This is a genomic window from Rathayibacter tritici (assembly GCF_002932875.1).
Taxonomy (GTDB): domain Bacteria; phylum Actinomycetota; class Actinomycetes; order Actinomycetales; family Microbacteriaceae; genus Rathayibacter; species Rathayibacter tritici.
This window is the reverse complement of sequence record NZ_PSWS01000040.1, coordinates 1-56425: the sequence shown is the minus strand read 5'-3', so window position 1 is coordinate 56425 and position 56425 is coordinate 1. Positions and strand designations below refer to the sequence as shown.

Below are 56425 nucleotides of genomic sequence, written 5' to 3'. Positions count from 1 at the left end.
TGGCCCTTGACGTCGATGATGTCGACAGAGGTAGCCATGGAACTACGCTCCCTTCACGGCGTTGCGAACGAACACGAGGCGACCGCGGGCACCGGGGACGGCGCCCTTGACGAGCAGCAGACCCTTCTCGGCGTCGACGGAGTGCACCTTGAGGTTGAGCACGGTGACGCGCTCGCCACCCATGCGACCGGCCATGCGCATGCCCTTGAACACGCGGCTGGGGGTCGAGGAGGCACCGATGGAGCCGGGCTTGCGATGGTTGCGGTGCGAACCGTGCGACGCCGAGACGCCCTTGAAGTTGTGACGCTTCATCACACCGGCGAAGCCCTTGCCCTTGCTGGTGCCGACGACGTCGACCTTGGTGCCGGCCTCGAAGACGGCGTCCACGGTCAGCTCCTGGCCGGCCGAGTAAGAGCTCGCATCCGAGGTGCGAACCTCGGTGAGGTGGCGGCGGGGGGTGACGCCCGCGGCGTCGAAGTGACCGGCGGCGGGCTTGTTCACCTTGCGCGGGTCGATCGCACCGGCGGCGAGCTGGACGGCGGTGTAGCCGTCCTTCTCCTCCGTGCGGACCTGGGTCACGACGTTGGGGCTGATCTCGATGACGGTGACCGGCACGAGCTTGTTGTTCTCGTCCCAGACCTGGGTCATTCCGAGCTTGGTGCCGAGGAGGCCCTTGCTGGTCTTCAGCGTGGGGGAAACAGTGACAGACATGGTGGCACTCCTCCTTAGAGCTTGATCTCGATGTTGACGTCGGCCGGCAGGTCGAGGCGCATGAGCGAGTCGACGGCCTTGGGCGTCGGGTCGATGATGTCGATGAGGCGCTTGTGGGTGCGCATCTCGAAGTGCTCGCGGCTGTCCTTGTACTTGTGGGGCGAACGGATCACGCAGACCACGTTCTTCTCGGTCGGCAGCGGCACGGGGCCGACGACCGTTGCACCGGCACGGGTGACCGTGTCGACGATCTTGCGCGCCGACGTGTCGATGACCTCGTGGTCGTACGACTTCAGTCGGATGCGGATCTTCTGTCCCGCCATGTGTGATCTCTCACTCTCTTGTTATTGCGTCGTACGCGACTCCCCCGGCCGAAACCGGACTCGTCTCGCATTGGACGCGCTCGCGAAGGAACTCCGGTGACCCGGAAACGTGCAACCAGTGTTCTTCTGTCAAAAGCACCGCATCCGGGGCGCTCCGATCGACGTGCAGAACGCACGACGCACGGAGAACCCGCTGAGATGTCGGTTGTTGTCGTTCTGCTACCCGCCGCCTCGACGTCGCACCCGCGAGGCCGCCCTCTCGGGTCGAGCCTCCGCGATGCGGTCTCGGCACTGCCTGGCAGTGTCCCCCTCTCAGCGACAAGCCGCAGGAGAAGGAATTGTGAACTAGAAGAGTCTCCCACACATCATCAGACCCTGCAACCCGGGCGTGTCGCACCGGAGGCCTCCGCCGCGGCTACTCGAAGAGGAGCGCTCTGACTGCGGTCTCGGCGGAGGCGAGACGCGACGGATCGATGGTCTCGCCGGCCCGGAAGTGGTCCAGCAGACGCGGATCGACATAGCTCGCGCGGGCCACGGTGGGCGTGTTCCCGAGCACCTCGGACGCGTCGCGCATCGCCTGGGCGATCGCGGAGGTGCGGGCGCGCTGGGTCGCCTGCGGGCCGGACTTCGCCAGACTGATCGCGGCCGCCACGGTGCCGTGGAGTGTGCGGAAGTCCTTCGCCGTGAAGTCGTCGCCCGCTCGCTCCCGCACGTAGTCGTTGATCTCGGGCGCCGAGAGCGGCCGCCACTCCCGGCCGTCCTTCCAGGCCAGCAGCCGAGCGTTGGGCCCCCTGCGTTTGAGAGCCCGGACAACGCGCGAAAGGTCGTGGTCGAGGATCTCGCTCGTCCAGGCCTGGTGGCTCTTGCCGGGGAAGGCGAGCGCTACCCGGTCGCCGTGGGTGCTCGCGTGCGAGCAGAGCAGAGTCGAGAGGCCGATGCTGCCGTGCTCCTTCGCGTACCGCTCACTGCCGACGCGGAGGGAGCCGGTGTCCAGCATCCTGAAGGCCGTCGCGAGCGCACGGTCACGGCTCGGCCCGTCCGAGCGCAGGGCGACGGTCACCGCTCGTCGCGCGCCCGGAAGCGCCTCAGCGAGCCGGAGCGCCCGGTCGAACTTGATCCGATCCTTCTGCTCGCGCCAGGTCGGGTGGTAGATGTACTGCCGCCGGCCGGCGGAGTCGACGCCCGTGGCCTGGATGTGGCCGTTCGGGTACGGCGCGATCCAGACGTCCTTCCAGGCCGGCGGAATGCCGAGGGCGTCGAAGCGGGCTCGAAGCTCCTGGTCGGCGACCGTCGCGCCCTTCGGCTCGCGGTAGCTGAAGCCGGAGCCCGCGCGCACCCGGGTGTAGCCGCGTCCGCTCGAGTCGGTCCTGCGGAGTCGTTGCGCGCGAGTGTCAGCCATCGACTCGACGATAGGACGGCGGATCGGGTGCCCGCACCCGCTTGACGCTGGGCGGGAGCACTCGCCTCGCGCCGCTACTCGTCGCCGACCCGTTTGTCGGCCTCGCGCTTGAGATCCTCAATGCGGTCGTCGTAGGTGCCCTTGGTGAGGCGGCTCGCGATCTCGCTGGTCTTCTCGAGCACCTGATCCGAGACCTGCTCCGCCTTCTCGCTGTGCAGGGCGTCCTGCGTCTTCTGACTGTTCAGCAGTTCGCCGGCCTGACGTCCGAGCTTCCCGAGATCCACGATGATGCCTCCTTGTCGACGCGCACAGGGCGGCGCGCGCCTCAGTGTGGCGGCCACTCCTGGGGGAACGGTGCGGGCGCGCCGGTCAGCGGGCCAGCGCGATCACCCGTGCTGCGGCGTCCGCCAGCGCCCGCCCGTAGGAGGGACCGTGGCCCGCAGTGTGGACGGCGAGCGGGTGCAGCTGGTGGAGGGGGATCCGCTCCTCGACTCCGGCGGCGAGCGGATGCTGCTCGTGGTAGCCCTCGAGGACGGCGTCGAGGTGCGCGGTACCGAACAGGGCCAGCATCGCCAGGTCGGTCTCGCGATGGCCGCCGTGGGCAGCGGGGTCGATCAGCACTGCGCCGATCACAGCACCCTCACCCGACCACAGCACATTGCCGGTCCAGAGGTCGCCGTGGATCCGGGCGGGTGCGGATCCGTCGTCGAAAACCCCGCTCGTCACGAACTCCAGTGCGCGCTCGACGGTCGACGCGTCCGTGGCGGAGAGATTCCCGGCGTCCACCGCCGGGCCGAGGAACGGCCGCACGCGTTGCTCCGCCCAGAAGCGCCCCCAGGAGGAATCGGGCCGACACGTCATGGCGCGCCGCCCGATGTAGGCGGGCCCGCTCCAGCCGGTGGGCGGGGCTCCGAATGCCGGCGCTCCCGCCTCGTGCGTGCGCGCCAGCGCCGCCCCGAACTCCCGGGCTGCCGACCGTGTGGACCGGACGGAGCGGATCTGCTCCAGTTCGATCCGCCCGGGCGACACCGTGAGCACCGGGACGCAGGCCACTCCCCCGGCCGCCGCGCGCAGCCAGTCGAGGCCGGCCGCCTCCCACTCGAAGAACTGCGGGCGGGCACGCGGGTCGCTCTTCACGAAGGGCATGCACCCACGCTAGCCGCGCCTCACCCCGGAAACGAAGAGAGGGGCCGCCCGCACGAAGCGGACGACCCCTCTCGCGAGATCGGTAGGACGGACCTACTTGACGATCTTGGTGACCGTACCGGCACCCACGGTGCGTCCACCCTCACGGATGGCGAAGCCGAGGCCCTCCTCCATGGCGATCGGCTGGATCAGCGCGACCGTCATGTCGGTGGTGTCGCCGGGCATGACCATCTCGGTGCCCTCGGGCAGCGTGATGACGCCGGTGACGTCGGTGGTGCGGAAGTAGAACTGCGGGCGGTAGTTCGCGTAGAACGGGTTGTGACGCCCACCCTCATCCTTGGACAGGATGTACGCGGTGCCCTCGAAGTCCGTGTGCGGCGTGACCGAACCCGGCTTGACGACGACCTGGCCGCGCTCGACATCCTCGCGCTTGGTGCCGCGCAGGAGCAGACCGCAGTTCTCGCCGGCCCAGGCCTCGTCGAGCTGCTTGTGGAACATCTCGATTCCGGTGACCGTGGTCTTCTGCGTCGGACGGATGCCGACGATCTCGACCTCGGAGTTCAGAGCGAGGGTGCCGCGCTCCGCACGGCCGGTGACGACGGTTCCACGACCGGTGATCGTGAAGACGTCCTCGATCGGCATGAGGAACGGCTTGTCTTTATCGCGCACCGGGTCCGGAATGGACTCGTCAACCGCGTCCATCAGGTCGAGGATCGACTGGGTCCAGGTGTCGTCGCCCTCGAGAGCCTTGAGGCCGGAGACGCGGACGACGGGAGCGTCGTCGCCGGGGAAGCCCTGCGACGAGAGGAGCTCGCGGACCTCGAGCTCGACGAGCTCCAGGATCTCCTCGTCGTCCACCATGTCGGCCTTGTTCAGCGCGACGAGGAGGTAGGGGACGCCGACCTGCTTGGCGAGGAGGACGTGCTCACGGGTCTGAGCCATCGGGCCATCGGTGGCGGCGACCACGAGGATCGCGCCGTCCATCTGAGCCGCGCCGGTGATCATGTTCTTGATGTAGTCGGCGTGACCGGGGGCGTCGACGTGCGCGTAGTGGCGCTTCGGCGTCTCGTACTCGACGTGAGAGATGTTGATCGTGATGCCGCGCTGGCGCTCCTCGGGAGCGGAGTCGATCGATGCGAAGTCACGCTGGACGTTGGTCGCGGACGGGAACTTGTCCGCCAGAACCTTCGAGATCGCCGCGGTGAGAGTGGTCTTTCCGTGGTCGACGTGACCGATGGTTCCGATGTTGACGTGCGGCTTGGTCCGCTCGAACTTGGCCTTAGCCACTGTGGGTCCTCCTCAGGACTTAGGTGCAAGCATCCGCATCCGGAAGCCGCACGGGGGCGGCACGAGGACAGGAGGACTTGCGGGGGTTTCGTGTACGTATGTTACCGGCAGTGGTCGTGCGACCGTCCCGCTGCGACAGGGGGCGCGCTGCGCTCGGCAGCAAACCCGCACGACACTACCAGGCCGCCGCCGTTCGAGGGAACGGCGGCGACCCAGGGGCGGCGCTACTCGCCCTTGTTCTTCTGGACGATCTCCTCAGCCACGGCCTTGGGGACCTCGGCGTAGGTCTCGAAGGTCATCGAGTAGACGGCGCGGCCCGAGGTCTTCGAGCGCAGGTCGCCGATGTAGCCGAACATCTCGGACAGCGGGACATTGGCCCGGATGACCTTGATGCCGGTGGCGTCCTCCATCGACTGGATCATTCCGCGACGCGAGTTGATGTCGCCAATGACGTCGCCCATGTACTCCTCGGGAGTACGGACTTCGACGGCCATAAGCGGCTCGAGGAGGACCGGCTGCGCCTTGCGTGAAGCCTCCTTGAACGCGATCGAGCCGGCGATCTTGAACGCCATTTCGGAGGAATCGACGTCGTGCGCCGCTCCATCGACCAGGGTCGCCTTCACGCCGACCATCGGATAGCCGGCGAGCACGCCGACCTGCATGGCGTCGCGGATGCCCGCGTCGACCGAGGGAATGTACTCGCGCGGAACGCGGCCACCCGTGACGCCGTTGACGAACTCGTAGGTCTTATCGGCATCGACTGCCATCGGCTCGATGGTGATCTGCACCTTCGCGAACTGGCCGGAGCCACCCGTCTGCTTCTTGTGGGTGTAGTCGTACTTCTCGACGGTGCGGCGAATCGTCTCGCGGTACGCCACCTGGGGCTTTCCGACGTTCGCCTCGACGTTGAACTCGCGCTTCATACGGTCGACCAGGATGTCGAGGTGCAGCTCGCCCATTCCCTTGATGACCGTCTGACCGGTCTCCTGGTTCTGCTCGGTGCGGAAGGTGGGGTCCTCCTCCGCGAGCTTCTGGATCGCGGTTCCGAGCTTCTCCTGGTCGGCCTTCGTCTTGGGCTCGATGGCGACCTCGATGACGGGCTCCGGGAAGGTCATCGACTCGAGCACGACCTGCGCCTGCGGGTCGCTCAGGGTGTCACCGGTGGTGGTGTCCTTCAAACCGATGACGGCGTAGATGTGGCCGGCGGTGACCGAGTCGACCGGGTTCTCCTTGTTGGAGTGCATCTGGAAGATCTTGCCGATGCGCTCCTTCTTGCCCTTGGTCGAGTTGATGACCTGGGCGCCGGAGTCGAGCTTGCCCGAGTAGACACGGACGTAGGTGAGGCGGCCGAAGAACGGGTGCACGGCGACCTTGAACGCGAGCGCGGAGAAGGGCTCGGTCGAGTCGGCGTGGCGCATGATGACCTTCTCCTCGTCGCGGACGTCGTGCGCCTCGATGGCGGGGACGTCGAGCGGGGAGGGGAGGTAGTCCACGACCGCGTCGAGCATCGGCTGGACGCCGCGGTTCTTGAACGCGGAGCCGCAGAGCACCGGGTAGATCTCGGAGTTGACGGTCATCTTGCGGATGGCGCCCTTGATCTCCGCAACGGTGAGTTCCTCGCCGCCGAAATACTTCTCGAGCAGCTCGTCGGAGGTCTCCGCGACGGTTTCGAGGAGCTTCTCGCGGTACTCCGCCGCCTTATCGGCGAGGTCGGCCGGGATCTCCTCGATCTCGTACTTGGCGCCCAACGCGACGTCTCCCTTGGAGTCGCCGCGCCAGGTGAGCGCGCGCATCTCGACCAGGTCGACGACGCCCTCGAAGGTGCTCTCGGCGCCGATGGGCAGCTGGATGACCAGCGGCTTCGCACCGAGGCGGTTCACGATGGTGTCGACGGTGTAGTAGAAGTCGGCGCCGAGCTTGTCCATCTTGTTGACGAAGCAGATGCGGGGGACGTCGTACTTGTCGGCCTGACGCCACACGGTCTCGGATTGGGGCTCGACGCCCTCCTTACCGTCGAAGACGGCGACAGCGCCGTCGAGGACGCGGAGCGAGCGCTCGACCTCGACCGTGAAGTCGACGTGACCGGGGGTGTCGATGATGTTGATCTGGTTCTTGTTCCAGAAGCAGGTGGTTGCGGCAGAGGTGATCGTGATGCCGCGCTCCTGCTCCTGCGCCATCCAGTCCATCGTCGCGGCGCCGTCGTGGACCTCGCCGATCTTGTGCGTGATACCCGTGTAGAACAGGATGCGCTCGGTGGTGGTGGTCTTGCCGGCATCGATGTGGGCCATGATGCCGATGTTGCGGACCTTGTTCAGGTCGGTGAGCACATCTTGTGCCACGGAGTTCCTCCGATAGGTGATGGAGCCAGCGCACCGGGTTCATGGCCGAATGGCTGGGATTCTGGTGGTGGCGGATCGCCCGGTCGCGGGGATCGGGCGATCCACCGCCGGGACCGGGCCCGCAGCGCTGACGCTGTGGGCCCGGCGGTAACGGTCGCCCGAGGGCGACCGCGGGTGCGCTACCAGCGGTAGTGCGCGAAGGCCTTGTTCGACTCGGCCATCTTGTGGGTGTCCTCGCGACGCTTCACAGCGGCGCCCAGACCGTTCGACGCGTCGAGGATCTCGTTCATCAGACGCTCGGTCATCGTCTTCTCGCGACGGGCCTTCGCGTAGCTGGTGAGCCAGCGCAGCGCGAGGGTGTTCGCGCGATGCGGCTTGACCTCGACCGGGACCTGGTAGGTCGAGCCGCCAACGCGGCGGCTACGGACCTCGAGGGTCGGACGGACGTTGTCGAGAGCCTTCTTGAGGGTGACGACGGCGTCCTGGCCGTTCTTGCCGGCGACGCCCTCGAGGGCACCGTAGACGATGCGCTCGGCGAGACCCTTCTTGCCGTCCAGGAGGATCTTGTTGACGAGCTGGCTGACGATGGGAGCGCCGTAGACGGGGTCTGCGACGACGGGGCGCTTGGGAGCTGGGCCCTTACGAGGCATTACTTCTTCTCCATCTTCGCGCCGTACCGGCTGCGAGCCTGCTTGCGGTTCTTGACGGCCTGGGTGTCCAGGGCGCCGCGAACGATCTTGTAGCGGACACCGGGGAGGTCCTTGACGCGACCGCCGCGCACGAGCACCATCGAGTGCTCCTGCAGGTTGTGGCCCTCGCCGGGGATGTAGGCGGTGACCTCGGTGCCGTTGGAGAGCTTCACGCGGGCCACCTTGCGGAGGGCCGAGTTCGGCTTCTTGGGCGTGGTCGTGTAGACGCGCGTGCAGACGCCGCGCTGCTGGGGGTTGGCCTTCAGGGCGGGCGCCTTGGTCTTGGTGACCTTCGGCGTGCGTCCCTTACGGACCAACTGCTGAATCGTTGGCACTGGTTCTGCTCCTTGGATGCTGCACGGTGACAGCGGATCGATGGTCGACATTCGGCCCTCCCGTCTCCGGGAACGGCCGAGTTCATCTGGACCCGACGCACCCCGCGGCCCCGCGAGCGGGACCGGGGAGGGTGAGGGGTATGCCGTGGGGGCCGCCCGATCGGACGAACCCGCGGATCCTTGCGGACCCGGTAGAGCGAGGTGCGGCGACCGCGTCGACCCGGAGGCATGACACAAGCGCACGGCACAGCGCACACCCGGAGAATATTACGGGGAGTGACGGGGCCGGTCAACCGAGCGGCGTTCGCCCTGGGAGAGCGCGCGACGCCGCTCCGCCCGGCCGACACGATCACTCCCGCTCGTCGCCCTCCCAGCCCCAGTGCGGGCTGTGGCCGCCCGCGTCGCGGCGAGCCAGGAGCAGGAGGAACACGAGCTGCACCGCCGCCGCGAGCACGCCAGTCGCGAGCGCGAAAGGGGTGGGCGCGTGATCCAGCACCCAGCCGAGGATGTCGCCCGGCTCCTGCCGGCCGAGGCCGTAGAGCGCGCCGCCGGTGAGCAGGAAGAGCAGGGAGACGACGACCCCGGTCAGCAGCGATGGGCCGAGCACTCGGTGAACGGCGGGGCGCGCGGCGAGGGTCATCATCGCGACCAGCACGGCGAGGACGCAGACCGCCACCGACACCGGCCCCAGCAGCGGGCCAGCATCGCGCTCGGGCACGACGTCCTGATCGAGCAGGAGGCTGAGCACCCCGAACGCGCAGACGACCAGGGCGAGGTAGAGGAACGCGGCGAAGGCGGCCAGCGCGAGGCCGTAGCCCAGCCCGGCGCTGCGGCCCTGTTCCTGGCCCGTCACGACGGATCGGCCGCTTCCCGCTCGGCGTTGCGGCGCTTGACGCCCCTGGCCCGCCCGGAGATGGCGGCGCCTCCCCAGACGCTCGCTTCCCGGCCGAGCACCGCCGCGGCGAGCACGGCGGCCAGGACAGCGGGGTCGCGGACGTACTCGAGCGCGAGGGTACGGTCGACCGGCAGCGAGAGCGGCCCGACGGCGCTCCAGCCGCCGGCGAGCGCGGCCGCCGCCGTGAGGAGGGCGACCAGGAACCCGCCGAGGACGTAAGCCCACCAGCCCGCGCGGTTCACGACCAGCACGATCAGGGCGAGTCCGACGAAGAACGCCGCGACCGGCGCGAGAAAAAGCGCGGTCGGCGCCGTCTCGAGCGCGAGCGCCACCGGATCCCCAGCTGCGCGGCCGACGAGGAGGCGGATCGCGGTGAGCGCCACCAGGTAGAGGGCGGCGAAGACCGCCGTGGTCAGCAGCGCGAGGGCGAGACCGGCCAGGCGGTTGCCCGAGCGGCGGACAGGTTCGGGCTCGGCCTCGACCGGGCCGAGGGCACTCGGCGCCTCGGCAGTAGCGGCCGGTGGGGACGGTTCGAGCGTCGGCTGACGCTCGGTCTCGGGTTCGGGCCAGACGTACTCGCGGGTCGGCTGGGGTCCGGTTCCGCCGGACGTCTCGGTCGCGGAGGGGATCCGCGTGGTCTCGGCGTCGCTGCTCCAGTTCACCCGGACAGCATAGGCACGGGTCGCGCCACTTCCGGTGCGCCGCGCGGCTCCCGTCGATGGAGGGCGGACCTAGTCGAGCGGATGGAGGAGACGGTGCAGGAACTGCCGGGTCCGCGGCTCGCGCGGCTCCCGCAGAATCTGCGCGGGAGCGCCGCGTTCGACGACGACGCCGTCGGCCATGAAGACGACCTCCGAGGCCACCTGCCGGGCGAATTCGAGTTCGTGCGTGACCACGAGCATCGTCCAGCCCTCTCCCGCCAGCTCTCGCATCAGCGAGAGCACGTCGCCGACCAGCTCCGGGTCCAGCGCCGAGGTCGGCTCATCGAAGAGGAGGAGCTCGGGCCGCAGCGCGAGCGCCCGCACGATGCCGACGCGCTGCTGCTGCCCGCCGGAGAGCTCGAACGGGTAGGCGCTCCCCCGGCCGCCGAGGCCGACGCGCTCGAGCAGCAGCTCCGCCTCCGGGACCACCTCGGATGCGGAGCGGCGCTGCACTCGCAGCGGCCCCTCCGTGACGTTCTGCAGGACGGTCAGATGAGGGAAAAGGTTGAAATGTTGAAAGACCATCGCGGAGTGATTGCGCAGACCGGTGAGCGCCTTGCGTCCGACACCGCGATCGAAGGTGAGCACGCTGCCGTCCGCGAGTTCGACGACTCCGCCGTCCGGCACCTCGAGGCTGTTCAGCGAGCGCAGGACGGTGGTCTTACCCGAGCCGGACGGACCGATGAGAGCGACGACCTCGCCTCGGCGGACCTCTAGGTCGATCCCACGGAGCACCTCCACGCCGCCGAAGGACTTGCGCAGGCCCCGGGCCGTGACCACGGGCCGAGCGTCGGTCGGGGAGTCAACGGGCGACATAGCGGTCCAATCGCTTTTCGAGCAGACCCTGGCCGCTGGAGAGCACCAGGCAGATGAGCCAGTAGATCAGGGCGGCCTCGACGTAGAGCAGCATGAACTCGCTGGACGCAGTCGCGATCTTCTGCGCCTGCCGGAAGAGCTCGGTCACCAGGATCAGCGAGGCCAGCGAGGTGTCCTTCACCAGGGAGATGAAGGTGTTCGACAGCGGCGGCACCGAGACCCGCGCGGCCTGCGGCAGGATGATCCGCCGCAGGGAGAGCGCGCGGCTCATGCCGATGGTGTGCGCCGCCTCCCACTGCCCCTTCGGGACGCTCAGGATCGCCGCTCGAATCACCTCGGCCGCGTAGCCTCCCACGTTCAGGGCGAAGGCGATCGTGGCGCTGGGCCACGGGTCGATCTTGAGGCCGAGGCTCGGCAGGCCGTAAAAGATCACGAACAGCTGCACCAGGAGGGGTGTGCCACGGATGACCGAGATGTAGGCGCGGGCGGTCCAGGAGAGGATCCGCACCCGCGAGAGCCGCATCAGGGCGACCGCCAGCGCGAGCACGAGCCCGATCGCGAAGCTCACCACCGCGAGCGGGATCGTCCCGACGATGCCCCCGGAGAGGATCGGCCAGAACGACCGGAGGACAAGATCCATAGATTCTCTCCTTCGCGGAGCAGCCCCGCGGTCGGCTCGGTCGGGTGGTGGCATCGGAGGCGGACCGAGTCCGCCTCCTTCGGAATGCTGGCATGCCCGGGCACGATTGCGCCCGGCGCGTCGGCCTCCGGCGCAGTGCATTCCCTCACCGCGAGGCCGAACCCGCGCGAGGCGGCTCCTCCCGGTGCAGAAGGAGCCGCCGCGGCGGACTACTGGGAGACGTCGGCTCCGAAGTAGCGCTCGGAGAGGGAGACGAGGGTGCCGTCCGCGCGCAGTTCGTCGAGGGCGGAGTCGACGGCGGCGACGAGGTCATCGGATCCCCGAGGGAAGGCGAAACCGCTCGCGGAGGTGTCGGCGGTCGTGACGGCGACCTTGAGTCCGGCGGCCTGGTCGGGGTAGGTCGTGGACCAGTCGAGCCAGGTGAGGCGGTCGTTCACCGTCGCGTCGACGCGTCCCTGCTCGACGAGGGCGATGGCCTGGGCCCAGCCCTCGACGCCCTCGACCTGCGCGCCGTTCTGCTGCGCGACGGTGTACCAGTTGCTCGAGAGCGATTGGGCGGTGGTCTTGCCGGAGAGGCCGGCGAGATCGGTGATGGACGTGTCGCTCGCAGGCACGATCACGACGCCGGGGCTGACGGAGTACGGCTCGGAGAAGTCGTACTTCGCCTTGCGGTCATCGTTGATCGCGACCTGGTTGGCGATCACGTCGAAGCGCCCACCCTCCAGGCCCGCGAAAATCGCGTCCCACTGCGTCTCCTGGAACTCGGGCTCCACGCCCAGCTTCTCGGCGACCGCGGTGACCACGTCGATGTCGTAACCGGTCAGCGCACCGGTGCCGCCATCGGCGTGGAAGGAGAAGGGCGGGTAGGTGCCCTCGGTGCCGATGGTGAGCTTTCCGGAGTCTTTGACCTCGGCGAGGGTCAGGCCGTCGCTCGCGGAGGTCGTGCCCGCGCCGCTCGAGCCCGAGACCACGTCGTCGGTCGAGGCGGGCGCGCAGCCGGCGAGGACCAGGGCGGCGGCGGCAGCAGCAGTGCCGAACAGGACGCGCAGAGAGGTACGGGCGGAAAGGGTCACGGTGTTGTCCTTCGGTGAATCACGGAGTCGTGGCGGTCGCGGTGCGCGGGGTGCGGCGCGGGGATCGACGACGGGACGGGACGTCCAGGAGGGGACCGCGGCGAAGCGGACCCACTCGCACAGACGATAACCGGGGAAGGGGTCGGCTATTCCCGGATGTCGCCCCGTGACGCCGAGTGCGCGGCGAGGAACCGCTCCGTCCCCGCGACCTCGTCGTCGGTGAGGCCCGCCGCCGAGTCCGGTCGGATCAGATGGAAGGGGGTGCTCTGCTCGCGCGCCCAGAGGTAGGCGTCCTCGCGGAGGTTGTCGTCGATCCAGACCACCGCGTCGATCGGGCCGCGGTCGGCGGCCGACTCGAGCCAGGCCGCGACCGGCTGAAGCTTGCCGGTCTGCCCGGGGAATCGCGGATCGCGAGGGAGCCCGCCGTCGAAGACGATCGCCTCCGTGCCGCCCGGCAACCCGAGATCCTCAGCGAGGACCGAGGTCAGGCGGGGCGGCCACGTCGTGGCCCAGACGATCGTGCCGACCGCGGCGAGCCGGGCGACGAGCGCCTCCCGCTCCGGCTCGAGTTCGAGCCGGTGCGAGCCCGCCGCGCGATCGCTGCGGACGGAGGGATTCAGGACGCCATCGACGTCGAGCAGGATCAAGGCGACCATGCCTGTCACCGTACCGGCGCCAGGGCGGATCGCGCGAGGAGCGCTAGCGTGACGGCATGCCGCCGAGCCTCGTACTGCCGGATGGCCGCGTCGCCGAGCTGAGGCCCGACCCGGTGCGGCCGGAGGCACTGCTGCTCACGGTCGACGGCATCGAGCAGTCGCTGATCGACCCAGGGGATCCTCGATCACTGCACCTCGAGTACCTCGCCCGCCTCGGCGCGGTCGTGGACGCGGCTGCGGCTGCGGGTGAGCCGCTGCGCGTGCTGCACCTCGGTGCCGGCGCGCTGGCACTGGCGCGCTACGTCGCGGTGACACGGCCCGGCTCCGAGCAGCTCGCGGTCGAGAGCGCGGAGGGACTGGTCGAGTTCGTGCTCGCCCACGCCCCGCTCCCCCGCGACGCCCGCGTGCGGGTCGTGACAGCGGACGCCTCCGGAGCACTGCCCACCTGGAAGGCCGACCTCGTCGTGCTCGACGTCTACGACGGCGACGAGATCCCGGAGGCCTTCTACTCGCCGGCCGTGCTCGCTCCGCTCACCGCGCGAGTAGGATCCGCGGGACTGCTCGCGGTCAACGTCGCCGACGACGCCGACCACCGCAGGCTCACGCGCCTGCGCCGGGTCGTACGGGAGCTGCTCCCCGTCACCACCGCGGTCGGCGCCACCGCGTTCATCGAGGGGCGCAGCGACGGGAACGCGATTCTCCTGGCCTCACGCTCGGCGCTCGCTCGCGGCGTCGCTGCCCGCCTGCTGCTCGACGGCCCGCACCCGGTCTCCGCCGCGACGGATGGCGACGTCGTGGTCGCCGATGTGACGGTAGAAGTCGACCCGTGAGTCGAGTGTGACCCCGGTCTCGAGGTACTTGGCGCGGATCCGCTTGATGTAGGTGCGGACGGTGTGCTCGGCGACGTTGAGATCGACGGCGACGGTCCTGACCGCGGCTCCGGCCCCGTAGGCGCGCATCACCCGGCTCTCCTGCGGGCTCAGCACCGGGCGGCGCACCTCCCGGCCGTGCACGAGCCGGTGCCGGGCCGTGTCCGAGATCCAGGTGCGGCCGGAAGCGACCGAGACGACAGCGGCGGCGAGCTCGCTCGGGTCGTCTCCCTTCCAGACGTAGGCGGCTCTCTCGCGCCGCAGCACAGCCCGCACCGGCTCGAGCGAGTCGGAGGAGGAGAGGACGACGAGGCCGACCGTGCGCTCCGCGGCGCGCTCCATCGCGGCGGCCACCTCCTCGCCGGGCACGCCGTCGAGGTCGAGGACCGCGATCCGGTCCACGCCCTCTTCGTCGTGCGAGAACTGCGGCAGCAGCTGCGCGAGCAGCGCCTGGAGCGCGGCGCGCTCGATCGCTGGTCCGTCTGCGACGTCCAGCGTGAACCGATCGAATCCGGTCACGGAGGTCCCCTTGCAGGGGCAGGTTCGGGTCCGCCCCGGCTGCACCGTAGCGGGCATGGCACTCAGCGCGCAGCTGATGAGACATTTCGTTTCAGTGGGAGGAGACCCCCAGACCGTTCCGAATCGGCTCATGGACCGCCTGAAGGGCGCCTCGGGGCCCCCGGCACCGGATAGTGTCCCTCAGCATGGACGACAGCTCAGGAGGCGCCGCACGGGCCCGGAGGATACCCGCGGAGCAGGTCCGCAACCGCATGATCACCACGGCCCGCGAGGTCGTCTCGACCCACGGCCTCACCGTGAGCTTCGCGCACCTGCCGATGGAGGAGTACATCCGCCTCGCGGAGGTGCCGCGCAGCTCCGTCTACCGCATCTGGAGCACCCGCGAGGAGTTCGTCGCGGACCTCATCGGCGAAATCTTCGTGCGCGACCGCTACGCCGAGGGCGCCGAACTCGAGACCCGACAGGAGACGCGCGAGGTCCGCAAACGCTTCTCCCACCTGCTCGTGACCGCCGCCGGACGCCGACAGGTCGGCTGGGAGATGATCCGGATCGGCGCTCGCGCGAACGCGGAGTCACTCCGCCGATCCGCTGACTGGTCCTCCTACAACGCCCTCCTCGCCTGCACCTTCTCGATGGAGGCCGGGCCCGCGCGCGATGCCGTCCAGGCGACGGCGAAGCGGATCGAGGGCATGCTGACCCGCCGGATGCGGGACTTCTACGAGGAGTTCCTCGAGTTGATCGGCGCCTCACTGCGCCCCGGATTCACCACGCTCCAGCTCGCTCACCTCACGGCGACCGTGATCGACGGACTCGCGCACCGCGGCCGCCTCCTGGACGATGACCTCGACGCCGCCGTGACGGCCCCCGGCCTCGACGGAGAGCCGGTCGAGTGGATGCTCGCGGCGTGGACGATCCGCTCGATCGTCGACGGGATGCTGGAGCCGGTCGCGGAGGACTGAGCGCACGCGGATCCCCGGATCAGTCGTCCGTTTCGGTGAACCCGTCGATCAGCATCAACACCGAGACGACGGCGAGCGAGGGGCCGTCGGGGTCGGCGGGGTCGAGGGGGCCGGTCACCAGCTCCGGCGCGGCGATGCGGGCAATGCAGAGACCCTCCACGAGGGCAGAGACGGCGGAGGCGAGTGCCGCGTGGCTGCGGCCCGGGCGCAGCCGCAGCCCTGCCTCGTCGAGGGTGTGCTGGTAGTACTTCGCCATGTTGTCGATGAAGTGGAGCTGACGGACGCGCAGCGCCGAGCGGATGGCGGTCCTCGCCGGCTCCTCGTGCGAGTCGGCCGCGCCGGCGAGGGCGATGAAGTTGCGCCAGTGCTGTGCTGAGAAAACGTTGTCGACGTTCGCATCGACGGCCACCCGCACCGAGGCGACCAGGGCCTCGCGACGCTGCTCCGGCGTGAGCTCCGCGACGAGGTGGCGATGCAGGTAGGAGTCCCCGGCGGCCAGCGACGGCTGGTCGAGCCGAGTCGCGAGTACCCGCTCGGGAATGGCACCGATCAGCTCGTCGTAGAACGACTTCCGGGTCGGCCAGATCCGATACACCGTGCTGCGCGGCACCCCGGCCGAGCGGATGACGTCTTCGAGCGACAGGTGGCCGACTCCGACGCGCAGACCCTCGGTCCGCACGACTGCGAGGGCCGCGTCGAGCAGGCGGATGCGGACCTGCTCGCGGGAGAGACGCGGCGTACGCGTCGTCTCCGGCGTCGCCGGGGGCTCGTCACTCATGGGGCCTCCGCTGGGATGTGCGGAGACCTCTCCGACATCTGGTGTCCAGCAGAGCGTACCCGTTCCGCGGGCAGCGGGTGAGAGCGGGGCGGGGACGGGCGCGGGCCGCGCATGCGGCTCGGGTACCGCGCGGACCGCGCTGCCTGTCCCCCCAGGCGGCCGCCCCCAGCGACCGGTCCGACCGTATGATGCGCGACATTCGTCCGTCAAACGTCGCGACACCATGTTTCCTCGCTGTCCGCGACCCGCCTCAGGACGCTCACAAGGAGCGCCGCCGCGACTCCTCCGCCGCCGGGAACAGGTGCGCGGTCGCCCGCGCCTTTGTCGCGCGCGGGACGGCCAGCTCCCGGGCGATGACATCGGAGACGACGCCCGTGGCGTGCTCGACGAGGTCGACGTTGCGGGTCAGACGCGCGTGATGGCACGGGCTCGCGTCCACATCGACCACGAGCTTGGCGAAGCGCAGGGCGTTGCCCAGGCGTGCGAAGGGCGTGAGCTCGGCGACCACCGACGGAGCATCCGCCGCAGCCAGATAGGTGTAGCGGCAGGTCGAGACCACGGAGTCGTCGACCCCGGCTGTCGCCGATCCGGTCGCGACCATGATGTCGCCGAGGCCGACCGGCGCGCTGGCCCGGCCGAGCGCTACAGCCGCGGTGACCTGGATGTCGCCGACCAGCGCCGTCACGTGCACGCCGGCCGGCCAGGGCGGCAGGGAGCTGAGCTCGGACGATCCGGTGCGCAGGCCCTTGCCCGCGGCGGAGGCGAGAGCGTCGATCAAGGGCACTCCCGTGCACTCCCCCGCGTACTCGGCGTTCTCTGAAACGGCGTCACCGCAGGAGGCGAGCATCGCCGAGAGGCTCAGCCGGCTCGGCGGGTCGAGCCCGGCGATCACGGCGGGACTCACCCGACCGGACTCATCGACCATCCGGCCCAGACGCTCGGCGACATCGGAACCGGTATTGGGTGTCCCGAAGGTGAGCACCGACGAGACCATCGATGACACGGCCGTGCCGTCGACCGTGCTGCTCAGCGCCTGACGTGCGGCGAGACCGCCCATCGAATGCGCAACCACAATGGCACGCTGGCCGGTCGCCGACACCAGACAGGCGATCGAGGAGGAAAGAGCATCGCTGATCCCGGGGTCGGTGACCCAACGGGCGGCAAGGCGACGATAGTCGAAGGTGTAAACGGCGGCGCCCTCGATCTGTTGGAACCGGCCGAGGAGCGAAGGCCTGGGAGCGTCGAGAGCGGTCGCTGAGCCCGACGAGACCATGTCGACCAGGTGCGAGAAGACGCCAGTGCGGCTCGCGTCGTGGGTCGCTGTGCCGAGCCAGCCGTGCAGCAGCACGATCGGCACGACAGCCCTGACGGAGCGCGGCTCGACGTCGTCACCCGCGAGCACCGGCGCGAGCTGCGCCGCTCCGCAGGACGTCGGGACGACGGCCTCCGCCGCCTCGGCGCGCCCACTGGGCACGATGAGCGCGCCGACCACCGCAACCAGGGCGGCCAGCACGACGATCACGACTCTCATCCGCGCAGTCCTTCGAGTGCCGCGGCCAGGACGGGGATCGGGACGAACGCGACCCGGCGAGCACCCCTCGAGTCAATCATTCCCACCGCGGGCAGAACGTCCGCAGGCGCGAACCGCCGGCACCCCCCGTGCGGGTGTGGCCGGCCCGGGAACGACGAAGGCCCCGCCGGTGTCCCGACGGGGCCTTCGATCGTTCAGCTCACGTGAGTCAGCTGTAGTTGCCCGGCTCGTAGCCGTCGCTCGAGAACGAGTCGAAGTCGACGAACGAGAGGTCGGCGTCGCTGAAGGCGGCGTCGTCGGCGAAGATGCGGTTGGGGTACCGCTCCGCCTTCGCCTCCTCGGTCGCTTCGACCGACACGTTCCGGTACTTGGGCAGACCGGTTCCCGCCGGGATCAGCTTTCCGATGATCACGTTCTCCTTCAGGCCCAGCAGCGGGTCGCGCTTGCCCTCCATCGCCGCCTGCGTCAGAACACGGGTGGTCTCCTGGAAGGACGCGGCCGACAACCAGGACTCGGTCGCGAGCGAGGCCTTGGTGATACCCATAACCTCCTGGCGTGCGGACGCGGTCCGCTTGCCCTCGGTCAGAGCCGCACGGTTGACCTCGCTGTACCGCGAGCGGTCGACGAGCTCGCCCGGCAGCAGCTCCGTGTCGCCGTGATCGACCACGGTGACCTTCCGGAGCATCTGGCGCACGATGACCTCGATGTGCTTGTCGTGGATCGGCACACCCTGCGAACGGTAGACGCCCTGAACGCCGCCCACCAGGTGCTTCTGGACCTCGCGGACGCCCAGCACGCGCAGGACCTCCTTGGGGTCGACCGTTCCGACGTGCAACTGCTGCCCGAGGGTGACCGACTGGCCGTCCTCGACGAGCAGCTGCGAGCGCTTGAGCACCGGATAGATGACCGCCTCGTCGCCGTTGTCCGGCTGGAGGATGACGCGGCGGGCCCGGTCGGTGTCCTCGATCGTGATGCGACCGGCGGCCTCCGCGATGGGTGACGCACCCTTGGGGGTACGGGCCTCGAAGAGTTCCTGCACGCGGGGAAGACCCTGCGTGATGTCGTCGGCCGAGGCCGAGCCACCGGTGTGGAAGGTGCGCATGGTGAGCTGGGTGCCGGGCTCGCCGATCGACTGGGCCGCGATGATACCGACGGCCTCGCCGATGTCGACGAGCTTGCCGGTGGCGAGCGAACGGCCGTAGCAGGCCGCGCAGACGCCGACGGCGGACTCACAGGTCAGGACGGAGCGCACCTTGATGTGGCGGACACCTGCTCCGACCAGCTTCTCGATCAGAACATCGCCCACGTCCTCGCCGGCCTCGGCGACGCGCTCGCCCGCCTCGTTCGACGCCGGGGTGGCGAGCGAACGGGCGTAGACCGAGTTCTCGACGTTCGAGTCCTTGATCCAGGCGCCGGTGGCGTCCTGGAGCATGATCGGCAGCTCGAGACCCTTCGTGGTGCCGCAGTCGTCCTCACGGATGATGACGTCCTGCGAGACGTCGACGAGTCGACGCGTCAGGTACCCCGAGTCCGCGGTGCGCAGCGCGGTGTCGGCCAGACCCTTGCGGGCACCGTGCGTGGCGATGAAGTACTCGGCGACCGACAGGCCCTCGCGGTAGGAGGAGATGATCGGACGGGCGATGATCTCGCCCTTCGGGTTGTTCACCAGGCCTCGCATGCCGGCGATGTTGCGCACCTGCAGCCAGTTTCCACGGGCACCGGAGGTGACCATGCGGTTGATGGTGTTGTCCGTCGGGAAGTTCGCGCGCATGGCCGTGGCGACCTCGTCGGTCGCCTCGGTCCAGATCTTCACGAGCTCCTGGCGGCGCTCGGCCTGGGTGGTCAGACCCTTGTCGTACTCGGACTCGACCTTCGCGGCCTTCTTCTCGTAGCCCGCGATGATCTCGGGCTTCGACGGAGGCGTGAGGATGTCCGACAGTGCGACGGTCACGCCGGACCGAGTGGCCCAGTAGAAGCCGGCGTCCTTGATCCGGTCGAGGGAGGCGGCGACCTCCACCTTCGGGTAGCGCTCCGCGAGGTCGTTCACGATCCCGGAGATGGTCGTCTTGTCGGCGACCTGCTCGAAGTAGGGGTAGTCGACCGGCAGCGCCTCGTTGAAGAGGGCGCGACCGAGTGTGGTCTCGAGCAGCACCGGCGCAGTGACCTTGCCCTTGTCGTCGAGCTCCACGCCCTCGGGTGCCTGACCCTGCCCGAAGAAGACGTCCGACATGCGGATCTTCACCTTCGAGTTCAGGTGCAGCGAGCCCTGGTCCTTCGCGAGGATCGCCTCGGACACGGAGGAGAATGCACGTCCCTCACCGGCGGCACCCTCGCGGATGGTCGTCAGGTGGTGGAGGCCGATGATCATGTCCTGCGTGGGCAGGGTGACCGGACGGCCGTCCGAGGGCTTGAGGATGTTGTTCGACGCCAGCATCAGGATGCGGGCCTCGGCCTGGGCCTCGACGGACAGCGGCAGGTGGACGGCCATCTGGTCGCCGTCGAAGTCCGCGTTGAACGCGGCGCACACGAGCGGGTGCAGCTGAATCGCCTTGCCCTCGACCAGCTGGGGCTCGAAGGCCTGGATGCCGAGTCGGTGCAGCGTGGGCGCACGGTTCAGCAGGACGGGGCGCTCGCGGATGATCTCCTCGAGCACGTCCCACACCTGCGGGCGCGATCGCTCCACCATGCGCTTGGCGGCCTTGATGTTCTGAGCGTGCGAGAGGTCGATCAGGCGCTTGATCACGAACGGCTTGAACAGCTCCAGCGCCATCTGCTTGGGCAGACCGCACTGGTGCAGCTTGAGCTGCGGGCCGACGATGATGACCGAGCGGCCCGAGTAGTCGACGCGCTTGCCCAGCAGGTTCTGGCGGAATCGACCCTGCTTTCCCTTGAGCATGTCGCTCAGGGACTTGAGGGCGCGGTTACCGGTACCGGTGACGGGGCGGCCGCGACGACCGTTGTCGAAGAGAGCGTCGACCGCCTCCTGCAGCATGCGCTTTTCGTTGTTCACGATGATCTCGGGGGCACCGAGGTCGAGCAGGCGGCGGAGACGGTTGTTGCGGTTGATCACACGACGGTAGAGGTCGTTCAGGTCGCTGGTCGCGAACCGGCCTCCGTCGAGCTGCACCATCGGGCGCAGCTCCGGCGGGATGACCGGGACGACGTCGAGGACCATCGCAGCCGGCGAGTTGCCGGTGGCGAGGAACGAGTTGACGACGCGCAGGCGCTTGATGGCGCGGATCTTCTTCTGACCCTTGCCCTCGGCGATCTGCAGGTGCAGCGTCTCGGCCTCGGCCTGGAGGTCGAACTGCTCGAGGCGCTTCTTGATCGCCTCGGCGCCCATGTAGGCCTCGAAGTAGACGCCGTAGCGGTCGACGAGCTCGTTGAAGACGGCGTCCTCGGGCTTGAGGTCGCCGACCTTGAGGGTGCGGAACTGCTCCCACACGCTCTCGAGCCGCGCAATGTCCTCGTCGAAGGACTTGCGGATCTGGCCCATCTCTTTCTCGGCGCCGTCCTTGGTGCGGCGCTTCTGGTCGCTCTTCGCGCCCTCCGCCTCCAGGGCGGCGAGATCGGTCTCCAGGCGCGCCAGGCGGTCCGCGATGCGGGAGTCGCGCTGGTCCGAGAGGGTCTTGATCTCGAGCCGGAGCTCGTTCTCGAGGCCGGGCATGTCGGCGTGACGGCCGTCGTCGTCCACGTCGATGATCATGTACGCCGCGAAGTAGATGACCTTCTCGAGGTCCTTCGGCGCCATGTCCAGCAGGTATCCCAGGCGCGAGGGGACGCCCTTGAAGTACCAGATGTGAGTGACGGGAGCGGCGAGCTCGATGTGGCCCATCCGCTCGCGACGAACCGAGGACTTGGTGACCTCGACGCCGCAGCGCTCGCAGACGATGCCTTTGAAGCGGACTCGCTTGTACTTGCCGCAGGAGCACTCCCAGTCGCGGGAAGGTCCGAAGATCTGCTCGCCGAACAGACCGTCCTTCTCGGGCTTGAGGGTGCGGTAGTTGATGGTCTCGGGCTTCTTCACTTCACCGTGCGACCAGCGACGGATGTCATCGGCCGTCGCGAGGCCGATGCGCAGCTCATCGAAAGTGGTTACGTCGAGCAATGTTTTCTCCTTGTCGGAAAACAGGGTGTCTCGTCAGAGACGGGAGTCGTCGGAGGCTGGCGCGGATCAGATGTCGTCGACCGAGGACGACTCGAACCGGGAGGAGATGTTGATCCCGAGCTCTTCCGCGGCGCGGTAGACCTCGTCATCGGTGTCGCGCAGGCTGACCGCGGTGCCGTCGGCCGAGAGGACCTCGACGTTCAGGCACAGCGACTGCATCTCCTTGATGAGGACCTTGAAGGACTCCGGGATGCCCGGCTCCTGGATGTTCTCACCCTTGACGATGGCCTCGTACACCTTCACGCGGCCGAGGATGTCGTCCGACTTGATGGTGAGGAGTTCCTGGAGGGCGTAAGCCGCTCCGTAGGCCTCGAGGGCCCACACCTCCATCTCGCCGAATCGCTGTCCACCGAACTGCGCCTTACCACCGAGCGGCTGCTGGGTGATCATCGAGTACGGGCCCGTCGAGCGCGCGTGGATCTTGTCGTCGACGAGGTGGTGCAGCTTCAGGATGTACATGTAGCCGACCGAGACCGGGTCCGGGAAAGGCTCCCCGGAGCGGCCATCGAACAGCTGCGTCTTGCCGGACGAGCCGATCAGGCGCTCGCCGTCGCGGGTCGGAGTGGTGGAGTCGAGGAGCCCGGCGAGCTCCTCCTCCGCCGCACCGTCGAAGACCGGGGTCGCGACCTTGGTGCCGGGCGCCGCCTCGCGAGCGTGCTCGGGCAGGCGCGCGGCCCACTCGGGCTGGCCGTCGACCTTCCAGCCCTGCTTCGCAATCCACCCCAGGTGGATCTCGAGAACCTGGCCGAAGTTCATCCGGCCGGGGACGCCGAGCGGGTTGAGGACGATGTCGACCGGAGTGCCGTCGGCGAGGAAGGGCATGTCCTCGACCGGCAGGATCTTCGAGATGACGCCCTTGTTGCCGTGGCGACCGGCGAGCTTGTCACCCTCGGTGATCTTGCGCTTCTGGGCGATGTAGACGACCACGCGCTGGTTGACGCCCGAGCCGAGCTCGTCGTCGCCGTCCTGCGCGTCGAACACCTTGACGCCGATGATCGTTCCCTGCTCGCCGTGGGGCACCTTCAGCGATGTGTCGCGGACCTCGCGGCTCTTCTCGTTGAAGATCGCGCGGAGCAGGCGCTCCTCGGCCGAGAGCTCGGTCTCGCCCTTGGGCGTGACCTTGCCGACGAGGATGTCGCCGGGGCGGACCTCGGCGCCGATGCGGATGATGCCGCGCTCGTCCAGGTCGGCCAGGAGCTCCGGGCTGACGTTGGGGAGGTCGCGGGTGATCTCCTCCTTGCCGAGCTTGGTGTCGCGGGCGTCGACCTCGTACTCCTCGATGTGGATCGAGGAGAGGACGTCGTCCTTGACCAGGTTCTGGCTGAGGATGATCGCGTCCTCGAAGTTGTGACCCTCCCACGGCATGAACGCGACGAGCAGGTTCTTGCCGAGCGCGAGTTCACCGTTCTCGGTCGCGGGACCGTCGGCGACGACCTCGCCGACCTCGAGGCGCTCGCCGGCCGAGACGACCACGCGGTTGTTGTACGAGGTGCCCTGGTTGGAGCGGTCGAACTTGCGGAGGAAGTAGGTCTGCGTTCCGCCCTCGTCCAGCTGGACGGTGACGGAGTCGGCGGAGACCTCCTGGACGACACCGGCCTTGTCGGCGGTGATGACGTCTCCGGCGTCGATGGCCGCGAAGCCCTCCATGCCGGTTCCGACGACGGGCGACTCGCTGCGCAGCAGCGGGACGGCCTGACGCTGCATGTTCGCGCCCATGAGCGCACGGTTCGCGTCGTCGTGCTCGAGGAACGGGATCAGCGAGGTCGCGACCGACACCATCTGACGCGGCGAGACATCCATGTAGTGGACGCGCTCGGCATCGACGAGTTCGACCTCTCCGCCCTTGGGGCGGACCAGGACCTTGCCCTCCGCGAAGCGGAAGTCGGGCGTGAGGGGGGCGTTCGCCTGGGCGACCAGGTACTCGTCCTCCTCGGACGCGGTGAGGTAGTCGATCTGCGACGTGACCGTGCCGTCGACGACCTTGCGGTACGGGGTCTCGATGAAGCCGAACGAGTTGATGCGCGCGAAGGACGCGAGCGATCCGATCAGGCCGATGTTCGGGCCTTCCGGGGTCTCGATCGGGCACATGCGGCCGTAGTGCGAGGGGTGGACGTCACGGACCTCGACGCCGGCGCGCTCACGAGAGAGACCGCCGGGGCCCAGCGCCGACAGGCGGCGCTTGTGGGTCAGACCCGCGAGCGGGTTGTTCTGGTCCATGAACTGCGAGAGCTGGCTCGTTCCGAAGAACTCCTTGATCGCCGCGACGACCGGGCGCACGTTGATCAGGGTCTGCGGAGTGATCGCCTCGATGTCCTGCGTGGTCATGCGCTCGCGGACGACGCGCTCCATGCGGGACAGTCCCGTGCGGACCTGGTTCTGGATCAGCTCGCCGACCGCGCGAATGCGGCGGTTGCCGAAGTGATCGATGTCGTCGACGTCCAGACGCAGCTCGACCGACTCGCCGTCGCGCACGCCGGGGAGGGCGGTGCGGCCGTCGTGCAGGGCGACCAGGTACTTGATGGTCGCGATGATGTCCTCGACCGTGAGCACCGAGTCGGACAGCGCCTTGTCGATACCGAGCTTGCGGTTGATCTTGTAGCGGCCGACCTTCGCGAGGTCGTAGCGCTTGGAGTTGAAGTAGAAGTTGTCCAGCAGCGCACGGGCGGCCTCGGCCGCGACCTGCTCGCCCGGACGGAGCTTGCGGTAGATGTCGCGGAGCGCGTCCTCCTTGGTGAGGATGTTGTCCTTCTCGAGGGTCAGCTCGATCGACTCGTAGCCGGCGAACTGCTCGAGGATCTCCTCGCTCGTCAGGCCCAGAGCCTTGAGGAACACGGTGACCGACTGCTTGCGCTTGCGGTCGATGCGCACGCCCACCTGGTCGCGCTTGTCGATCTCGAACTCGAGCCAGGCCCCGCGGCTCGGGATGACACGTGCCGAGTAGATATCCTTGTCGGACGTCTTCTCCTGCTGGCGCTCGAAGTAGACGCCGGGGCTGCGCACGAGCTGCGACACGACGACACGCTCGGTGCCGTTGATGATGAACGTGCCCTTCTCGGTCATCAGGGGGAAGTCGCCCATGAAGACCGTCTGAGTCTTGATCTCACCGGTGAGGTGATTCATGAACTCGGCCTCGACGTACAGCGGAGCAGCGTAGGTCTTGCCGCGCTCCTTGCACTCCTCGATCGTGTACTTCTCGGGCTCGAGGTACGGGTTCGCGAAGCTCAGCTGCATCGTCTCGCTGAGGTCCTCGATCGGGGAGATCTCCTCGAAGATCTCGTCGAGGCCGGAGTTGGCAGGGAGATCCTCCCGGCCGGCGGCCTTCGCCTCGGCGACGCGCGTCTTCCACGCCTCCGAGCCGACGAGCCAGTCGAAGCTCTCGGTCTGCAGCGCGAGCAGATCCGGAACGGTCAGGGTGTCGCTGATCTTGGCGAACGAGAGACGCGAAGCTCCGCGTCCGTTCTTGGGTGAGGTGGTGGTCGCGGTGGACGCAGCAGCCAAGGAAGGAACCTCCGTAGACCCTCGCGGGTCTCAATCTGTGGGATGTGTGGAGTGGGCTCCCGCCGGAGCGGGCCGACACCCTTCCCGCACGCCGTGCGGACCGAGGCGACTCGGTCTTCGGGGCGGGTGAGAGTATGGCAACGGCAACCACCATCTGATGCCGGATTCCGGTGACCTGCCGACCGCGATATGAGGGCATGGGTACTCGGGAGCGCAAAGTACGACTATAGCCGCACCACGCCACGCCGCGCAAGGACGAATGCTTGCGCCGCCTCCCAGGGTCCGGTATAGGAGCAGAGGGCAGGGTCCGGTATAGGAGCAGAGGGAACCCGGCATCCACGGCCGATCGGGCAGCCCCAGCGCCGTGCTCCCGCCCGCTCCCGCGGCAGACTGGTCGGATGCAGGAACGCACCGGCCGCCGACGTGGAGACGACTCCGAACACCCCCGCGCGGTGCTCGACAGCGGCTTCGTCGCGCAGATCGAGCCCGACCGCCACTCGCTCGAGGCCGCGACGCTGGTGGTCGACGGCACTCCGCAGTCGCACGTCGACCTCGCCGACCCGGCGCACCTCTCCTTCGAGTATGTCCGCCGGATCGGGCACGCGATCGACCTGGCCGCTCCCGAGGGCGACAGCATCACCGCCCTGCACCTCGGCGCCGGCGCGCTGACCCTCCCGCGCTACGTCGCCGCCACACGCCCGGGATCCAGGCAGCAGGTGATCGAGATCGAGGGCGCCCTGGTCGAGCTGGTGCGCGAGGCGCTGCCACTCCCCCGCGCGGCGCAGATCCGCATTCGGCAGGGCGACGCCCGCGCGGTGCTCGGGAAGCTGCCGCCCGGGCTGCGCGGGACGGTCGACGTGGTCGTGGTCGACATCTTCTCGGGGGCGCGCACCCCGGCGCACGTGACGAGCGCGGAGTTCTACGCCGCGATCGCGCCGCTGCTCGCACCCGGCGGGCTGATCGCAGTGAACGTCGCCGACGGCGGAGCCCTCGCCTTCGCCCGCGCGCAGGCGGCGACGCTCGCCTCCGTCTTCGCGTACACGGCGATCATGACGGACACGCAGATGCTCAAGGCCAAGCGCTTCGGGAATGTGGTGATGCTCGCCTCGGCCGACCCGCTGCCGGTCGACACCCTGCCGCGGCGACTCGCCGCCGACCCCGCCCCCGCCAAGCTCGTGCAGGGGCGCGAGCTCGAGAACTTCGTCGCCGGAGCGCTCGTCGTCACGGACGAGACGGCCACGCCGTCGCCGCTACCGGCGCGGAGCATCTTCCAGGTGCGCAGGGGCTGAGCCCGGTCGCGCGTCGGGGCGGCGCTCACGGACCCGCCGGTACACTCGACGCCGGGGTCAGCGACCCCGACCATCCTCCCGTTCCGCCGCGCGCGCCGATCCGGACCCGCACTCCACGAGGAAGCATCGCCCTGAGCATCATCATCCGCCACGACCCCGCGACCCTCCGCGAGGAGATCGACGTTGACGCCGCCCAGGAGCGCCTGGAGGAGGTCGGCGCGCTGCGCAGCCTCGCCGCGCTCACCGAGAAGGCGGAGCTTCTGCGCCTGCTCGGGCGCGTCGACGAGGCGTGGGACCTCGCGAACGAGGCCGTTCGCCGCACCCGCTTCTCCGGCGACCGCGCCGAGCTACTCACGGCCCGCGTGCGCCGCGCGCGCCTGATGCAGCTGCGCGGCCGCACCGACGAAGCGCTCTCGGAGCTCGCGCTCTGCGTGGAAGAGGCGCGCACGCACGAGTGGCACCTCGAGCACTCCTTCGCGCTCAAGCACCGCGGCCTCACCTTCTTCGAGCTCGGCGAGTACGGCCGAGCGATGCGCGACTTCGACGCCGCGACCGCCCTCGGCGAGCGCGTGGGTGTCCCCGAGGAGGAACTCGAAGTCGCGCGCCTCGGGTTCGCCGCCGCCTCCGAATTCCAGGACGAGTCCGACCGCGGCCCCCGCACCGACGGCGCCGTCCGCGGCCGCCGCCGCGCCGACGGCGACGAGTCCTAGGCAGCGCCACCGGTGGCCGACCTCGAGGACGTGGCCCGCTGGGCCTACGCGCTGATCGAGAAGCACCTCGATCCCTCCTGGGGCTTCGCGTTCGACCATGCGCGAACGCGCGCCGGAGCGTGCCACTGGACGCGTCGCCGGATCACCGTTTCGCGTCATCTCGCCGCGCGATGCAGCGATGACGAGGTGCAGCAGACTCTCCTGCACGAGGTCGCGCACGCACTCGCCGGGCCCGACGCCGGGCACGGGCCCGCGTGGCGGTCGATCGCGGCGCGGCTGGGCTACACGGGCTCGCGCACCCACAGCAACCCGACCGCGGACGAGCTCGCCCCGTGGGTCGGCAGCTGCCCGGGCGGCCACCTGTTCTACCGTCACCGCCGCCCGACCCGGGCCCTGGCCTGCGGGCGTTGCGCGCGCAGGTTCGAGCCGGCGAACGCGATCCAGTGGCGCCGCCGTCCGGTCCCCGCGTCGTGAGCGCAGCGCAGGCCTCCGGCGGAGGGCGGACGCCGGTGACCGGTCAGTGGCTCCTCGAGGACGACGGTCGGCGCTGGTGGTTCGACTCCGGGAGCCTCGCCCTCGACTTCGCCACGACCGGAGCGCGGGAAGCGGCCGGGCACCTCGACTCCGACTCGGCCCTGGCCGCCTGGCTCGCCGAGCGGTTCGAGGCGGTCGGACCCGAGAGCGCAGACGCGCGTCTGGACGACGCTCTCATGCTGCGGGACGCGATAGCGCGGCTCGCCGTCGCGGCGGAAGCGGGACGTCGACTCGATCCGCGCGACGTCGACGTGGTCAATCTCTTCGCGGCGACGCCCGACATCCCACCGGTGCTCAGCGGAGGATCGCGGCAGGCGGGGCGGCTGCGCGCGGCCGGACGGCAGGCGCTCGCGTCGATCGCCCGCGGGGCCGTGGTGCTGCTGGGACCGGCCGAGACCACACGGCTCCGGCGCTGTGCGGCTCCGGAGTGTCGGATGCTCTACCTCGACACGTCCCGAGCGGGTTCGCGCCGCTGGTGCTCGATGCAGCGCTGCGGGAACCGGGCGAAGGTCCGGGCCTACCGGGCGCGCGCGGCGTCCTCCTCGTGAGGGGGCTCGGTGGCGGGCGAGCGATGGACGGGGTACGGCTGACGGGGGCGGCGACGGACGGGCCGCCGCGGCACCGGTGCAGGCGCCGCGGCGAGACGAGTCAGTCGGAGACGCGGACCGATCGGTCGAAGGCGACGTAGCGCGAGAAGTCCTTCCCGACGCGGTCGAACGCGGTCGGGTACGGGTGGGGGTACGACCAGGCCTTGTCCTTCTCAAGGCCGTCGCCGGTCTGCACCGAGAAGTACTGGCACTCTCCCTTCCACGGGCAGGTATAGGGAGTGGGGCTCTCGACGAGCACACCCTCGGCGATGCTCGACGGCGGGAAGTACCAGTTGCCCTCGATCGAGATCAGGTCGGAGTCGGGGGCGTCGGCGAGGACGACGTCGTTGAGGACGGCTTTCATGCGGGCCAGCTTTCGGTCGGGTGCCAGGGGCGGAGGGACCGCCTCCGCGGAACGCTACGCCGGGGGCGGCGCGGTGGTCGAGGCGGAGGAACGGATCCGCGGGGGCTTGCGCGGCGGGCGAAAGCGCGTGCGATGTGCAGGAGGCCGTGCCTTTCGCAGGACTCCGTTCGGTCCGCAGGACTCCGTGCCATCCGCAGGACTCCGTGCCATCCACAGGACTCCGTGCCATCCGCAGGAGTTCGATATGCAGGAAGGCGTGCCATCCGCAGGAGTTCGATATGCAGGAAGGCGTGCCATCCGCAGGAGTTCGGTGCGCGGAAGTGGTGCGATGTGCAGGGGATCTGAGCCCGGAGGCCGGTCCAGCCGCGCAAAACCGACGGCGAGGGGTGGATCCCCTGCAGATCGGACGCAGTCCTGCAGATCGGACGCAGTCCTGCACATCGGAGGCAGTCCTGCATATCGGATGGGGTCCTGCAGATCGGACGGGGCGCAGGCAGGGCGCCGCACCGCCCGGGTCGGTGGTGCGTCAGTGCACGATCGACACCTCGTCGACGGTATCGACGCGCGCCGCCGCGCGGACCTCCTCCGCCCGCCCCCCGGCGACGAGCTGCCGGCCGGACTCGGACGCTGTGAGCAGGTGTGCGCAGGCCCGCCGTAGCCCCTCGTACGAGGCGCAGACCACGGCAGCCTCCGGTGAGACGTGGTCGATGCCGAGGCCGATCAGCGCATCGACGACGGCGCCGGCTGCGAGCTGGTCCTCCATCGCGAACCGTGTCGCTCCGCTCGCGTCGACGTCACCGACGGCGATCACGTTCACGCTGGTGCGGCCGCCGTTCTCGTGCTGGCGCTCCAGAATCCACCGAGCGACGGCGGAGCGATCGACCAGACCCGCACGGACGATCCGGCCCTCGACTCCGCCGAGATCGGGCCCGTCCCCTCCGGGCAGGACCCCGTCCCCTCCGGGCAGAGCATCGACGAGGACCGTGACGTGGGCGGGGGCGAGCACGCGGAGGGCCCGCGCGCCCCATTCGAAGCGGATCTGATAGCTCGACTGGTCGATGGCGGAGGGAGCGGGAGCGATCACCCTGCCACGCTAGCGAGCGGCGGACACGCATACACGCCTCAGGCTTCGTGCGCACCCGGTTCCCGCGCAGCGGCGGGCGGAGGAGGATGGCACATGTGAAGGTGATGCTCAAGCACGTGCTCGACACCGACGCCGACTCCGCCTGGCGCGCCCTGCAGAGTCCGGCCGTGTTCCGGGAGGTGATGTCCCCGCTCCTGACCGCCGCGTCGCTGGACGAGGGCGGCTTCCGGCCGACCTGGGGTCTGGGCTCGCACGAGGTCGCGATGGACGCCCTCGGCATCGTGCCGATGGGAGCACAGGCGATCGACCTCTCCTACCGTCGCGTGCCCGCGATGCCCGACGTCCGAATCCTGCGCGACAGCGGTGGGCCGCTGTCCGGCTCGCTCCGCCTGATCACCGCGTGGGACCACCGGATGGCCGTGGCCCCGCTCCCCGATGGGCGCACGCTGTTCCGCGACCGCCTGGAATTCTCGGCCGGTCTCGCCTCGGCCGCGCTCTGGCCGTCGATGTGGGCGTTCTGGCAGTGGCGCGGCATCCGCATCCGCTCCCTCGCCCCGTCCTGGCGCCACGATCTCGGCGCCGACACCCGCCCGCGCGGGGAGTCCGCAGCATGAGCCCCGACGGTGTCGCCGAGGAGGCGACGGAGCTCTCCCGCTCCGAGCTCCTGCGCCTCCAGTGGCCCTCCACGGAGGAGGACGACCAGGGCGACGACGGCGTGTCGCCGCGCCGCCGCCTTACTACCGCTGTGGAGGTGTCGGACTGGCGGCGCCACGTTCAGGCCCTCTACGCGGAGGTGCGCCGGCTCTCGAACGTCGACCTGCTTGCAGCGCACGCGTCGTGGATCCGCGGGCGCAACGCGCTCTTCGCGCAGCACCCCTCCACTCCGCTCCTGCCGGCCGACCGGGCGCACTTCCGCTCGCTGCCGATCGCACCCTACGACGCGGCGTGGCGATTCGAACTCGAGGTCACCCCCGCCGAGGAGTCTCGGCGAATGGACGTGGAGACCGGCACCGACGGCACTGTGCCCTTCGAGCTGGTCGGCACCGTCGACGTCCCCGCCGTGGGCAGCCTCGACGTCTGGCGGCTCGCGTCCTACGGCGGAGGGCTGTTCCTGCCGGTCAAGGACGCGCTGGCGGGGACTCCGGGCGGCACGTACGGCGGCGGCCGCTACCTCCTGGACACGGTGAAGGGCGCCGACCTCGGGCCCGGTGCCGCCCCCGGAACGCTCGTGATCGACTTCAACTTCGCCTACAACCCCTCCTGCGCCTACGACCCGGCCTGGGCCTGCCCGCTCGCACAGGCGGGGAACACGCTCTCCGTCGAGGTGCCGGTCGGCGAGCGCTACCGGGGCTGACGCCGAGCCTGGACGTGCTCGGAGGGACGGCCGATAGCCTCCCGGCGGCGCCACCGCGCCGGAAAGCAGGAAATCCGCATGCCCCGTCCCGTCCTCCTCGTCACCGGAACCTCCACCGGCATCGGCCGCGCCACCGCGATCGAAGCCGCACGCGCGGGCTGGCGGGTGGTCGCGACGGTGCGCGATGTGGAGCGGGCCGAGGGGCTACTGGCTGCCGCCGACGCCGCGCGGGTCGAGTTCGACCTGCGGGAGCTCGACGTGACCGACGCCGACTCCGTCGCCGCCTGCCTCCGCGGCGTCGAAAAGGAGCTCGGCGGCCTCGACGCCCTCGTGAACAACGCCGGCGCCGGGCACCTCGGCACCCTCGAGCTGGAGGACCCGGAGGAGCTGCGCCGCGTGATGGAGGTCACCTTCTTCGGCACCGTCGCGGTGACCCGCGCCGCGCTACCGATGCTGCGCTCGTCCCGCGGCCGGATTGTGACCGTCTCGAGCGTCGGAGGCGCGATCGGCCAGCCGTTCAACGAGGACTACTGTGCGGCGAAGTTCGCGGTCGAAGGCTTCTTCGAGGCGCTCGCTCCCGTCGCCGCGTCCGTCGGCGTCCACGTCTCGCTGATCGAGCCAGGAGCCGTCCGCAGCAGCTTCGTCGAGAACCTCGGTCTCGACGCAGGCGCGATGCTCGCCCAGGCCGGCCCCTACGCCCCGGCCTTCAGCGCCTACCTCGACCGCGTCGCGTCCTCCTTCTCCTCGACCCACGCGCAGGACCCCTCCGATGTCGCCGCCGTCATTGTGAAGACCCTGCGCGACCCGGAGCCGCCGTTCCGCGTGCAGACGTCGGACTGGGCGGAGGCCTTCGTCGGTACGAAGCTGAGCGACCGGGACGGCTCCCGGGTGCAGAGCGCGATGCGCGGGTGGATCGGCATCCACTAGGGTAGGAGGGTGCGAGCGCAGCGACTGCGCTCCCCCGCGTCGTAGAACGCCCCTTGTCCCCTAGGACTCTGACCGTCGAGGATCCGTCCCGACCATCTGGCGCACGTGCATGAGGCCCCGGCCGCGCGCACCGAAACGTACGGCGAACGGATGTGACCACCGTCACCTTCGCCCGAACGCCGATCCTCGCGCCCCGGCCACCGCCTGCGCGACTACCGATCGGCATGATGCCCCCGAAAGGCACCACTCCATGTCGAACACCCCCTCCTCCTTCAGCGCCCTCGGCGTGCCGGCCCCCCTCGTGGCCGCGCTCACCGCGAGCGGCATCACCGAGCCCTTCCCCATTCAGGTCGACACGCTGCCCGATACCCTTGGCGGACGCGACGTCCTCGGCCGCGGCAAGACCGGCTCGGGCAAGACTCTCGCCTTCTCCATCCCGATGATCGCCCGCCTCGGTGGCTCTCTCGCCGGCGGACGCCGCCGCCCCGGCCGCCCGCTCGGGCTGATCCTCGCGCCGACCCGCGAGCTGGCCACCCAGATCACGGCCGCCATGCAGCCCCTCGCCGAGGCCTACGGCATCGTCACCACCACGATCTTCGGAGGCGTGTCGCAGCAGCGCCAGGTCGCCGCGCTGAAGCAGGGCGTCGACATCGTCGTGGCCTGCCCCGGCCGCCTCGAGGACCTGATGAAGCAGGGCTTCGTCACCCTCGACGCCGTGGAGATCACCGTCCTCGACGAGGCCGACCACATGGCCGACCTGGGCTTCCTGCCCGTCGTCACCCGGATCCTCGACAAGACCCCCCGCGGCGGACAGCGCCTGCTGTTCTCGGCGACGCTCGACAACGGCGTGGACAAGCTGGTGAAGAAGTACCTGCAGAACGAGGTGCTGCACTCGGTCGACGAGGCCAACTCGCCCGTCGCGCTGATGACCCACCACGTCTTCGAGGTCGACGGTCTCGACGCCAAGAACGCGCTCGTGAAGACTCTCGCCTCCGGCACCGGCCGCCGCATTCTGTTCATGCGCACCAAGCACCACGCGAAGAAGCTCGCGAAGCAGCTCACCGGTCAGGGCATCCCCGCTGTCGACCTGCACGGCAACCTCTCGCAGGTCGCCCGCGACCGCAACCTCGCCGCATTCGGCGCAGGGACCGTCAAGGTGCTCGTGGCCACCGACGTCGCCGCCCGTGGCGTGCACGTCGACGACGTCGAGCTCGTGATCCACGTCGACCCGCCGATGGAGCACAAGGCGTACCTGCACCGCTCCGGCCGCACCGCGCGCGCCGGTAGCGAGGGCGACGTCGTCACCGTCGTGCTGCCTACGCAGCGCAGCGATGTGAAGACTCTCCTGCGCAAGGCCGCGATCCAGGTCGCACCTCAGCAGGTGACCGCGGACTCCGCCGCCGTCGCGAAGCTCGTCGGCGACATCGCGCCGTACGTCACTCCCTCCGCCGTCGTCGAGCCCGCTCGCGGCCAGTCGCAGGGCGGACGCTCGCAGGGCGCCAACGCGCAGCGCAAGCGCGCGGCACGCACGGAGGGCACTGCCGCATCCCGCGGCGGACGCTCGACGGGTGGAGCGACCGGCGGAGGCGACCGCCCCCGCCGCGACCGCACCGCCGCAGAGGGACCCGCCCGTGGCGGCGCCCGCGGGGGACGCAGCCGTTCGGCCGCCGGCGCCCCCTCGACCTCGGGCGGCTCGCGCTCGTTCTACAGCACCGCGACCGGTGGAGCATCCTCGGCCGCGCCCGCTCGCGAGTCCGCGGGCGGCGCGCGCCGCGGTGGGCGTCGCGCGCAGGGCTGAACCATTGTGCGCCCCGCGCAGCGGTGCACCGCGGTCGGGTTCCCGACGGGGTGCGTTCCGCAGGGCGGGGCGCGGACGGCTACGCCGACCCGCTGGCACGCGGATCAGCGGTTCGCCTCGCGGTGAGTGGCTGGTCCGTGGGCCGGGCGATCGGTGATCGCGCTCCAGAGTTCGTGCTCCTCTGGGCGAGAGCCCTCACGAAGGGTCTCCGTCACAACGAAGGCTGCAAACACCTAGAGCCCTGTGAACGAGCGATTACCCCACTCTGAGCCTTCATTGTGCAGGGCCGCGCGCGACGGCGAGTCCGTCCAGGCGGTCGCGGGACGCTCCATTCGGCCCACCGTCTCAGGACGCCGACCGCGGCGCGCAAGAAGGCCGCTCGGCGCCGCTAAGAGAGACGACCGACCGAGGCCAACGCGGCGCGGAGCAGCGCGCCGCGCCCGCCCTCCATCTCGGCGGAGATCGCGTCCGAGCACGCCTCGTCGGGGGTCATCCAGGTGAGTTCGAGGGCGTCCTGGCGGGGGTCGCAGGTGCCGGTGACCGGGACGACGTAGGCGAGCGAGACCGCGTGCTGGCGGTCGTCGGTGAACGGGCCCATGCCGGGCATGGGGAAGTACTCGGCGACGTGGAAGGGCAGCGGGCTCGCGGGGAGGAGGGGGAAGGCCATCGGGCCGAGGTCCTTCTCGAGGTGGCGGAACAGCGCGTCGCGCAGCGTCTCTCCGTACATCACGCGGCCCGAGACGATCGTGCGGGTGATCTGGCCGGAGGGGGTCGCGCGCAGCAGCACGCCGACCTCGGTGACCTGCCCGAGTCCGTCGACGCGGACCGGCACCGCCTCCACGTACAGCAGCGGCAGCCTCCGGCGGATGTCGGCGAGTTCATCGTCGGACAGCCACCCGGAGTTCGGGTCAGGGGTGCGCACGCTCATGGTGCCATTCTTACCCGTCGCGGCTGGTCGCCCGACCGGCGCGGGCGGATCCTGCGCTCGGAGGGATGATGGTGCGATGGGAATCGACGCGAACGCGGTGCTGTGGTCCTCCTCCGAGCGCGACCGCGGAGGGCGGCCCCTCCTGGTGCTGCTGCACGGCTACGGCTCGCACGAGGGCGATCTGTTCTCGCTCGGCGCCTACCTGCCGCTGGAGCCGGTGCTCGCCTCCCTCCGGGCGCCCCTGGTGGTGGGGGGCGGGGCGAACGCGTGGTGGCCACTCCGCCTGCCGCTCCTGCCGGATGCGCCGCACGCCGATCCGGAGGCGGTCGACGCTGCGGCCGGCGGTGTGATCGAGTGGCTGGACGCGCTGGAACACACGGGGCCGGTCGGACTGCTGGGCTTCTCGCAGGGCGCGGCGCTCGCGGTGCAGCTGTTGCGGCGCGCGCCGGGGCGCTTCGCCTTCGCGGTGGCCCTGTCCGGATTCGTCGCGCCGCTGCCGGAGGGCGACGACGCGGACGAGCGGCTCGCGCGCGAGCGTCCACCGGTGTTCTGGGGCCGCGGCACCCTCGACACCGTCATCCCGGAGGAACTCGTGCGGGACGCCGCCGCGTGGTTCCCGACGCACACGGCGCTCGACGCCCGCGTGTACGAGGGGGTGGCGCACGGCGTGGGCCAGGCAGAACTCGCCGATATCAGCACCTTCGTGCGGCTCGGCTTCGCCTGAGCGAGGGGCTCGCGCGCGTCAAGGGCTCGCCCTCGGACGGCTGCCCCGGCAATGTCGGTGGTGGCAGGGAGGATGGGACCATGCCGGATGTCCTCGAGCGCTTCTCCCCCGCCACGCGGGCGTGGTTCCAGGGCGCGTTCCCGGCACCGACCTCGGCGCAGGAGGGCGCCTGGTCGGCCATCTCGAGCGGTGCGCACGCTCTCGTGGTCGCGCCGACCGGCTCCGGCAAGACCCTCTCGGCCTTCCTCTGGGCGATCGATCGGCTCGTGCAGAGCCCGCCGCCGGAGGATGCGCAGCACCGCACGCGCGTGCTCTATGTGTCGCCGCTGAAGGCGCTCGGAGTCGATGTCGAACGCAACCTCCGGTCTCCGCTGGTCGGGGTCACGCAGACGGCGCTGCGGCTGAGCGCCGAGGGGATCGGCAGTGCGCCCACAGCGGTCACGGTCGGCGTCCGCTCCGGGGACACGCCGGCCGCCGAGCGGCGCGTGCTGCAGAAGACCCCGCCGGACATCCTGATCACCACGCCCGAGTCGCTCTACCTCATGCTCACCTCGGCGGCCCGTGAGTCGCTGCGCGGGGTCGAGACCGTGATCGTCGATGAGGTGCACGCGGTCGCCTCGACCAAGCGCGGGGCGCACCTCGCCGTCTCACTCGAGCGCCTCGATGCCCTACTGCCGCAGCCCGTGCAACGGATCGGCCTCTCCGCGACGGTGCGCCCGCGCGAGGAGGTGGCCCGGTTCCTCGCCGGTCGCTCGCCCGTCGCGATCGTGGCTCCCGCCTCCGAGAAGCAGTGGGACCTCAGCGTCATCGTCCCGGTCGAGGACATGTCCGAGCTGGGAACGGCGGCTCCGCAGGACGGCTCGACGATGGGGGCCACCGGCCCGCAGAGCGGATCGATCTGGCCGCACGTCGAGGAGTCGATCGTCGATCGGGTGCTCGCGCACACCTCTTCCATCGTCTTCGCGAACTCCCGCCGTCTCGCCGAGCGGCTGACCGCCCGGCTCAACGAGATCCACGCGGAGCGACGCGAACTCGCGGCGGAGCGGGCGCGCGAGGCGGGTGGGCCCGTCGCGGTGGGGGCGCTGCAGGCCGAGGTCTCCTCCTCCGCTCGACGCGCCCCCGCCCAGGCGATGGGCGCGGCCGGAGGCACGAGCGGGACCGGGCAGTCCGCTCTCGACGAGGAACCGCTGCTGGCCCGTGCGCACCATGGTTCGGTGAGCAAGGAGCAGCGGGCGATCATCGAGGACGACCTCAAGTCGGGCCGGCTGCGCTGCGTGGTCGCGACGTCGAGCCTCGAGCTCGGGATCGACATGGGCGCGGTCGACCTCGTCGTGCAGGTCGAGACGCCGCCCTCGGTCGCGAGCGCCCTGCAGCGCGTGGGCCGGGCCGGCCACCAGGTCGGCGAGGTCTCGCGGGGATCGTTCTACCCCAAGCACCGCGCCGATCTCCTGCACTCGGCCGTCACGACCGAGCGGATGCGTTCCGGGCTGATCGAGGCCATCGCCGTGCCGGCGAACCCGCTCGACATCCTCGCGCAGCAGACCGTCGCCGCCACCGCCCTCGAGAGCCTCGATGTGGACGAGTGGTTCGACACGGTCCGCCGCAGCGCGCCCTTCGTCTCGTTGCCCCGCTCCGCGTACGAGGCGACCCTCGACCTGCTCTCCGGCCGCTACCCCTCCGACCAGTTCGCGGAGCTGCGTCCCCGCCTGGTCTGGGACCGCGATGCGAACACGCTCACAGGCCGCCCCGGCGCCCAGCGCCTCGCCGTCACCAGCGGCGGCACGATCCCCGACCGCGGCCTTTTCGGCGTCTTCATGGTCGGCGAGCCCGGCTCCACCGGCAATCGCGTCGGCGAGCTCGACGAGGAGATGGTGTACGAGTCCCGAGTGGGCGACGTCTTCGCCCTCGGAGCGACGAGCTGGCGCATTCAAGAGATCACCTACGACCGGGTGATCGTGACGCCCGCGTTCGGCGAGCCGGGGCGCCTCCCGTTCTGGAAGGGCGACTCGCAGGGGCGCCCCGCCGAGTTGGGTGAGGCGATTGGCGCCTTCACCCGCGAGGTGGGCGCCGCCGCGCCCGAGACGGCCCGTGAGCGCTGCACGGCCGCGGGGCTCGACGAGTACGCGACGAACAACCTCCTGTCCTTCCTCGACGAGCAGCGCCTGGCCACCGGGCAGATCCCGGATGACCGCACGCTGGTGCTCGAGCGCTTCCGCGATGAACTGGGCGATTGGAGGCTGGTGCTGCACTCCCCGTACGGCATGCAGGTCCACTCCCCCTGGGCCCTCGCCATCGGCGCCCGTGTGCGCGAGCGGCACGGCGTCGACGGGGCGGCGATGGCCGGCGACGACGGCATCGTGGTGCGAATCCCCGACACCGAGTCGGAGCCGCCCGGCGCCGAGCTGTTCCTGTTCGAGCGCGAGGAGCTGGAGCAGCTCGTCACCAGCGAAGTCGGCGGATCCGCCCTCTTCGCCGCCCGGTTCCGCGAGTGCGCGGCGCGGGCGCTCCTGCTCCCGCGGTACAACCCCGGCAAGCGCTCCCCGCTGTGGCAGCAGCGGCAGCGGGCGGCCCAGCTGCTTGACGTGGCGCGCACCTACCCGACGTTCCCGATCATCCTCGAGACCGTCCGCGAGTGTCTCCAGGACGTCTATGACCTGCCCGCCCTGCTGCGCCTCGCCGCGCGCCTGGACGGGCGCGAGCTGCGGATCCTCGAGGTCGAAACGCCCACGGCCAGCCCGTTCGCGCGATCGATGCTCTTCGGCTACGTCGCGGCGTTCATGTACGAGGGCGACAGTCCGCTGGCCGAGCGCCGGGCCGCTGCGCTGTCCGTCGACGCGACGCTCCTGGGCGAGCTGCTCGGTCGCGCCGAGCTGCGCGAACTGCTCGACCCGGCCGTCCTGTCGCAGATCGAGCGCGAGTTGCAGCGAATCGAGCCGGAGCGGCGGCTGCGCGGGCTTGAGGGAGCGGCCGACCTGCTGCGGCTCCTCGGCCCGCTGACGCTCGATGAGCTCGGCGAGCGGCTGGTCGACGAGGCGGTCGCCTCAGCCGACGTCGCGAAGGCGTCGCCGATCGAGCGCGACGTGCTCGACGCTCACGTCGCTGCACTCGTGAAGGCAAAGCGCGTCCTGCCTGTCGGCCTCGCTGGCGAACAGCGCTACGCGGCAATGGAAGACGCCTCCCGGCTCCGCGACGCGCTCGGCGTGCCGCTGCCGATCGGCGTTCCCGTCGCCTTCATCGACCCGGTCCGCGATCCGCTCGGCGATCTGGTCGCCCGGTACGCCCGCACCCACGGCCCGTTCACCGCCGCTGCGGTCGCCACCCGGCTCGGCCTGGGCGTCGCGGTCGTCACCGACACCCTGCGCCGCCTCTCCGGTGAGCGCCGTGTCTCCGAGGGCGAGTTCCGGCCGACCGGCACCGGCACCGAGTGGTGCGACGCCGAGGTACTGCGGCGCCTGCGCAGCCGCTCGCTCGCCGCGCTGCGCAAGGAGGTCGAGCCGGTCAATGCCGCGGCCTACGCCCGCTTCCTCCCCGCCTGGCAGCACGTCGGCGGCTCCCTCCGCGGGATCGACGGCGTCGCCTCCGTAATCGACCAGCTCGCGGGAGCACCCATCCCCGCCTCGGCCTGGGAGTCGCTGATCCTGCCGGCGCGCGTCCGCGACTACTCCCCCGCGATGCTCGATGAGCTCACCGCCACAGGTGAGGTCCTCTGGGCCGGCGCCGGCACCCTCCCCGGCAATGACGGCTGGGTGAGCCTGCACCTCGCCGACACGGCTGGGCTGACCCTGCCCGTCCCGGCCGTCGAGGCCGTGACGCTGACCGAGCTGCAGCAGGAGATCGTCGGCGTGCTCGGCTCGGGCGGCGGCTACTTCTTCCGCCAGCTCTCCGACGCGGTCGGTTCGACCGACGACTCCGGCCTGGTCGATGCCCTGTGGGAGCTGGTCTGGGCGGGGCTGGTGACCAACGACACCCTCGCCCCGCTCCGCACGCTCGTCGGCTCGACCGGAGGCGCCCACCGCCAGCCACGCGCTCCCGCCCGCGCCCGCGCCCCCCGGGGCCGGATGACCGCGCGGCCCACGATGGCGACCCGGGTCGGACCGCCGACCGCTGGGGGTCGCTGGTCGATCGTCCCGCTCGCGGAGTCGGACGCGACGATCCGCGGACACGCGCTCGGTGAGATCCTGCTCGAGCGCTACGGGATCGTCACCCGCGGCTCCGTGCAGGCCGAGGGCGTCCTCGGCGGGTTCGCCCTCGCCTACAAGGTGCTCAGCGGATTCGAACAGCAGGGTCGTGCCCGGCGCGGCTACTTCATCGAGAAGCTGGGCGCCGCACAGTTCGGCACCGCCGGGAGCGTCGACCGGCTTCGCACGTTCGCACCGCAGGACGAGGCCCAGGAGCGCTCACGACCGGTCCTCGCCCTCGCCGCGACCGACCCCGCCAATCCGTTCGGCGCGGCGCTGCCGTGGCCCCAGGGAGAGGGCCACCGCCCCGGGCGCAAGGCCGGCGCGCTCGTCGCCGTGGTCGATGGAGCGCTCGCGGTCTACCTCGAGCGCGGCGGCAAGACCGCCCTCACCTTCACCCGTGACGAGTCGGCCCTCGCCGACGCGGCCGGCGCGCTCTCGCAGCTGGTCCGCTCCCGCGGCGTCGAGAAGCTGACCGTCGAGAAGATCGACGGCGTCTTCGCGCTCGGCACACCCTTCGGCGACGCCCTCGTCGCCGCGGGCTTCGTCGCGAATCCGCGCGGCCTGAGGATGCGCTCGTGAGCGCCGAGAGGAGCCGCCGTGCCCGAGGGTGACACCGTCTACCGGTCCGCGCACAACCTTGCCGAGGCGCTCGACGGCGAGGTCCTGACCCGATGCGACGTCCGCGTGCCGACGTACGCGACGGTCGACCTCACGGGCGAGACGATCGACGCGGTCGTCTCCCGTGGCAAGCACCTGCTGATGCGGGTCGGGGACGCACTGATCCACTCCCACCTCAAGATGGAGGGCAGCTGGCATCTCTACGCCCGCGGCGGAGGCGAGCGACCGACGTGGCACCGGCCCGCGTTCCAGGCCCGGATCGTCCTCGAAACCGAGGACTGGCAGGCGGTCGGCTTCGACCTCGGGCTCCTCGAGATCGTGCCGCGCGCGGCCGAGGAGGACGTGGTCGGCTACCTCGGCCCCGACCTGCTCGGCGCCGACTGGAACCCGGACGAGGCCCTGCGCCGCCTCTCCGCCGACCCGGCGCGCCCGATCGGCCTCGCCCTGCTCGACCAGCGGATCATGGCCGGTCTCGGCAACGTCTACCGGGCGGAGCTGTGCTTCTTGCGCGGCGTGCTGCCCACGCGCCCCGTCGCCGAGAGCGGGGACCTCGTGCGCACCATCGCCCTCGCGAAGCGGCTGATCACCGTCAATCGGGAGCGGATCGAGCGCACCACGACCGGCAACCTGCGCCCCGGCCAGCAGCTGTGGGTCTACGGACGCGACCGCCGCCCCTGCCGCCGGTGCGGCACTCCGATCGCGCGCGGCGAACTCGGCGATGACGAGCTCCAGCTGCGGGTCACCTACTGGTGCCCGCACTGCCAGAGTTGATCCGCTACTCCTCGACTGCCGAGCGGCGCCCGGGGACGTGCTTCTCGTGGATTCCGACGTCCGTCAGGCGCTCGATGCGGTCGACGTGGCGGCCCGGCTCACCGGCATCGGCCACGATCCAACTGCCGACCAGCAGGAACGCGTCCCGACCACCGGCCGTCAGCGGGCCCGTGATGGTGAACGATCCGAGCGCCGGAGTCGAGAAGGCCACGCGCACCGGGTCCCCGTGTTCGAGGCCCGCTGCCGAGCGCTCGCCGCCGACCTCGTCGGCGTCCGGTGCCAACGCAATGCTCTGGATCTCGGTGCCGGTCCCGAGGAAGACGTCGGCGACGACGAGTTCGCCGCCGACCGCCTGACGGACGACCCCCTCGATCCCGTAGAGGCCGTAGCGCGGCGAGCGGACAAGGACCCGGACCGAGTCGCCGATCGCGATCTCGGCGAGCGCGCCGCGGATCGAGGCGACATCCCTCCGCGCAGGAGGGGCGGACAGAGCGTCGAGGATCGGGCTGGACATCCGATCAGGGTAGCCGCTCCGGGAGCGGGCCCGCCCGAGAGCGTGGCCGCTCCGGCACGCCCCCGGAAACACCGAAAGCCCCGCGTGAGCAGGGCCTTCGGACGGAGCGGAGTCGGTGGGATTTGAACCCACGGAACCCAATAAAGGGTTCTCCACCTTAGCAGGGTGGTGCACTCGACCGGACTATGCGACGACTCCTGAGCGCCCGCTGGCGGACGCACGACGACCATCATAACCGCACCCGCGAGGGCCCCGCGACACGGGCGCACGCCTCCGCGCCGGACTGGGGCGACGGCCCCGGAAGCCGTGCTGCTACTGGTCCGAGAGCGTGCGGCCGATCGTGCAAGTCTCCTGCTGCGCGGTCTGGCCGGAGACATCGCTCGGGAGGGTGACCGGCCCGTCGGGCGCGGTCGTCGCGGGAGCCTGGGGCGTCGCGGCGGGCACCTGGGTCGCGGTGGGCGCCGGATCGGTCGACTGCGAGCCGCCGCCGGTCGTACCGCTCAGGGCGATCGGCTGGTCCGCGAGGAGCGCGGCGTTCAGCGCCGCCGCCGCATCCCCACTCGGATACACGCCGTTGCCGTCGACGTACGTTGGGTACTGCACGAAGACCACCTTCGCGAGATCGACGTCCTTCACGGCCAGGCCGATCGACACCAGGGTGTTCACGTTCTCGAGCGAGGTCGAGAGCTGCATATTCGAGACGGCCGCCTTCGCGAGGCCGTAGAGATTGACCGGATTCGACAGGGTCGACGCGCTCTTCACCTTGCGCACGAGGGACGAGAGGTAGACCTGCTGGCTCGAGATGCGGGTGAGGTCGCTGCCATCGCCGACTCCGTGGCGAGTACGCAGGAACGCCAGCGCCTCGGCACCGACGAGGGTGTGGGTGCCCGCGTCGAGGTTCAGGCCCGTGTACTCGTCCTGGATCGGCGTCGCCACGCAGACGTCGACTCCGCCCACGGCGTTGGACATTTCGATGACACCCTCGAACTGGATCAGGGCCGCGTAGGGGATCTGCAGCCCGGTCAGCTGCTCCACCGTCTTCACGGTGCAGGCCAGCCCGCCCGCTTCGAGCGAGGTGTTGATCTTCGCCGAGTCCACGGCGCCCGAGACGGCTCCGGTCTTCGGGTCGGTGCAGGAGGGGATCGGGACGTACAGGTCCCGAGGGAAACTGACTACCTCGACGGTGGAGTGGTCGGCCGAGATGTGCATGAGCATAGTGACGTCGTTGAGGTTCTCGGCCCGGTCGCCGAAAGCGCCCGCCGCCGACCCGTCCGCACTGTCGCTGCCGGCGAGCAGGATGTTGACGCCGCCCTGGATCGCCCCGATCTCGGGGACCGTGCCGCCGCCCGCGCCGAGGTCGACGGAGGGACGCGCGCTGCCGGCGATCAGCGAGGCGGCGATGGCCACGATGCAGACGGCGCTGAGCAGGCCCACACCCGCGCAGGCCGCGAGGACCCGTACGGCGAAACGCACTCCGCTCTGCCGTCGCAGGCGGCCGTGCCGTGCTGCGGTGGTCCGGGTGGACGCGCGTTCGCTCATCGGGTCGTACTCTCTCTCGGCTGCAGGACGCGGGTCGTCCCGGAGTCAGCGCACGAGGTGGAGCGCAGCTGTGCCGCCGCCCGCCCTCGCCTCAGCCGAAGAATCCGACCGAGCAGGTCTGCTGGTCGGCACTTTGGCCGGTCACCGAGTCTGGCAGGGCAACCTTGGATCCGCCCTCGGGAGTCACTGCAGGAGCGCCCGGTGTCGCCTCCGCTGTCGCGAGCGGGTCGGCGGTCGCCGGTCCGGACGGAGCAGCGGTGCCGTCGGGAGCGGCTGCCTCGCCCTCCACGGTCGCGCCGGCGCCCGTCCCGCCGGTGATCGCGATCGGCTGATCGGTCTGCAGCGCGTTCGCCAGGACGTCGCCCGCGGCGCGGTCCGGCTCCACTCCGCTCGGGGTCGCCCCGGTCGGATACTGCGCGAAGACCACGTCCGCGAGGTCGACGTCCTTCAGTGCCAGCCCCATCTGGACCATCGTGTTCACGTTGTCGAGCCCGGTCGAGAGCGTCATGTTGCCCAGCGCCGCCTTCGCGAGCCCATAGAGCGCGACCGGGTTGAGGAGGGTGTCCGCGCTCTTGATCTGGCGCACCAGCGCCGAGAGGAACACCTGCTGGTTGCTGATACGGGTGAGGTCGCTGCCGTTGCCGATGCCGTGGCGGCTGCGGAGGAACTGCAGTGCGGCCATCCCCTTGAGCGAGTGCACGCCCGGCTCAAGGTAGGTGTTGGTGTAGGGGTCGGCGATCTCGGTCGCGACGCAGACATCGACTCCGCCGACTGCGTTCGACATTTCGATCACGCCGTTGAACTGGACGACCGCTCCGTAGTCAACCCGAACGCCCATCAGATCCTCGACGACACCCGCCACGCAGCCGAGGCTGACGTCCTTGCCCATCGCCTCATTGATCTTGGTGTCGTATCGAGCAGGGATTGTCTCGCCCGTCACCGCGTTCGCACACTCGGGGATGTCGACGTACATGTCGCGGGGGAAGCTCACCACGGTGGCGTTGCTGTGGTCGGCCGAGACGTGCATCAGCATGTTGACGTCGTTGAGGACACTCGTCTCCTCAGCGGGGTCTCCGTAAGCCTCGCCCTGGCCCTTGCGCGAGTCGCTGCCGACGACGAGGACGTTCAAACCGCCCTCCAGCGCGCCGATCTCCGGAGCACCTTCGGCCTGAATGCTGGACCCGCCGGCGCCCGGGTGCAGGTCGACCGAGGGCTGCACGGACCCCACGAGCAGGCTCGCCGCGAGCGCGATCACCGACACCGAGGCGACCAGGCCGACGCCGCCGACCAGAGCGGCTCCCTTCACCAGGGTCCGCCCGAGAGTGTGCCGTTTCTGGCGGCCGTGGCGGACGAAGGGCCGAGGCGCACGCGGAGTGTCGCGAGTCTGTGTCGTAGGGCCCGTGCGGCGCATCCGTCTCCCGGTGTCGAGGCGTCAGTGGTGCGAAGGTGAGGCCCTGGTATCGAGCGCGGGCATCCCGCAATCCTATACAGAGGGGTGGCGCGATCCGAAGGGAAGGCGGCGGGCCTCCGTCCCCGCGCGCCAGGCGGGGCTCCTCGGCTCGCTCGTGCCGGTCGCCGATTCGCCTGCGCCGAGCGCTAAAGTTCGACTGCCGGATCCGGGAGGGGTGAGCGGATCGGCTCGAGTCGACGTCGGCGGATCAGCACCACCCCGCAAAGGACGCGAGATGAACGACCAGCCCGCTCCGGAGAACGCTCACGAGGGCATGCGAGAAGACGGACCCCGCCGCGGACGATGGGTCGGCCTCGTGGTCGGCGCGGTCGCGGCCGCGGTTGTCCTCGTCGGCGCCGGGGTGCTGATCGGCTCGACCCTCGACCCTGGTGCCGGCGCCGCAGGGGCGGGAGTGACCGCCTCTCCGGCTCCGACTGGCCGCGCATCTACGGGCCCGACGACCGCCGCACCGCAGGAGGCTGCTCCGGAATCGATCCCGGCCTCAACGCCGACACCTCCGGACGTGCCCGGGCCGACGCCGAGCACGGCCGACGGCGGCGTGGCCTCGTGGATCATCGGCTTCGACGGAGTGGGGCCCCTCACCCTCGGCGCCGCGCTCCCGGAGGCTACCGCCGCCCTGGACGCGACGGGCCTCGCTCCCATCGAAGACGGGGAGTGCCCCTCCGACCACCGCAACCTGCCCGGCGACGGGAACGCCTGGATCCAGGTCGACGCGGACCCGTCCGGCTCGACGGTGGCCCTCGTCAGCGTGTGGGACCCGGCGGCCGACGGCGGCGTGCAAGCACCGGGCACCCTCCCCGCGACGGCGGAGGGGATCACCATCGGCTCCTCGGCGGCCGAGCTCCGTACTGCCTACCCCGAGCTCACGACCTGGCAGACCCTGTCCGACGAGCCCGGCTACGCGATCGACGACGACCGGGGACGGCGGATCTGGTTCCGGGTCGACGGCGCCTCCGACGTCGTGCAGGCGGTCTCCGTGTCGCAGAGCGACCGGTTCCCGGTCGGAGGCTGCGGCGTCTAGACGGGCGTGCCGGCCGGCACGCGGCCGGCCGGGCGGCGACACGGCTGTAAAGCGGAGGGCGTGGGATTCGAACCCACGAGACATCTCTGCCCACCAGTTATCGAGTCAGGTCAGCGGGCCGAAGTTCGCCCCGAGATGACAGTGCGATCCGCAGAACGGCGCGGATGTCGTCCCTTCCCGTCTCGGCCAATCTCGGGCCATACCCGCTCGTAATGGCACGCGCATGGCACGATCGGCGCCAGCAACTCGGGCCCCACCCTCGTGGAACACAAAAACGCCCCCTCGCCGTTCCCGAAGGAGTGGCGAGAGGGCGCCTTGAAGTTCTGTCCAGCGATTCAGGGATTTCGGTACAGCATGTCGTGGTTGCAGTTGTTCCGAAGAACGATCCGCCCCTCGTCCCAGTGGAAGGTGACGCGGTTACCGTTGTCGACGTATGCCTCGAAGACCGCTTCCTTCAAGCCCTTCATCTTGTGGGTGTGAAGGCCAGGGTGACGAGGGTTCTCCGCGAGCTGCCGGATGCACTCCTCGACCGCCTCACGCATGTGCTTCGGCTTCTTGCCAAGGACCTTCTTGAAGTTCGGCGTAACGCGGAAAGCGTGGCTCACTCGTCGGGCTCGTTCAGCCAGGCGATCAGGTCCTCCGCGGACTCGAAGTCCTGGTACTCACCGCTACGCAGTTCACGGAGTGCGATGCCTTCCTCGCGCTGCCACGCAGCAGTCCAGTAGTAGCCCTGGCTTCCGTGGGTGTCGACGGCCTTGTTCGTGGCAGCTCGCACACTCATCCCGAGCTTGGAGCCAGAAGACATCGCTCCTGACGCGAACGGACCGCGCGCGGCGTCCTGCGTGGGGTAGAGGTCCGAGAACTTTGCGCTCGCGGGCGAGTAGGTGATAGCGGACGCCGAGATCGCGACGGCGGTCGCTGCCTTCAAAGCGAAGGTGTTCATGGTTCTTCTTCAGTCTCCGGCTCGCTGGGCGGCTCGGTCAGGTTCAGGTAGTTGCTGATGACGTAATACAGCTCGATCATCCGCTCCCGCGAGCACACAAGCGACACGATCGGCTCCACCTTCAGCACTCGTTCGGCGTCAGACATTCCCGCTGCGGCGCTCTCGTCGGGAACGTACGGCGGTGCAACGTGCCCGAACGTCAGGTAGGCGCCATCGTTCTGGCGGTCAAGCACGGGCACACCCGGCTGGATGAGGATCTGGTTCCAGTACGTCGGCGCCATACCCTGCCGCGCCGACCAGTCGATGGAGAACGGGACGACGGCCTCGTCTTCAATGTCGGACATGACCGCCACCATACGCGACCTCTCCGTCGAGCAGCGGTCGGGTGTCGCGGGCCGACCATGCCCGTTAGAGTGCCGCGGCGAACGAGGTCGGCGTCCCTTCGTCGCCGACGAAGACCGGAGCTTCACGGACGGTCACGACCAATCTCCCGCGGTCAGATCCAGTGGCAGTGGCGGAAGGCGACGACAGCGCTCGGCCTGACACAGTTCCACCCGCACGACATCCGGCACGCCGGGCTCACCGCGGCAGCCCAGGCGGGGGCGACCCTGCGCGAGCTGATGGACCGCGCGGGGCACCGGACGGCGAAGGCGGCGATTCTCCACCAGCACGTCGGCGCCGAGCGCGGACAGGTCATCGCGGCGGGCATTGACGCGGTCCTCGCGGGTGGTTCTGACACCCGCTATGGCACGCAGATGGCACGATCCGACGAGGACGAGCTTCCGCTCCTGCCACTGCTCGCCGAGTGATCGATCCTCCGACCAGGGCTTTTTACCGGCGGAGGGCGTGGGATTCGAACCCACGAGACATCTCTGCCCACCAGTTTTCAAGACTGGCTCCATCGGCCGCTCGGACAGCCCTCCTCGCCGCTCCCGCAGGAGCGACACCCGATAGTAACCGCCTGGCGGGGGCCACCGGGCGAGTCGGAGGTGGACGGCGCGCGCCGGGCTCCGTCGCAACGAAGGCCGTGAGCCCCGATCGGCGGCGGTAACGGCTTCTGCCGCCCCACAGCCTTCGTTGCGCAGCGCCCCGCCTCAGCGCAGCGCCGAGAGCGCCACCGCCACGCCGTCCTGGTGCACAGACGGGATCACGGCGGACGCCACGGCGCGCACCTCGTCGGGCGCCTGGCCCATCGCGAGGCCCGAACCCTCGGCGCCGGCCCAGGTGAGCATCTCGATGTCGTTGCGGCCGTCGCCCAGCGCGACCACGTCGCTCCGCTCGATGCCCAGCTGTTCGCGAACGACCTCGAGCGCGGTGGACTTGTTGACGCCGTGCGGGGCGAGGTCGAGCCAGGCGGTCCAGCCGATCGCGTAGCTGACCTGGTGCAGACCCATCTCCTCGATCAGGGCCGCGAAGGCGTCGATGCCGGTCTCGGGCGAGATGACGACCACGCGGGTGCACAGCCGGCCGAGCAGATCCTCGAAGGGGACGCGGGCCGTCTCGGCGCCCATCACGGCGCCGCCGGGGAACGCTTCGGTGGAGAAGAAGGCGCCGTCCGCGTCCTCGATGGCGTAGTGCGCGGCGGGAAGGGAGCGGCGGATCGTCTCGAGGACATCCGACGGGTCGAAGGTCTCCACGGCCTCGGGGACGTACGTGCCGGAGGCGTCACGGCGGAGAGTCACGGCTCCGTTGCAGCAGATCACGAACTCGGGTGAGATGCCCAGCCGCTCGACGACGGGCAGGGTCGCAACGGGAGAGCGCCCAGTGGCGAGCATGACCTCGTCGCCCTGCGCGGCCACGCGGGTGATCGCGTCCGTCACCGCGCGGGTGATGGTGCCGTCCTCGTGCATGACGGTGCCGTCGATGTCGAGGGCGACGAGGCGGCGGCCGGAGGAGCGCGTGCTCACGAGACGGGCTCGAGCACCTCGAGGCCACCGAGGTGGGGCCGCAGCGACTCGGGGACGAACACCGAGCCGTCGGCCCGCTGGTGGGTTTCGAGGAGCGCGACGATCCAGCGGGTGGTCGCCAGGGTGCCGTTGAGCGTCGCGACCGGAGCTGTCTTGCCCGATTCGGTGCGGTAGCGGGTGTCGAGGCGGCGGGCCTGGAAGGTGGTGCAGTTGGAGGTGGAGGTCAGCTCGCGGTAGGTCTCCTGCGTGGGCACCCAGGCCTCGACGTCGAATTTGCGCGCGGCGCTCTGACCGAGATCGCCGGCCGCCGTGTCGATGACGCGGTAGTGCAGCCCGAGGCTCTGCAGGATGTCCTCCTGGTACGAGAGCAGGCGAGCGTGCTCCGCCTCCGCCTCCTCGGGGAGGGTGTAGACGAACATCTCGAGCTTGCTGAACTGGTGCACGCGGATGATGCCGCGAGTGTCGCGTCCGCCCGAGCCGGCCTCGCGGCGGTAGCAGGTGCTCCAACCCGCGTAGCGCTTCGCGCCACGGGAGAGGTCGAGGATCTCGTCCGCGTGGTATCCGGCGAGGGCGACCTCGCTGGTGCCGGTGAGGTACAGGTCATCGTCGCGGAGGCGGTACACCTCGTCGTCGTGCTCGCCGAGGAAGCCGGTGCCGTCCATGATCTCCGGGCGCACCAGCGTGGGCGTGATCAGCGGCGTGAAGCCTGCGGCGAGCGCCTTCTCGAGCCCGAGGTTCATCAGGGCGATCTCGAGGCGGGCGACGAGGCCCTTGAGGAAGTAGAAGCGCGCGCCGCTGACCTTGGCTCCGCGCTGCATGTCGATGCCGTCCAACAGCTCGCCCAGCTCGAGGTGATCGCGCGGGATGAAGTCGAAAATCGGGCGCTCGCCGACGGTCTTCACGAGCTCGAACGAGTCCTCGCCGCCCGCGGGGACGCCGTCGATGATCGGGTTGGCGATTCGCTTCACCAGCACGGTGAAGGCGTCGTCGGCATCCGAGGCCTCCTGCTGCGCCTGCTTGGCGGCGGCGGCGAGGCGCTGCGCTTGGGCGACCAGGGCCGCCTTCTCGTCCTTCGGCGCCTGGGCGACGGTCTTGCCGAAGGCGTTCTGCTCGGCACGCAGCCGCTCCGCCTCGGTGATCGCCGCACGGCGCGCCCGGTCGGCCTCGAGCGCGTCGTCGACCAGGTCGACGGAGTCGCCGCGCGCCTGCTGCGAGCGCTTGAGGATATCCGGGTTCTCGCGCAGAAGTACGGGATCAATCACCCCAGCAGTGTAGAGGAGGGCCGTGACGGGCCGCCTCCCGAGTGAACACCCCGGCTCGGCTGAGCATCGACCGCGAGGAGACATCCGATCGCATCGACGGCTGCGAATGTGTGACGTCCCCCCGAGAACGCCCCCCCCGTTCGACATCCCGCTCCCCCGAAGGCTCTCCCATGCACGCCACCCCCCTGCTCGACGCGACCCCCGGCATCGTCCTGGAGCGCGACGGTTCCGTCGCCCGGATCACCCTCAACCGCCCCGACGCCCTGAATGCGATCGACCTCGGCACCGCGCGCCTGCTGCTGCGCACCGTGGCCGACCTCGACGCGGAGTGCTCCGTCATCGTGATCGCGGCGGCCGGCCGCGCCTTCTGCACGGGCGGCGACATCTCGGCGATCATGGGCTCCGAGCACCCCGATCACTACCTGCGCGACGTCGCGACCACCACCGCCCAGGTGATCCGCCTGCTCGAGGACAGCCGCGCCGTCGTCGTCTGCGCGATCGACGGCATGGTCGCGGGCGCCGGTATCGCCTTCGCCCTCGCGGCGGACATCGTGATCGCGACACCCGCGGCCCTCTTCCTCAGCGCGTACGGAGACGTCGGGTTCGTTCCCGACGTCGGAGTCACCGCGGCGCTCCCCCGCGTCGTGGGTCGCCGCCGCGCCCTCGACTTCGTGCTCTCGGGCCGCCCGGTCCGCGCCGTCGAGGCGCTGGAGTGGCAGCTGGTCACCGAGGTCGTGCCGCGCGCCGACCTCGCCGGCCGCGTCGACGAGCGGGTGCGCGCGCTGGCCGCGAAGCCGGCGCACGTCGCGGCCGCCGCCCGCCGCCTCCTGCGCACGGACCCACTCGACCGCGCCGAGCGGGTCGTCGAGGAGACGGACATCCTGGTGGAGTTCCTGGCCGTGCCGGCGACGCGCACGCTTTTGGACGCCGAGCACGAGCGCCAGACGCGCCGGGCCGCCCGCGCGACCGCGTCGGTCTGACCCGGCGAGCGCCGGCCCCAGGCTCCGGGGCACAGCCGGACCCCGGCAGCGGCGTGCGCCTCACCGGGCGGCCGCCCGCGATCTCGGCTACGGTGGTCTGCGCGAAGGGGAGTAGTTCCCACCGTCCGCCTGCGCGGACGACGAGGCGCGTCGACATGCTGGTCCGGGACGATCCGGGCCCGGCGCGCCACCCCGGTTCCGGCCGGGGCGAACGAGACCTTCGGTCAGTCGACACACGTCCTGACCGCCCCTCTCGTGCGGGTCGGCGGGCCTACCCCGGGAGACCGCATGGCGAGCACCACCCCCAGCCCGACGCAGGTGCGCCGTTGGCGCCGCTACCTCGCCGACGAGCTCGCGGAGGCGTCCGTCTACCGCGACCTGGCCGGCCGCCGCACCGGCGAGGAGCGCGAGATCCTGCTCGCGCTGGCCGAGGCCGAGGGCCGGCACGAGGACCACTGGCGCGAGTTGCTCGGCCCCGCCGCGGAGCCCGCGCCCCGCGCCGACCTGCGCACCCGCTTCCTCGGCCTTCTGACCCGGCGCTTCGGCTCCGTCTTCGTGCTCGCGCTGATCCAGCGCGCCGAGGCCCGCTCGCCCTACGCCGACGACGACGACGCGACGGAGGCGATGGCCGCCGACGAGCGGATCCACGGCGAGGTCGTCCGCGGTCTCGCCGAGCGCGGCCGCAACCGCCTCTCCGGCACCTTCCGCGCGGCCGTCTTCGGCGCGAACGACGGCCTGGTCTCCAACCTCGCGCTCGTGCTGGGAGTCGGGGCGAGCGGAGTCGCGACGAGCGTCGTCCTGCTGACCGGCATCGCGGGCCTGCTGGCCGGCGCGCTCTCGATGGGCGCGGGCGAGTTCGTCTCGGTGCGCTCGCAGCGCGAGCTGCTCTCGGCCTCGAGCCCCGACCTCGATGCGAACCGCGTCGTCCCCGACCTGGACGTGGACGCGAACGAACTCGCCCTGGTCTACCGCGCGCGGGGGATGACGCAGGAGCAGGCGGACGCGCGCGCCGCCTCCGTCTTCACCGGCCTGCGCGGCGGCGCAGTCACCTCACCGATCACGCTCGGCGGCCCGGCGGGCGACCCGGACGTGGATGAGCACGAGTCGGTCGGTACGGGCATGGGCGCGGGGCTCTCGAGCTTCTGCTTCTTCGCCTCGGGGGCGATCATCCCGGTGCTGCCCTACCTGCTCGGCTTGACCGGGTTCGGCGCCGTCCTCGTCGCGTGCCTCCTGGTCGGGATCGCCCTGCTCGCCACCGGTGCCGTTGTCGGGCTGCTCTCGGGTGCTCCGCCCCTGGCCCGCGCGCTGCGCCAGCTCGGCATCGGCTACGGCGCCGCGCTGGTCACCTACCTGCTGGGCCTGCTCTTCGGCGCGACCGGAGTGTGAGTGCCGGCCTCGAGTAGCTGCGCGGCCTCGCCCGACACCTCCGCCCGGGGGCGCACGACGACGCCGCGCCAGCGCAGCGCGGCCACTCCGACCGCGAGGAGCAGCGACGCCGGCAGGCAGCCCAGCAGCGGGATGCAGGAGTAGTAGAGGAGCTGCCGCTGGATCCACGCCGGCGAGGGCACGTCGGAGTCGCCGTAGTACGGCGGGGGCGGTGAGGAGTAGCCCGTGTAGAGCAGCGCGAGGCCGATCGCGGATCCTGCGAGACCGGCGAGCAGGAGCACGAGCAGCCACGGGTTGCGCAGGAGCGGAGCCTCGCGGGCGGGCTCCGCTGGCGCCTGCTGGCCGGGGTCTTCCGGTTCCGGCAGGGGTACGGAGGCGGTTTCTGCGCCGATGCGGTGGGAGCGGCGGCCGGCGGCGGCTCCCGCGATGTCGGGCAGGGGCAGGATGCGCCGCGGGACCGCCGACGAGTCGGGGCGGACCAGATGCGGGGGCGCAGAGGCCGAATCGGGAGCGACGGCCGCACCGGGAGGAGACCCGGCGGTGGCCGCACCCGTGCCGGGCCTCGCGAAGGCGCGCTCGTCACCGCGCAGCCGATCCACTCCGCCGGAGAATCCGCGCTGGAAGGCCGGGTCGTACCGCGGATCGACCTGCTCGCCGTCGTCAGTCATCGTCGCGATCCGTCATCGTCGTCTCCGGTCATCGTCGACCTCCAGCCTGTGGGAGAGGATCCCGTGCAGCCACTCGCGGGCCTCGAGGAACACGTCGTCGTCGTAGCGTCGCACGGAGGTGACGGGGCGGCGGTCAGCGCGCGGGTACGAACCGAGGAAGATCACCTTCGGGCTGAAGCGCCGCAGACCCATCAGCGCGTCGGCGACCCGCTCGTCCTGCACATGGCCGTCGAGGTCGATCACGAACCGGTACCGGCCCAGCGCATCGCCGATCGGCCGCGACTGGATCATGCTCAGGTTCACCCCGCGGGTCGCGAACTGCTCCAGCATGTCCAGCAGCGCACCCGGTTGGTCGGCCGGGAGCTCGGCGATCACGCTCGTCTTATCGGCACCCGTGGGCTCGGGCAGCGCGTGAGAGCGCGAGACGTGCACGAAGCGGGTCACGGCGTTCAGGTTGTCGCCGATCCGCTCGGCGAGCACCGCCACGTCGTGGTGCGTGAGGATGCCGGGCGGAGCGATCGCCGCCTGCGCGGGCGACCCGCTCAGCAGGTCGACGGTGGCCTGGACGTTGCTCGACGCGGGCAGGTGCTCGTGGCTGGGGATCTCCCGGTCCAGCCACACCCGGCACTGCCCGTAGGCGACCGGATGCGCGGCGACCGTGCGCACGTCCTCGAGCCGCGTTTCCGGGCGACCGACCAGGATGAATGACACCGGCACCAGGTATTCGCCGACGATGCGCAGCCCCGGGATCCGCGCCAGCGCGTCCTGCGCGGCCGTCACTCCGCCCTCCACCGAATTCTCGATCGCGATGACCGCGCCGTCGCTGCGACCGGTGACCAGATCGCTCAGCGCCTCGCCCACGTTCGCGACGCTGCGCCACAGCTGCCCGCGCGCCTCCGGAACCTGCGCGAGGGCCGCCTCCGTGAACGTGCCGCTGGGTCCGAGATAGCTGTACGTACGGGACTCGGGGACACTGTCGGGCATGGCGCAAGCCTAGCCAGCCGCGGTACCCCTGGAAGCGGCCGTACTGCCACTATGGACGGCATGACCGCTCAAGCAGGGAAGCCGGCGCAGGCCTCCGATCTCATCGACGTCGAGGCCCTCGTCAGGGCGTACCACGAGAAGAAACCGGATGTCGCCGACCCGGCGCAGAAGGTGGTCTTCGGCACCTCCGGCCACCGCGGCTCCGCGTTCGACACGGCCTTCAACGAGGACCACATCGCCGCCGTCACGCAGGCGATCGTCGAGTACCGGACCGAGCAGGGCATCACCGGTCCGCTCTTCATCGGCGCCGACACCCATGCGCTCTCGCGTCCGGCGCTGACCACCGCGCTCGAGGTGCTGGTGGGCAATCAGGTGCGCGTGCTGGTCGATGAGTTCGACGACTTCGTGCCGACCCCCGCGCTCAGCCACGCGATTCTCCGCTACAACAACGACCCGGCCCACACCGACCGCGCGGACGGCATCGTGGTCACCCCCTCGCACAATCCGCCCCGCGACGGCGGCTTCAAGTACAACCCGCCGCACGGCGGACCGGCCGACTCCGACGCGACGACGTGGATCGCGAACCGCGCGAACGAACTCATCGCCGACGGCAACCGCGGCGTGACCTCGGCCGAGCCCTCCGCGGTCGAAACCTACGACTACCGCACGCACTACGTCGCAGACCTGGCGACCATCATCGACCTCGACGCGATCAAAAAGGCGGGCGTGCGGATCGGGGCCGACCCGCTCGGCGGCGCCTCGGTGCACTACTGGCAGCTGATCGCCGAGATGTACGAGCTCGACCTGACCGTCGTCAACGGCGAGGTCGACCCGGCGTGGGGCTTCATGACCCTCGACTGGGACGGCAAGATCCGGATGGACCCGTCCTCCCCCAGCGCGATGGCCTCGGTGGTCGCGCGCGCCGGCGACTTCGACATCCTTACCGGCAATGACGCGGACGCCGACCGCCACGGCATCGTCACCCCCGACGGCGGGCTGATGAACCCCAACCACTACCTCGCCGTCGCGATCGACTACCTCTACCGCCACCGCACGGGCTGGCGCGAGGACGCGGCGATCGGCAAGACGCTGGTGTCCTCGTCGATCATCGATCGGGTGGCCGAGTCTCTGGGCCGGCGCCTCTGGGAGGTCCCGGTGGGCTTCAAGTGGTTCGTGCCCGGGCTGGTCGACGGCTCGGTCGGCTTCGGCGGCGAGGAGTCGGCTGGCGCGTCCTTCCTCCGCTTCGACGGCACCGTCTGGACCACGGACAAGGACGGCATCCTGTTGGCGCTGCTCGCCTCGGAGATCGTCGCTGTCACGGGGAAGAGCCCGTCGGCGCTGTACCGCGAGCTGACCGAGCGCTTCGGCGACCCCGTCTACGAGCGCGTGGACGCGGTGGCGACGAAGGCGCAGAAGGCCGCGCTCGGCAAGCTCGACGGCGACGCAATCGCGGCGACGACGCTCGCCGGGTCCGAGATCACGGCGAAGCTCTCGAAGGCGCCCGGCAACGGCGCGGCCGTCGGAGGAGTCAAGGTCGTCACCGAGGACGCGTGGTTCGCCGCGCGCCCCTCCGGCACGGAAGACGTCTACAAGATCTACGCCGAGAGCTTCCGCGGCCTCGACCACCTGCACGAGGTCCAGGCCGAGGCGCGCACGATCGTCGACGCCGCGCTCAACTCCTAGCTCACCGCACTCTCCGCCCACGGAGTGCCGCGCGGACGAGGGCGACGACAGCGGGGAGGTCGGGGAGGTCGTCGGCGGTGAGCTCGATGACGTGCCAACCCGCGGCGCGGAGGCGTCCCATCCGCGCGCGGTCGCGACGCCAACGGCCTTTCTCGACGCGGTGGTAGTCGCCGTGGTACTCGATCACGACGCGGGCCCAGGCGATGCAGAGGTCGACGCGGGCGAGGAACACGCCCGCCCGGTCGCGGATCTCGACGTTCGCCTCGACACCGGCGATCCCGGCGAGGACCAGTGCGACGCGCACCAGCGACTCGGGACGCGACTCCGCCCGCCCGTCGAGCAGGGGCAGCGCCCGCCGCAGAGCGCGCAGGCCGCGCCGACTCGGGTAGTGATCGACGGCTGCCGCGAGTCCCAGCGCATCGACGAGTCGGGCATGCAGGAAAAAGTCGCCGACCGCAACGAGATCGGCGAGCGGGAGCATTGTGCCCAGGTCGCACCAGGTCCGCTCGGGTCTGGTCAGCCGGCCGCGGCGGCCGGCGAGGACGTCCCCGGGCCCGAGGCGGAGGGAGCGCCCCGCGAGCCCGGCGGCGTGTGGTGCCCGCGCCGGTGCCTCGACGGCGACGTCGATGGTCGTCCGCTTCTCCCAGCGAAGGTCGAGGGGCGCGCCCCAGAGCAGCGCCGCAGTGGGCCCGCAGACGAAGGCGTGCTCGCCGAGACGGAGGAGGAGCGCTGCGCATCGGTCGACCAGCGCCGTGGCGGGCACGACCGACCGCATCCCGTACACCGGGGCGTCGATCCTGCGCATCGCCGCCCGCGACAGCCCCGCCGCGGACCCCTCCGCCACCCTGAACACGCCGTCCCTCACG

The 56425-nt window shown here is 70.5% G+C and carries 52 protein-coding genes and 2 tRNA genes (1 of these 54 cut by a window edge); 17 read left to right on the top strand and 37 right to left on the bottom strand.

Annotated elements, in window-relative coordinates; all coding sequences use genetic code 11:
- From rplD to C5D07_RS06325, 17 genes are all read right to left on the bottom strand, one after another.
- A protein-coding gene (gene rplD, locus C5D07_RS06405) for a 50S ribosomal protein L4 (protein WP_068251459.1) crosses the window boundary here: on the bottom strand, nt 1–38 show its 5' portion. 640 nt of this gene lie to the left of the window's left edge; only the first 38 of its 678 coding nucleotides appear in the window; its start codon is at nt 36–38; its stop codon lies beyond the left edge, outside the window.
- 4 nt (nt 39–42) lie between these two features.
- Nucleotides 43–711: a 50S ribosomal protein L3 gene (gene rplC / locus C5D07_RS06400; RefSeq protein WP_068209450.1), complete on the bottom strand. Its 669-nt coding sequence runs from the start codon at nt 709–711 to the stop codon at nt 43–45.
- Between the two features lie 14 nt (nt 712–725).
- Nucleotides 726–1034 carry a 30S ribosomal protein S10 gene (gene rpsJ, locus C5D07_RS06395; RefSeq protein ID WP_005050520.1) on the bottom strand — a complete coding sequence of 103 codons (309 nt, stop codon included), beginning with the start codon at nt 1032–1034 and terminating at the stop codon, nt 726–728.
- Between the two features lie 415 nt (nt 1035–1449).
- Nucleotides 1450–2433 (bottom strand): DNA topoisomerase IB, encoded by a 984-nt coding sequence (locus C5D07_RS06390; RefSeq protein ID WP_104258974.1) that lies wholly within the window; start codon nt 2431–2433, stop codon nt 1450–1452.
- Nucleotides 2434–2507: 74 nt separating this feature from the next.
- Nucleotides 2508–2717 (bottom strand): Rv0909 family putative TA system antitoxin, encoded by a 210-nt coding sequence (locus C5D07_RS06385; RefSeq protein ID WP_084415776.1) that lies wholly within the window; start codon nt 2715–2717, stop codon nt 2508–2510.
- Between the two features lie 85 nt (nt 2718–2802).
- Entirely contained in the window at nt 2803–3579 is a 777-nt protein-coding gene (locus C5D07_RS06380; RefSeq protein ID WP_104258973.1) for a fructosamine kinase family protein, read from the bottom strand.
- Nucleotides 3580–3672: 93 nt separating this feature from the next.
- Nucleotides 3673–4866: an elongation factor Tu gene (gene tuf / locus C5D07_RS06375; RefSeq protein ID WP_068251449.1), complete on the bottom strand. Its 1194-nt coding sequence runs from the start codon at nt 4864–4866 to the stop codon at nt 3673–3675.
- A gap of 224 nt (nt 4867–5090) precedes the next feature.
- Nucleotides 5091–7205, bottom strand: coding sequence for an elongation factor G (gene fusA, locus C5D07_RS06370; protein WP_068251446.1), 2115 nt, complete (start codon nt 7203–7205; stop codon nt 5091–5093).
- A 179-nt stretch (nt 7206–7384) separates the two neighbouring features.
- Nucleotides 7385–7855, bottom strand: a complete 471-nt coding sequence (gene rpsG / locus C5D07_RS06365) for a 30S ribosomal protein S7 (RefSeq protein WP_068251443.1) — start codon at nt 7853–7855, stop codon at nt 7385–7387.
- Nucleotides 7855–8229, bottom strand: coding sequence for a 30S ribosomal protein S12 (rpsL, locus tag C5D07_RS06360; RefSeq protein ID WP_011186743.1), 375 nt, complete (start codon nt 8227–8229; stop codon nt 7855–7857). The genes rpsG and rpsL overlap by 1 nt, the downstream gene beginning before the upstream one ends.
- Before the next feature lie 349 nt (nt 8230–8578).
- On the bottom strand, nt 8579–9082 hold the full coding sequence (locus tag C5D07_RS06355) for a DUF6121 family protein (protein ID WP_068251440.1): 504 nt from the start codon (nt 9080–9082) through the stop codon (nt 8579–8581).
- A complete protein-coding gene (locus C5D07_RS06350; protein ID WP_104258972.1) occupies nt 9079–9786 on the bottom strand; it encodes a hypothetical protein in 708 nt (235 codons plus the stop codon). The genes C5D07_RS06355 and C5D07_RS06350 overlap by 4 nt, the downstream gene beginning before the upstream one ends.
- A gap of 69 nt (nt 9787–9855) precedes the next feature.
- The gene (locus tag C5D07_RS06345) at nt 9856–10641 is read right to left on the bottom strand and encodes an amino acid ABC transporter ATP-binding protein (RefSeq protein WP_068251435.1); all 786 of its coding nucleotides are present in this window, start codon (nt 10639–10641) and stop codon (nt 9856–9858) included.
- Nucleotides 10628–11281, bottom strand: a complete 654-nt coding sequence (locus tag C5D07_RS06340) for an amino acid ABC transporter permease (RefSeq protein ID WP_084415775.1) — start codon at nt 11279–11281, stop codon at nt 10628–10630. The genes C5D07_RS06345 and C5D07_RS06340 overlap by 14 nt, the downstream gene beginning before the upstream one ends.
- 209 nt (nt 11282–11490) lie before the next feature.
- Entirely contained in the window at nt 11491–12354 is an 864-nt protein-coding gene (locus tag C5D07_RS06335; RefSeq protein WP_068251429.1) for an amino acid ABC transporter substrate-binding protein, read from the bottom strand.
- A 146-nt stretch (nt 12355–12500) separates the two neighbouring features.
- Entirely contained in the window at nt 12501–13010 is a 510-nt protein-coding gene (locus C5D07_RS06330) for an HAD domain-containing protein (protein ID WP_104258971.1), read from the bottom strand.
- A 707-nt stretch (nt 13011–13717) separates the two neighbouring features.
- Complete coding sequence (locus C5D07_RS06325) at nt 13718–14398, bottom strand: LuxR C-terminal-related transcriptional regulator (RefSeq protein WP_104258970.1); 681 nt, start codon at nt 14396–14398, stop codon at nt 13718–13720.
- 185 nt (nt 14399–14583) lie between these two features.
- Here C5D07_RS06325 and C5D07_RS06320 point away from each other — a divergent pair, with 185 nt between their 5' ends.
- Entirely contained in the window at nt 14584–15357 is a 774-nt protein-coding gene (locus tag C5D07_RS06320; protein ID WP_146076692.1) for a hypothetical protein, read from the top strand.
- A 19-nt stretch (nt 15358–15376) separates the two neighbouring features.
- Here C5D07_RS06320 and C5D07_RS06315 read toward each other — a convergent pair whose 3' ends face one another.
- From C5D07_RS06315 to rpoB, 4 genes are all read right to left on the bottom strand, one after another.
- Nucleotides 15377–16135 carry a TetR/AcrR family transcriptional regulator gene (locus C5D07_RS06315; RefSeq protein WP_104258969.1) on the bottom strand — a complete coding sequence of 253 codons (759 nt, stop codon included), beginning with the start codon at nt 16133–16135 and terminating at the stop codon, nt 15377–15379.
- Nucleotides 16136–16394: 259 nt separating this feature from the next.
- A complete protein-coding gene (locus tag C5D07_RS06310) occupies nt 16395–17666 on the bottom strand; it encodes an esterase/lipase family protein (RefSeq protein WP_104258968.1) in 1272 nt (423 codons plus the stop codon).
- Nucleotides 17667–17874: 208 nt separating this feature from the next.
- Nucleotides 17875–21774, bottom strand: coding sequence for a DNA-directed RNA polymerase subunit beta' (locus tag C5D07_RS06305; RefSeq protein ID WP_068251413.1), 3900 nt, complete (start codon nt 21772–21774; stop codon nt 17875–17877).
- Nucleotides 21775–21840: 66 nt separating this feature from the next.
- The gene (gene rpoB / locus C5D07_RS06300; RefSeq protein WP_068251410.1) at nt 21841–25332 is read right to left on the bottom strand and encodes a DNA-directed RNA polymerase subunit beta; all 3492 of its coding nucleotides are present in this window, start codon (nt 25330–25332) and stop codon (nt 21841–21843) included.
- Nucleotides 25333–25730: 398 nt separating this feature from the next.
- Between rpoB and C5D07_RS06295 the strand changes: the two genes are divergently transcribed.
- From C5D07_RS06295 to C5D07_RS06280, 4 genes are all read left to right on the top strand, one after another.
- Nucleotides 25731–26621: a spermidine synthase gene (locus C5D07_RS06295; protein ID WP_068251407.1), complete on the top strand. Its 891-nt coding sequence runs from the start codon at nt 25731–25733 to the stop codon at nt 26619–26621.
- Between the two features lie 362 nt (nt 26622–26983).
- Nucleotides 26984–27331, top strand: coding sequence for a hypothetical protein (locus C5D07_RS15945; RefSeq protein ID WP_068251404.1), 348 nt, complete (start codon nt 26984–26986; stop codon nt 27329–27331).
- A 12-nt stretch (nt 27332–27343) separates the two neighbouring features.
- Nucleotides 27344–27805 carry a SprT-like domain-containing protein gene (locus C5D07_RS06285; protein ID WP_104258967.1) on the top strand — a complete coding sequence of 154 codons (462 nt, stop codon included), beginning with the start codon at nt 27344–27346 and terminating at the stop codon, nt 27803–27805.
- Nucleotides 27802–28413, top strand: a complete 612-nt coding sequence (locus C5D07_RS06280) for a CGNR zinc finger domain-containing protein (protein WP_237358225.1) — start codon at nt 27802–27804, stop codon at nt 28411–28413. The genes C5D07_RS06285 and C5D07_RS06280 overlap by 4 nt, the downstream gene beginning before the upstream one ends.
- 100 nt (nt 28414–28513) lie before the next feature.
- Here the strand turns inward: C5D07_RS06280 and C5D07_RS06275 are convergent, their stop codons facing one another.
- Both C5D07_RS06275 and C5D07_RS06270 read right to left on the bottom strand, forming a co-directional pair.
- Complete coding sequence (locus C5D07_RS06275; RefSeq protein WP_104258966.1) at nt 28514–28816, bottom strand: DUF427 domain-containing protein; 303 nt, start codon at nt 28814–28816, stop codon at nt 28514–28516.
- A gap of 526 nt (nt 28817–29342) precedes the next feature.
- Nucleotides 29343–29900: a 2-phosphosulfolactate phosphatase gene (locus C5D07_RS06270; RefSeq protein ID WP_104258965.1), complete on the bottom strand. Its 558-nt coding sequence runs from the start codon at nt 29898–29900 to the stop codon at nt 29343–29345.
- A gap of 86 nt (nt 29901–29986) precedes the next feature.
- On the opposite strand from C5D07_RS06270, the gene C5D07_RS06265 reads away from it, so the two are divergent.
- From C5D07_RS06265 to C5D07_RS06250, 4 genes are all read left to right on the top strand, one after another.
- Entirely contained in the window at nt 29987–30514 is a 528-nt protein-coding gene (locus C5D07_RS06265) for a hypothetical protein (protein ID WP_104258964.1), read from the top strand.
- On the top strand, nt 30511–31254 hold the full coding sequence (locus C5D07_RS06260) for a DUF1684 domain-containing protein (protein ID WP_104258963.1): 744 nt from the start codon (nt 30511–30513) through the stop codon (nt 31252–31254). Before C5D07_RS06265 ends, C5D07_RS06260 begins: the two co-directional genes overlap by 4 nt.
- 78 nt (nt 31255–31332) lie before the next feature.
- Nucleotides 31333–32181, top strand: coding sequence for an SDR family oxidoreductase (locus tag C5D07_RS06255; protein ID WP_068251389.1), 849 nt, complete (start codon nt 31333–31335; stop codon nt 32179–32181).
- A gap of 250 nt (nt 32182–32431) precedes the next feature.
- A complete protein-coding gene (locus C5D07_RS06250; protein ID WP_104258962.1) occupies nt 32432–33979 on the top strand; it encodes a DEAD/DEAH box helicase in 1548 nt (515 codons plus the stop codon).
- A gap of 388 nt (nt 33980–34367) precedes the next feature.
- Here the strand turns inward: C5D07_RS06250 and C5D07_RS06245 are convergent, their stop codons facing one another.
- On the bottom strand, nt 34368–34907 hold the full coding sequence (locus C5D07_RS06245) for an NUDIX hydrolase family protein (RefSeq protein WP_068251385.1): 540 nt from the start codon (nt 34905–34907) through the stop codon (nt 34368–34370).
- Between the two features lie 76 nt (nt 34908–34983).
- Here C5D07_RS06245 and C5D07_RS06240 point away from each other — a divergent pair, with 76 nt between their 5' ends.
- The 3 genes from C5D07_RS06240 (at nt 34984) to C5D07_RS06230 (ending at nt 41201) form a co-directional block, all read left to right on the top strand.
- Nucleotides 34984–35631 (top strand): alpha/beta hydrolase, encoded by a 648-nt coding sequence (locus C5D07_RS06240; RefSeq protein ID WP_104258961.1) that lies wholly within the window; start codon nt 34984–34986, stop codon nt 35629–35631.
- An 80-nt stretch (nt 35632–35711) separates the two neighbouring features.
- Nucleotides 35712–40391, top strand: a complete 4680-nt coding sequence (locus C5D07_RS06235) for an ATP-dependent helicase (protein ID WP_104258960.1) — start codon at nt 35712–35714, stop codon at nt 40389–40391.
- A gap of 18 nt (nt 40392–40409) precedes the next feature.
- Complete coding sequence (locus tag C5D07_RS06230; RefSeq protein ID WP_104258959.1) at nt 40410–41201, top strand: DNA-formamidopyrimidine glycosylase family protein; 792 nt, start codon at nt 40410–40412, stop codon at nt 41199–41201.
- A gap of 4 nt (nt 41202–41205) precedes the next feature.
- Here the strand turns inward: C5D07_RS06230 and C5D07_RS06225 are convergent, their stop codons facing one another.
- From C5D07_RS06225 to C5D07_RS06210, 4 genes are all read right to left on the bottom strand, one after another.
- Nucleotides 41206–41715: a hypothetical protein gene (locus tag C5D07_RS06225; protein ID WP_104258958.1), complete on the bottom strand. Its 510-nt coding sequence runs from the start codon at nt 41713–41715 to the stop codon at nt 41206–41208.
- 107 nt (nt 41716–41822) lie between these two features.
- Nucleotides 41823–41913: transfer RNA gene (locus C5D07_RS06220), tRNA-Ser, on the bottom strand.
- Between the two features lie 114 nt (nt 41914–42027).
- On the bottom strand, nt 42028–43254 hold the full coding sequence (locus C5D07_RS06215) for an LCP family protein (RefSeq protein ID WP_068251373.1): 1227 nt from the start codon (nt 43252–43254) through the stop codon (nt 42028–42030).
- A 91-nt stretch (nt 43255–43345) separates the two neighbouring features.
- Nucleotides 43346–44560 carry an LCP family protein gene (locus tag C5D07_RS06210; RefSeq protein WP_249028186.1) on the bottom strand — a complete coding sequence of 405 codons (1215 nt, stop codon included), beginning with the start codon at nt 44558–44560 and terminating at the stop codon, nt 43346–43348.
- Nucleotides 44561–44939: 379 nt separating this feature from the next.
- Between C5D07_RS06210 and C5D07_RS06205 the strand changes: the two genes are divergently transcribed.
- Complete coding sequence (locus tag C5D07_RS06205) at nt 44940–45746, top strand: hypothetical protein (RefSeq protein ID WP_068251367.1); 807 nt, start codon at nt 44940–44942, stop codon at nt 45744–45746.
- 335 nt (nt 45747–46081) lie between these two features.
- Here the strand turns inward: C5D07_RS06205 and C5D07_RS06200 are convergent, their stop codons facing one another.
- The 3 genes from C5D07_RS06200 to C5D07_RS06190 are packed head-to-tail and all read right to left on the bottom strand — an operon-like array spanning nt 46082 to nt 47033.
- Nucleotides 46082–46351 (bottom strand): hypothetical protein, encoded by a 270-nt coding sequence (locus tag C5D07_RS06200; protein WP_084415771.1) that lies wholly within the window; start codon nt 46349–46351, stop codon nt 46082–46084.
- The gene (locus tag C5D07_RS06195; RefSeq protein WP_068251364.1) at nt 46348–46689 is read right to left on the bottom strand and encodes a hypothetical protein; all 342 of its coding nucleotides are present in this window, start codon (nt 46687–46689) and stop codon (nt 46348–46350) included. Before C5D07_RS06195 ends, C5D07_RS06200 begins: the two co-directional genes overlap by 4 nt.
- Nucleotides 46686–47033: a hypothetical protein gene (locus C5D07_RS06190; protein ID WP_146076693.1), complete on the bottom strand. Its 348-nt coding sequence runs from the start codon at nt 47031–47033 to the stop codon at nt 46686–46688. Before C5D07_RS06190 ends, C5D07_RS06195 begins: the two co-directional genes overlap by 4 nt.
- A 57-nt stretch (nt 47034–47090) precedes the next feature.
- Between C5D07_RS06190 and C5D07_RS16245 the strand changes: the two genes are divergently transcribed.
- Complete coding sequence (locus tag C5D07_RS16245; RefSeq protein ID WP_104258955.1) at nt 47091–47498, top strand: tyrosine-type recombinase/integrase; 408 nt, start codon at nt 47091–47093, stop codon at nt 47496–47498.
- Nucleotides 47499–47527: 29 nt separating this feature from the next.
- Here C5D07_RS16245 and C5D07_RS06180 read toward each other — a convergent pair.
- The 3 genes from C5D07_RS06180 to serS form a co-directional block, all read right to left on the bottom strand.
- Nucleotides 47528–47612: transfer RNA gene (locus C5D07_RS06180), tRNA-Ser, on the bottom strand.
- A gap of 171 nt (nt 47613–47783) precedes the next feature.
- Nucleotides 47784–48596, bottom strand: a complete 813-nt coding sequence (locus C5D07_RS06175; RefSeq protein WP_249028185.1) for an HAD family hydrolase — start codon at nt 48594–48596, stop codon at nt 47784–47786.
- Nucleotides 48593–49858 (bottom strand): serine--tRNA ligase, encoded by a 1266-nt coding sequence (gene serS / locus C5D07_RS06170; RefSeq protein WP_068251357.1) that lies wholly within the window; start codon nt 49856–49858, stop codon nt 48593–48595. The genes C5D07_RS06175 and serS overlap by 4 nt, the downstream gene beginning before the upstream one ends.
- Nucleotides 49859–50028: 170 nt before the next feature.
- Here serS and C5D07_RS06165 point away from each other — a divergent pair, with 170 nt between their 5' ends.
- On the top strand, nt 50029–50838 hold the full coding sequence (locus tag C5D07_RS06165; protein WP_068251355.1) for an enoyl-CoA hydratase/isomerase family protein: 810 nt from the start codon (nt 50029–50031) through the stop codon (nt 50836–50838).
- A 288-nt stretch (nt 50839–51126) separates the two neighbouring features.
- The gene (locus tag C5D07_RS06160; protein ID WP_068251353.1) at nt 51127–52224 is read left to right on the top strand and encodes a VIT1/CCC1 transporter family protein; all 1098 of its coding nucleotides are present in this window, start codon (nt 51127–51129) and stop codon (nt 52222–52224) included.
- On the opposite strand, the gene C5D07_RS06155 is transcribed toward C5D07_RS06160, so the two are convergent.
- A complete protein-coding gene (locus tag C5D07_RS06155) occupies nt 52185–52892 on the bottom strand; it encodes a hypothetical protein (RefSeq protein WP_104258954.1) in 708 nt (235 codons plus the stop codon). The genes C5D07_RS06160 and C5D07_RS06155 overlap by 40 nt on opposite strands.
- 12 nt (nt 52893–52904) lie before the next feature.
- Nucleotides 52905–53876, bottom strand: coding sequence for a prephenate dehydratase (pheA, locus tag C5D07_RS06150; protein ID WP_104258953.1), 972 nt, complete (start codon nt 53874–53876; stop codon nt 52905–52907).
- Between the two features lie 60 nt (nt 53877–53936).
- Here pheA and pgm point away from each other — a divergent pair, with 60 nt between their 5' ends.
- Nucleotides 53937–55559, top strand: coding sequence for a phosphoglucomutase (alpha-D-glucose-1,6-bisphosphate-dependent) (pgm, locus tag C5D07_RS06145; RefSeq protein ID WP_104258978.1), 1623 nt, complete (start codon nt 53937–53939; stop codon nt 55557–55559).
- 1 nt (nt 55560) lies between these two features.
- On the opposite strand, the gene C5D07_RS06140 is transcribed toward pgm, so the two are convergent.
- Nucleotides 55561–56322, bottom strand: coding sequence for an endonuclease domain-containing protein (locus tag C5D07_RS06140; protein WP_211286353.1), 762 nt, complete (start codon nt 56320–56322; stop codon nt 55561–55563).
- Nucleotides 56323–56425: the final 103 nt, after the last annotated feature.

Coding starts and splice junctions, on each gene's coding strand:
- C5D07_RS06240 (WP_104258961.1), top strand. CDS start 34,984: ATGGGAATCGACGCGAACGCGGTGCTGTGGTCCTCCTCCGAGCGCGAC.
- rplC (WP_068209450.1), bottom strand. CDS start 711: ATGTCTGTCACTGTTTCCCCCACGCTGAAGACCAGCAAGGGCCTCCTC.
- C5D07_RS06250 (WP_104258962.1), top strand. CDS start 32,432: ATGTCGAACACCCCCTCCTCCTTCAGCGCCCTCGGCGTGCCGGCCCCC.
- pgm (WP_104258978.1), top strand. CDS start 53,937: ATGACCGCTCAAGCAGGGAAGCCGGCGCAGGCCTCCGATCTCATCGAC.
- pheA (WP_104258953.1), bottom strand. CDS start 53,876: ATGCCCGACAGTGTCCCCGAGTCCCGTACGTACAGCTATCTCGGACCC.
- C5D07_RS06255 (WP_068251389.1), top strand. CDS start 31,333: ATGCCCCGTCCCGTCCTCCTCGTCACCGGAACCTCCACCGGCATCGGC.
- C5D07_RS06215 (WP_068251373.1), bottom strand. CDS start 43,254: ATGAGCGAACGCGCGTCCACCCGGACCACCGCAGCACGGCACGGCCGC.
- C5D07_RS16245 (WP_104258955.1), top strand. CDS start 47,091: ATGCCCGTTAGAGTGCCGCGGCGAACGAGGTCGGCGTCCCTTCGTCGC.
- C5D07_RS06155 (WP_104258954.1), bottom strand. CDS start 52,892: ATGACTGACGACGGCGAGCAGGTCGATCCGCGGTACGACCCGGCCTTC.
- rpsG (WP_068251443.1), bottom strand. CDS start 7,855: ATGCCTCGTAAGGGCCCAGCTCCCAAGCGCCCCGTCGTCGCAGACCCC.
- C5D07_RS06165 (WP_068251355.1), top strand. CDS start 50,029: ATGCACGCCACCCCCCTGCTCGACGCGACCCCCGGCATCGTCCTGGAG.
- C5D07_RS06390 (WP_104258974.1), bottom strand. CDS start 2,433: ATGGCTGACACTCGCGCGCAACGACTCCGCAGGACCGACTCGAGCGGA.
- C5D07_RS06260 (WP_104258963.1), top strand. CDS start 30,511: ATGAGCCCCGACGGTGTCGCCGAGGAGGCGACGGAGCTCTCCCGCTCC.
- C5D07_RS06205 (WP_068251367.1), top strand. CDS start 44,940: ATGAACGACCAGCCCGCTCCGGAGAACGCTCACGAGGGCATGCGAGAA.
- C5D07_RS06320 (WP_146076692.1), top strand. CDS start 14,584: ATGGACGACAGCTCAGGAGGCGCCGCACGGGCCCGGAGGATACCCGCG.
- C5D07_RS06265 (WP_104258964.1), top strand. CDS start 29,987: ATGGCACATGTGAAGGTGATGCTCAAGCACGTGCTCGACACCGACGCC.
- C5D07_RS06275 (WP_104258966.1), bottom strand. CDS start 28,816: ATGAAAGCCGTCCTCAACGACGTCGTCCTCGCCGACGCCCCCGACTCC.
- C5D07_RS06160 (WP_068251353.1), top strand. CDS start 51,127: ATGGCGAGCACCACCCCCAGCCCGACGCAGGTGCGCCGTTGGCGCCGC.
- C5D07_RS06340 (WP_084415775.1), bottom strand. CDS start 11,281: ATGGATCTTGTCCTCCGGTCGTTCTGGCCGATCCTCTCCGGGGGCATC.
- C5D07_RS06315 (WP_104258969.1), bottom strand. CDS start 16,135: ATGAGTGACGAGCCCCCGGCGACGCCGGAGACGACGCGTACGCCGCGT.
- C5D07_RS06245 (WP_068251385.1), bottom strand. CDS start 34,907: ATGAGCGTGCGCACCCCTGACCCGAACTCCGGGTGGCTGTCCGACGAT.
- C5D07_RS06380 (WP_104258973.1), bottom strand. CDS start 3,579: ATGCCCTTCGTGAAGAGCGACCCGCGTGCCCGCCCGCAGTTCTTCGAG.
- C5D07_RS06225 (WP_104258958.1), bottom strand. CDS start 41,715: ATGTCCAGCCCGATCCTCGACGCTCTGTCCGCCCCTCCTGCGCGGAGG.
- C5D07_RS06310 (WP_104258968.1), bottom strand. CDS start 17,666: ATGAGAGTCGTGATCGTCGTGCTGGCCGCCCTGGTTGCGGTGGTCGGC.
- C5D07_RS06295 (WP_068251407.1), top strand. CDS start 25,731: ATGCAGGAACGCACCGGCCGCCGACGTGGAGACGACTCCGAACACCCC.
- C5D07_RS06195 (WP_068251364.1), bottom strand. CDS start 46,689: ATGAACACCTTCGCTTTGAAGGCAGCGACCGCCGTCGCGATCTCGGCG.
- C5D07_RS06330 (WP_104258971.1), bottom strand. CDS start 13,010: ATGGTCGCCTTGATCCTGCTCGACGTCGATGGCGTCCTGAATCCCTCC.
- C5D07_RS06235 (WP_104258960.1), top strand. CDS start 35,712: ATGCCGGATGTCCTCGAGCGCTTCTCCCCCGCCACGCGGGCGTGGTTC.
- C5D07_RS06190 (WP_146076693.1), bottom strand. CDS start 47,033: ATGTCCGACATTGAAGACGAGGCCGTCGTCCCGTTCTCCATCGACTGG.
- C5D07_RS06345 (WP_068251435.1), bottom strand. CDS start 10,641: ATGTCGCCCGTTGACTCCCCGACCGACGCTCGGCCCGTGGTCACGGCC.
- rpsJ (WP_005050520.1), bottom strand. CDS start 1,034: ATGGCGGGACAGAAGATCCGCATCCGACTGAAGTCGTACGACCACGAG.